The sequence below is a fragment of the Kitasatospora sp. NPDC127035 genome, assembly GCF_042726075.1.
GTDB lineage: Bacteria > Actinomycetota > Actinomycetes > Streptomycetales > Streptomycetaceae > Kitasatospora.
Map to the genome: position 1 here is coordinate 1 of NZ_JBHXDN010000070.1, position 50,666 is coordinate 50,666.

General features: G+C 73.8%; 36 protein-coding genes and 1 rRNA gene. 27 read left to right on the forward strand and 10 right to left on the reverse strand.

What is annotated here, in order from left to right:
- A 5S ribosomal RNA gene (rrf, locus tag ACFWIC_RS33450) occupies window positions 1–88 on the forward strand; the annotation flags it as partial.
- Between the two features lie 95 nt (window positions 89–183).
- Window positions 184–1,020 (forward strand): phosphatase PAP2 family protein, encoded by an 837-nt coding sequence (locus ACFWIC_RS33455; RefSeq protein ID WP_329882543.1) that lies wholly within the window; start codon window positions 184–186, stop codon window positions 1,018–1,020.
- Between the two features lie 130 nt (window positions 1,021–1,150).
- On the opposite strand, the gene ACFWIC_RS33460 is transcribed toward ACFWIC_RS33455, so the two are convergent.
- Window positions 1,151–1,714 (reverse strand): acetate uptake transporter, encoded by a 564-nt coding sequence (locus ACFWIC_RS33460; RefSeq protein WP_329882544.1) that lies wholly within the window; start codon window positions 1,712–1,714, stop codon window positions 1,151–1,153.
- Window positions 1,715–2,019: 305 nt separating this feature from the next.
- On the reverse strand, window positions 2,020–4,572 hold the full coding sequence (locus ACFWIC_RS33465) for a SpoIIE family protein phosphatase (protein ID WP_355400161.1): 2,553 nt from the start codon (window positions 4,570–4,572) through the stop codon (window positions 2,020–2,022).
- Between the two features lie 542 nt (window positions 4,573–5,114).
- Between ACFWIC_RS33465 and ACFWIC_RS33470 the strand changes: the two genes are divergently transcribed.
- From ACFWIC_RS33470 to ACFWIC_RS33510, 9 genes are all read left to right on the forward strand, one after another.
- The gene (locus tag ACFWIC_RS33470) at window positions 5,115–9,659 is read left to right on the forward strand and encodes a HAMP domain-containing protein (protein ID WP_355400274.1); all 4,545 of its coding nucleotides are present in this window, start codon (window positions 5,115–5,117) and stop codon (window positions 9,657–9,659) included.
- 293 nt (window positions 9,660–9,952) lie between these two features.
- Window positions 9,953–10,591, forward strand: a complete 639-nt coding sequence (locus ACFWIC_RS33475; RefSeq protein WP_329882546.1) for a response regulator — start codon at window positions 9,953–9,955, stop codon at window positions 10,589–10,591.
- Window positions 10,592–10,738: 147 nt separating this feature from the next.
- Window positions 10,739–13,423 carry a DNA translocase FtsK gene (locus ACFWIC_RS33480; RefSeq protein WP_329949973.1) on the forward strand — a complete coding sequence of 895 codons (2,685 nt, stop codon included), beginning with the start codon at window positions 10,739–10,741 and terminating at the stop codon, window positions 13,421–13,423.
- A gap of 374 nt (window positions 13,424–13,797) precedes the next feature.
- Window positions 13,798–14,673, forward strand: coding sequence for a helix-turn-helix domain-containing protein (locus ACFWIC_RS33485; RefSeq protein WP_329949974.1), 876 nt, complete (start codon window positions 13,798–13,800; stop codon window positions 14,671–14,673).
- 96 nt (window positions 14,674–14,769) lie between these two features.
- The gene (rimO, locus tag ACFWIC_RS33490; RefSeq protein WP_380357561.1) at window positions 14,770–16,242 is read left to right on the forward strand and encodes a 30S ribosomal protein S12 methylthiotransferase RimO; all 1,473 of its coding nucleotides are present in this window, start codon (window positions 14,770–14,772) and stop codon (window positions 16,240–16,242) included.
- On the forward strand, window positions 16,239–16,877 hold the full coding sequence (gene pgsA, locus ACFWIC_RS33495; protein ID WP_329882550.1) for a CDP-diacylglycerol--glycerol-3-phosphate 3-phosphatidyltransferase: 639 nt from the start codon (window positions 16,239–16,241) through the stop codon (window positions 16,875–16,877). The genes rimO and pgsA overlap by 4 nt, the downstream gene beginning before the upstream one ends.
- A 397-nt stretch (window positions 16,878–17,274) precedes the next feature.
- A complete protein-coding gene (locus ACFWIC_RS33500; protein WP_329882677.1) occupies window positions 17,275–17,751 on the forward strand; it encodes a CinA family protein in 477 nt (158 codons plus the stop codon).
- A gap of 397 nt (window positions 17,752–18,148) precedes the next feature.
- Entirely contained in the window at window positions 18,149–18,517 is a 369-nt protein-coding gene (locus ACFWIC_RS33505) for a helix-turn-helix transcriptional regulator (protein ID WP_327681118.1), read from the forward strand.
- Window positions 18,518–18,571: 54 nt separating this feature from the next.
- Window positions 18,572–18,862 carry a hypothetical protein gene (locus ACFWIC_RS33510; RefSeq protein ID WP_329949975.1) on the forward strand — a complete coding sequence of 97 codons (291 nt, stop codon included), beginning with the start codon at window positions 18,572–18,574 and terminating at the stop codon, window positions 18,860–18,862.
- Between the two features lie 118 nt (window positions 18,863–18,980).
- Here ACFWIC_RS33510 and ACFWIC_RS33515 read toward each other — a convergent pair whose 3' ends face one another.
- Window positions 18,981–23,678 (reverse strand): ATP-dependent helicase, encoded by a 4,698-nt coding sequence (locus tag ACFWIC_RS33515; RefSeq protein WP_380520737.1) that lies wholly within the window; start codon window positions 23,676–23,678, stop codon window positions 18,981–18,983.
- 207 nt (window positions 23,679–23,885) lie between these two features.
- On the opposite strand from ACFWIC_RS33515, the gene ACFWIC_RS33520 reads away from it, so the two are divergent.
- The 7 genes from ACFWIC_RS33520 to rny all read left to right on the forward strand — a co-directional run bounded on the left by ACFWIC_RS33520 (window position 23,886) and on the right by rny (window position 31,773).
- Window positions 23,886–25,436, forward strand: coding sequence for a S8 family serine peptidase (locus tag ACFWIC_RS33520; RefSeq protein WP_380520738.1), 1,551 nt, complete (start codon window positions 23,886–23,888; stop codon window positions 25,434–25,436).
- A 131-nt stretch (window positions 25,437–25,567) separates the two neighbouring features.
- Window positions 25,568–26,119 (forward strand): GNAT family N-acetyltransferase, encoded by a 552-nt coding sequence (locus tag ACFWIC_RS33525; protein ID WP_329949978.1) that lies wholly within the window; start codon window positions 25,568–25,570, stop codon window positions 26,117–26,119.
- A gap of 29 nt (window positions 26,120–26,148) precedes the next feature.
- Window positions 26,149–26,343: a DUF3046 domain-containing protein gene (locus ACFWIC_RS33530; RefSeq protein ID WP_380520739.1), complete on the forward strand. Its 195-nt coding sequence runs from the start codon at window positions 26,149–26,151 to the stop codon at window positions 26,341–26,343.
- 169 nt (window positions 26,344–26,512) lie between these two features.
- On the forward strand, window positions 26,513–27,793 hold the full coding sequence (locus ACFWIC_RS33535) for an AI-2E family transporter (RefSeq protein WP_329950054.1): 1,281 nt from the start codon (window positions 26,513–26,515) through the stop codon (window positions 27,791–27,793).
- Window positions 27,794–27,947: 154 nt separating this feature from the next.
- Window positions 27,948–29,063, forward strand: a complete 1,116-nt coding sequence (gene recA / locus ACFWIC_RS33540; RefSeq protein WP_329949980.1) for a recombinase RecA — start codon at window positions 27,948–27,950, stop codon at window positions 29,061–29,063.
- Window positions 29,064–29,070: 7 nt separating this feature from the next.
- On the forward strand, window positions 29,071–30,054 hold the full coding sequence (locus ACFWIC_RS33545) for a regulatory protein RecX (protein ID WP_380520740.1): 984 nt from the start codon (window positions 29,071–29,073) through the stop codon (window positions 30,052–30,054).
- A gap of 249 nt (window positions 30,055–30,303) precedes the next feature.
- Complete coding sequence (rny, locus tag ACFWIC_RS33550) at window positions 30,304–31,773, forward strand: ribonuclease Y (RefSeq protein ID WP_380357544.1); 1,470 nt, start codon at window positions 30,304–30,306, stop codon at window positions 31,771–31,773.
- Here the strand turns inward: rny and ACFWIC_RS33555 are convergent.
- The 5 genes from ACFWIC_RS33555 to ACFWIC_RS33575 form a co-directional block, all read right to left on the reverse strand.
- Complete coding sequence (locus tag ACFWIC_RS33555; RefSeq protein WP_380520741.1) at window positions 31,754–33,544, reverse strand: FAD-dependent monooxygenase; 1,791 nt, start codon at window positions 33,542–33,544, stop codon at window positions 31,754–31,756. The two genes, rny and ACFWIC_RS33555, sit on opposite strands and share 20 nt — an antisense overlap.
- A gap of 146 nt (window positions 33,545–33,690) precedes the next feature.
- The gene (locus ACFWIC_RS33560; RefSeq protein WP_329949984.1) at window positions 33,691–34,542 is read right to left on the reverse strand and encodes an amino acid ABC transporter permease; all 852 of its coding nucleotides are present in this window, start codon (window positions 34,540–34,542) and stop codon (window positions 33,691–33,693) included.
- On the reverse strand, window positions 34,539–35,189 hold the full coding sequence (locus ACFWIC_RS33565; protein WP_329882562.1) for an amino acid ABC transporter permease: 651 nt from the start codon (window positions 35,187–35,189) through the stop codon (window positions 34,539–34,541). Before ACFWIC_RS33565 ends, ACFWIC_RS33560 begins: the two co-directional genes overlap by 4 nt.
- A gap of 87 nt (window positions 35,190–35,276) precedes the next feature.
- A complete protein-coding gene (locus tag ACFWIC_RS33570) occupies window positions 35,277–36,185 on the reverse strand; it encodes a glutamate ABC transporter substrate-binding protein (protein WP_380520742.1) in 909 nt (302 codons plus the stop codon).
- Window positions 36,186–36,307: 122 nt separating this feature from the next.
- Entirely contained in the window at window positions 36,308–37,081 is a 774-nt protein-coding gene (locus ACFWIC_RS33575) for an amino acid ABC transporter ATP-binding protein (RefSeq protein ID WP_329882564.1), read from the reverse strand.
- A gap of 441 nt (window positions 37,082–37,522) precedes the next feature.
- Between ACFWIC_RS33575 and ACFWIC_RS33580 the strand changes: the two genes are divergently transcribed.
- Together ACFWIC_RS33580 and ACFWIC_RS33585 are read left to right on the forward strand one after the other, a co-directional pair.
- Entirely contained in the window at window positions 37,523–38,278 is a 756-nt protein-coding gene (locus tag ACFWIC_RS33580; RefSeq protein ID WP_329882565.1) for a response regulator transcription factor, read from the forward strand.
- 6 nt (window positions 38,279–38,284) lie between these two features.
- On the forward strand, window positions 38,285–39,724 hold the full coding sequence (locus ACFWIC_RS33585; RefSeq protein WP_329882566.1) for a HAMP domain-containing sensor histidine kinase: 1,440 nt from the start codon (window positions 38,285–38,287) through the stop codon (window positions 39,722–39,724).
- 39 nt (window positions 39,725–39,763) lie between these two features.
- Here ACFWIC_RS33585 and ACFWIC_RS33590 read toward each other — a convergent pair whose 3' ends face one another.
- On the reverse strand, window positions 39,764–40,783 hold the full coding sequence (locus ACFWIC_RS33590) for a TAXI family TRAP transporter solute-binding subunit (RefSeq protein ID WP_329882567.1): 1,020 nt from the start codon (window positions 40,781–40,783) through the stop codon (window positions 39,764–39,766).
- Window positions 40,784–40,855: 72 nt separating this feature from the next.
- Here ACFWIC_RS33590 and miaB point away from each other — a divergent pair, with 72 nt between their 5' ends.
- Both miaB and ACFWIC_RS33600 read left to right on the forward strand, forming a co-directional pair.
- Window positions 40,856–42,355 carry a tRNA (N6-isopentenyl adenosine(37)-C2)-methylthiotransferase MiaB gene (gene miaB, locus ACFWIC_RS33595; protein WP_329949986.1) on the forward strand — a complete coding sequence of 500 codons (1,500 nt, stop codon included), beginning with the start codon at window positions 40,856–40,858 and terminating at the stop codon, window positions 42,353–42,355.
- Between the two features lie 77 nt (window positions 42,356–42,432).
- Complete coding sequence (locus ACFWIC_RS33600; protein WP_329882569.1) at window positions 42,433–43,131, forward strand: class III extradiol dioxygenase subunit B-like domain-containing protein; 699 nt, start codon at window positions 42,433–42,435, stop codon at window positions 43,129–43,131.
- A 21-nt stretch (window positions 43,132–43,152) separates the two neighbouring features.
- On the opposite strand, the gene ACFWIC_RS33605 is transcribed toward ACFWIC_RS33600, so the two are convergent.
- Complete coding sequence (locus ACFWIC_RS33605; RefSeq protein ID WP_329949987.1) at window positions 43,153–43,416, reverse strand: antitoxin; 264 nt, start codon at window positions 43,414–43,416, stop codon at window positions 43,153–43,155.
- 170 nt (window positions 43,417–43,586) lie between these two features.
- On the opposite strand from ACFWIC_RS33605, the gene miaA reads away from it, so the two are divergent.
- The 5 genes from miaA (at window position 43,587) to hflX (ending at window position 50,622) form a co-directional block, all read left to right on the forward strand.
- Window positions 43,587–44,564 (forward strand): tRNA (adenosine(37)-N6)-dimethylallyltransferase MiaA, encoded by a 978-nt coding sequence (gene miaA, locus ACFWIC_RS33610; protein WP_380520743.1) that lies wholly within the window; start codon window positions 43,587–43,589, stop codon window positions 44,562–44,564.
- Window positions 44,565–44,791: 227 nt separating this feature from the next.
- A complete protein-coding gene (locus tag ACFWIC_RS33615; protein ID WP_329882572.1) occupies window positions 44,792–45,322 on the forward strand; it encodes a hypothetical protein in 531 nt (176 codons plus the stop codon).
- Window positions 45,323–45,443: 121 nt separating this feature from the next.
- Window positions 45,444–46,352: a diaminopimelate epimerase gene (gene dapF / locus ACFWIC_RS33620; protein WP_380520744.1), complete on the forward strand. Its 909-nt coding sequence runs from the start codon at window positions 45,444–45,446 to the stop codon at window positions 46,350–46,352.
- 197 nt (window positions 46,353–46,549) lie between these two features.
- The gene (locus ACFWIC_RS33625) at window positions 46,550–49,006 is read left to right on the forward strand and encodes an HD domain-containing protein (RefSeq protein ID WP_329949990.1); all 2,457 of its coding nucleotides are present in this window, start codon (window positions 46,550–46,552) and stop codon (window positions 49,004–49,006) included.
- Window positions 49,007–49,113: 107 nt separating this feature from the next.
- A complete protein-coding gene (gene hflX, locus ACFWIC_RS33630) occupies window positions 49,114–50,622 on the forward strand; it encodes a GTPase HflX (protein ID WP_329882575.1) in 1,509 nt (502 codons plus the stop codon).
- Window positions 50,623–50,666 lie beyond the last annotated feature (44 nt).

The window sequence follows — 50,666 nt, forward strand, 5'->3', positions numbered from 1 at the left end:
CGGTTACATTCCGAACCCGGAAGCTAAGCCTCACAGCGCCGATGGTACTGCAGGGGGGACCCTGTGGGAGAGTAGGACGCCGCCGAACAATCATTCCAAAAAGACCCCCTCCCGTTCGGGAGGGGGTCTTTTTGCGTTAACGTCTCTCCACCACGTCCAAGCCCGGTGGAGAGGCACGAACCGTTGCAGAACCTGACCCTTACCTGGGAGTCCGCCGGGGGCGCCGCGGTCGCACTCTACGGTGGCTCGTACGCGGCCGCCCGGGTCCGTCGGGGGGCGGTCTCGGCGGTCCTGCGGGAGGCCGGCACCCTGCTCGCACTGTTCGCGCTCTGGCAGCTGGTCGGGAGCCTCTCGCTGATGAGCACCGAACACGCGCTGGACCGGGCGAGCTGGATCCACCGGACGGAGCTGGCACTCGGGCTGCCGGACGAAGCGGCCTGGCAGGAGGCGGTGACGCCGTACCCGGTGCTGGTGAGGCTGGCCAACTACTACTACGCGGCGATGCACTTCACGGTGATGATCGCGGTGCTGGTCTGGGTGTTCCTGCGGCACCGCGAGCGGTACGCGTGGGTGCGGACCACCGTGGTGGTCACGACGGCGGTCTGCCTGGCCGTGCAGTTCATTCCGGTGGCCCCGCCCCGGATGCTGCCGCAGGAGGGCTTCGTGGACGTCGCGGCGGAGTACGGGCAGTCGGTGTACGGGGGAGCGGTCGCCGGGGTGGTCAAGGCGGCGCAGCTGTCGGCGATGCCGTCGGTGCACGTGGCCTGGTGCGTGCTGGTGGCGGTCGCCGTGATCAAGGTGTCGCCCAGCCCGCTGCGCTGGCTGATGCTGCTGCACCCGGTCCTGACGGTGACGGTCGTGGTCGTCACGGCCAACCACTTCTGGGCGGACGGCCTGGTGGCGGTGGCGATCCTGCTGCTGGCGTACGCGGCCCAGGCCGGTGTCGCCCGCCGGCGGGCCCGGCGCGAGGCTGCGGTGCGGTCCGCGGCCGAGCCGGAGCGGGTGTCCGCGGGCGGTTGAGCCGTCGCCGGGCAGCAGCGTCGCCCCGGCGGCGGTGGCGGCCGGGGCGACGGCGGGCGGGGGTGAAGCGTGATGTGCCGGTGGGCCGGGCCCCGTGGGGGGTGGGTCCGGACCACCGGCACCCCTGCCGTTACTTGACGGGCAGGGCGTCCCGGCCCCACGCGCTGTTGGTCAGCGACGCGGTGGCCCAGTACCAGGCCGTCAGCCCGGAGGCTGCTGCGACCCAGCCGGCGGCCTTGGCGAGGCCTCCGGAGGTGTTGAAGACGGCGAGGGCGGAGAGCAGCAGCGAGACCGTCAGCAGACCGTAGACGGCCCGGCTGAACAGTCCTGCGTTCCAACTGGCCGCGGTGAGGGTGAGCGCGAGCAGGGCCCACAGGAGCAGGAACAGGCCGGCCGCGTTCTTGTGGGCGCCGGAGGCCGTGGACCAGGTGGCCCAGAAGGCACCGAGGCTGGTGAAGGCGGTGCCGGTGAAGCCCTCGCCGCCGCGGAACTGCCAGAGACCGGCGATGAAGAGGGTGAGACCGCCGACGACGTGGGCGAGACGGGCCGAGTCCCCTACGGCGGTGCCGCTGAAGATGCCGGTGGAGAGGAGGCCGTAGGCGAGGAGAGTCAGGCCGAGTGCGAGGTAACCGAGGTTACCCGCGTCGGCGCCGGTTGAGCGGGCGTTCAGTGCCCCGGTAGCTTCGTTGCTCACCGGAGGCTCCTTTCACTCTGGGCGCGCGCAGGGCGCAGTGAACTCGGGTGAGTTTCGATGAGGTGGATGCGCGCGATCGCGCCGAGGGCGCACGGCTGGAGCGTGCGACGGCTGCGATCAGAATGCTGGGCCAGCGGAGAGCCGCTGGTCACGTCCCCGCCGGGGGATTCCCCGGTGAGATCGGTGTACCCAGGGTGAGCGGGCTTGTACCCTTGTGAATCGCACAATTTGTGACGCCGTCAGCCAGGGATCGTTCACCGTCCGACAGAACCCGAACCCGGCCCGGACCCGAGCCCGGGTGGGGCTCAGGCGGTGCGCTGGGTGGGGACCCGCAGGGTGAGGATCGCCATGTCGTCGGACGGCGGCTCGGGGGCGAACCGCTCGACCGCCCGCTGCACCCGCATCGCGACCGCGCCCGCGGTCAGCCCGGTGCAGCCGGTGAGCACCTCGGCGAGGCCGTCGTCGCCCAGCATCCGCCGGCCCTCACGGCGTTCGGTGACGCCGTCGGTGACACACAGCAGGACCTCGCCGGGCAGGAGCACCAGGCGCTCGGCGGTGAGTTCGAGGTCCTCCATGACGCCGAGCAGCGGCTGCGGGGTCGCGGCGCGGTCGACCTGGCCGTCGGTGCGCAGGCGGAGCGGCAGCGGGTGGCCGGCGCAGACCAGGGAGAGCTCGGTGCTGCCGTCCGGAAGGGGCGTCAGCTCGCCGTACAGCAGGGTGAGGAAGCGGCTGCGCGAACCCTCGTCCAGGATGGCGGTGTTGAGCCGGCTGAGCACCTGCGGGGCGTCCAGGCCCTCGCGGGCGAGCAGGCGCAGCGAGTGCCGGGCGAGGCCGGTGACGGAGGCTGCCTCCGGGCCGGTGCCGCAGACGTCGCCGATGGCGAAGCCGTAGGTGCCCTCGCGGATCGGGAAGAGGTCGTAGAAGTCGCCGCCGACCTCGTTGCCCTCGCCGGCCGCCTGGTAGTAGACGTCCACCTCGACGCCCGGGATCTCCGGCAGGTCCGGTGGCAGCAGGCTGCGCTGGAGGGCCTGGCTGGTGGCGGTGCGCTCGGAGTAGAGGCGGGAGTTGTCGAGGGCGAGGGCGGCCCGGCGGGAGAGGTCCTCGGCGAGTTCGAGGACCTCCTGGCGGAACCGGACACCGGTCGGGGTGCCGAGGACGAACAGGCCGATCACGCGGTTGCGGGCGGTCAGCGGCAGGACGACCGTCTCGCCCAGGAGCCCGGACAGGTCGGGGCTGTCGGCGAGTCCGTTGCCGCGCGCGGTGTCGGTCGGCGCGGTCCAGAAGCGGGCTCCGTGGGTGGGGCCGGCGTCGGGCGCGGGGGTCTTGTCGAGCAGGGCGCGCAGCGGGTCGATGCGGTCCTCGTCCTCGTGCAGGACGAAGGCGAGCGAGGCCGCGGCGCCGTGGTCGCCGTTGGTGTAGACGGCGCACCAGGAGGAGAGGGTGGGGACGGCCATCTGCGCCATCAGGGCGAGGGTCTGCTCGTGTTCCAGGGTGCCGGCCAGCAGGTCGGAGGCCTCGACGAGGAAGGAGAGCGAGCCGCGGCGCAGCCGTTCGAGTTCGGTGAGCCGGGTGGACTCGACGGCCAGGGCGAGCCGGTCGGCGGCGAACTGCAGGCGGAGCGCGTCCTCGTTGTCGTACCGGCCGGGTGCGGCGGTGGCGATGCCGAGCGAGCCGATGAGCCGGCCCTCGACCTTGAGCGGGACGGTGAGCAGGGAGCGCATGCCGCTGCCGCCGAGGACGGGCAGGCCGGTGGGCCGGGAGGCGAGGTCCTCGTGGACGGAGGGGAGGCGGGGCGAGTCGTAGCGGTTGCCGGTGTCGACCGGGAACCGGCTGTGCCGGCGGTGGCCGGAGGTGAGTCCGGTGGCGGCGCGGACCTCGAACTCGGTCTCGTCGTCGGTGGTGAGCAGCAGGTAGGCCGCGTCGGCGTCGAGCAGGTCGCGGGCGCGTTCGACGGTGTGCTGGAGCATGGTGTCGAGGTCCTCGCCGGAGCCGAGGCCGGCCAGCAGGTCGAGGCGGGCGGCGGTCTCGGGCTTCTCGCCGGGCAGGGCCCGGGCGGGGGAGCGCAGGACGGCGCGGTCGTCGTCGAGGACGAGCAGGCAGAGCGCGGAGGGTGTGCCGTCGGTGTCGCGGAGGCGGACCTGGACGCCGTAGACGTCGACGGTGGAGCCGTCGGCGCGGCGCAGGGCGTAGCCGCCCTCCCACCGGGCGAGGCGGAGGGTGGCGGCGAGGCCGAGCCCGGGGGTCTGGGGCCAGACGGCGAGGTCGGCCCAGGGACGGCCGAGCACGGTGTCGGCGGGGTGCTGGAAGAGCGCCTCGGCGTCGGGGTTCCAGGCGAGGACGCGGCCGTCGTCGTCGAGCTGGACCACGGCGACGTGGACCGGGCCGCTGCTGCTGGGCAGTTCGCTGCCGGGGGTGGCGGGGACGGCGTAGCGGGTGCCGGCGACGTGGGCGGGAAGGGCGAGGCGGAACCAGACGGTCTTGCGGCCGGCGCCGTACTCGACGCCCCAGCGTTCGGCGAGGGCGGCGCACATCAGCAGGCCGCGGCCGCCCTCGCCGTCGGGGTCGGCGTAGTGGTCGGAGGCGGTGGCCGGGACGTCGGCGAACGTGGGCAGGCCGCGTTCGGGGTGGTGGTCGGTGACCTCGATCCGGACGGTGTCCGCCTCGCGCAGGCAACAGACCTCGGCGGCGGTGCCGGCGTGGACGACGGCGTTGGTGACGAGTTCGCTGACCAGCACCACGGCGTCGTCGACGACCTCGGGCAGGCCCCAGCCCAACAGGGCGTCGCGGACGAACGAGCGGGCGGCGGAGGCCGACCGACCCACCGGTTCGAAGGTGGCGGCTGCGCGCGCGGTGACCACGTTGCCACGTCTCCTCTGCTCTGGCCCTGGCTGTCCGGTGTGCGGCGCCGGCTCGCGGTGTGCGCCGACGGGGTGGGCGGCGGCTCGGGGCGGGGCGCGGCCCGGTGCAGCGCTCCACCCTACTTTCCGCTTGGTTCCCCGTGGGGGCGGGGCGTCGAAACAGGCACCGGAGGGTGATTCTGACCACCTGTTTCGGCCGGGGCGGTACCAACCGAGCGCAACCGGCCTTATACCCGGCGCGAGTACTGCCAGACTGGGGGGTCCGCGGTGTCCGGTCCGAGCAGTACGGTCGTTGCGGGTGCCGGTGGTCCGCGTGCGGGTCACCGGGACGTCACCGGGACGGTACCCGGTGCCGGGCCCGTCCGGGGCGCGGTCGCGCGGTGCCGGACAGTTCACCATTTGGGAGGGGCCCGTTGAGTTCGGCCACCAAGGACGCAACCGGTACGACGCCGCCCGCCCAGCGTGGCGGACGCTCCGGGGCCGCGCCGCGGAGCGCGGCCGGCCGGCGTGCCAATCACAGCCGCGGTGCCGAGCCGGCCGAGCTGCGCAAGCTCCTGTCGGCGCTGACGGCGATGCGCGACGGCAACTTCCGGCGCCGGCTGACGGTGCCGGGGGACGGTCCGCTGGCGGAGATCGCCGCGGTGTTCAACGAGGTCGCCGAGCGGAACCAGCACCTGACGGGTGAACTCGCGCGGGTGCGGCGTGCGGTGGGCCGGGAGGGCCGGCTGAACGAGCGGCTGGAGACCGGTGCGGGCGAGGGCGCCTGGATGGCGGCGGTCGACAACTGCAACGCGCTGATCGACGACCTGGCGCGGCCGATGGCCGAGGTGGGCCGGGTGCTGGCGTCGATCGCCGAGGGCGACCTGGACCAGAAGATGGAGCTGCGCTCGCTGCACAGCAACGGGGTGAGTCACCCGCTGCGCGGCGAGTACCTGAAGATCGGGCGGACGGTCAACGGGCTGGTGGACCAGCTGTCGGAGTTCACCGACGAGGTGACCCGGGTGGCCCGGGAGGTCGGTACCGAGGGCAAGCTCGGCGGCCAGGCCAAGGTGCGCAGCGTGTCCGGCAGCTGGAAGGACCTCGCGGACTCGGTCAACACCATGGCCGGCCGGCTGACCGCGCAGGTGCGGAACATCGCGCAGGTGACCACGGCGGTGGCCAAGGGCGACCTCTCCCGCAAGGTGACGGTCGAGGTGGCCGGCGAGATGCTGGAGCTGAAGAACACCGTCAACACGATGGTGGACCAGCTGAACGGCTTCGCGGCGCAGGTGACCGGGGTGGCCCGGGACGTGGGGACGGAGGGCCGGCTCGGGGGCCAGGCGCAGGTGCCGGGCGTCGCCGGGGTCTGGCGCGACCTCACCGACTCCGTGAACTTCATGGCCGACAACCTGACCGGCCAGGTCCGCAGCATCGCGCAGGTGACGACGGCGGTGGCGCGCGGCGACCTCTCGCAGAAGATCGAGGTGGACGCGCGCGGCGAGATGCTGGAGCTCAAGAGCACCATCAACACGATGGTGGACCAGCTCTCCGGCTTCGCCGAGCAGGTGACCCGGGTGGCCCGTCAGGTGGGCACCGAGGGTCGGCTCGGGGGTCAGGCGCAGGTACCCGGCGCGGCCGGGGTCTGGCGGGACCTGACCGACAACGTCAACTTCATGGCGAACAACCTCACCGATCAGGTGCGGAACATCGCGCAGGTGACCACCGCGGTCGCCCGGGGCGACCTGTCGCAGAAGATCCAGGTGGACGCGCAGGGCGAGATCCTGGAGCTGAAGAACACCATCAACACGATGGTGGACCAGCTGAGCGCCTTCGCCGACGAGGTGACGCGGGTCGCCCGGGACGTCGGCACCGAGGGCATCCTCGGCGGCCAGGCGAGCGTGCCCGGGGTGTCCGGCACCTGGAAGGACCTGACCAACAGCGTCAACCTGATGGCCAACAACCTGACCAGCCAGGTCCGCAACATCGCCGAGGTGACCACGGCGGTGGCGCTCGGGGACGTCTCGAAGAAGATCACCGTCGATGCGCGCGGGGAGATCCTGGAGCTGGTCACCACCGTGAACACCATGGTGGACCAGCTGTCGGCGTTCGCCGACGAGGTCACCCGGGTGGCGCGCGAGGTGGGTACGGAGGGGATCCTGGGCGGCCAGGCCCGGGTGCGCGGGGTGTCGGGCATCTGGAAGGACCTGACCGACAACGTGAACTTCATGGCGTCGAACCTGACGGGCCAGGTGCGGAACATCGCCGAGGTGGCGTCCGCCGTGGCCCGCGGTGACCTCTCCAAGAAGATCACCATCGAGGCCCAGGGCGAGGTCGCGGCGCTGGCCGGGACGCTCAACACGATGGTCGACCAGCTGTCCGCGTTCGCGGTCGAGGTGACCAGGGTGGCGCGCGAGGTGGGCACCGACGGCACCCTGGGCGGTCAGGCGAGCGTGCCGGGGGTGGCCGGGATCTGGAAGGACCTGACCGACAACGTCAACCTGATGGCCAACAACCTGACGGGCCAGGTGCGGAACATCGCGCTGGTGATCACGGCGGTGGCCCGCGGCGACCTGTCGCAGAAGATCGACGTCGACGCGCGGGGCGAGTTCCTGGAGCTGAAGACCAGCATCAACACCATGGTCGACCAGCTGGGCTCGTTCGCCGACGAGGTCACCCGGGTCGCCCGCGAGGTGGGCACCGACGGGCGGCTCGGCGGCCAGGCCCGCGTGCCGGGCGTGGACGGCACCTGGCAGGACCTGACCGAGTCGGTCAACGAGCTGGCCAACAACCTGACCCGGCAGGTGCGCGCGATCGCGCAGGTCGCCACCGCCGTGACCAGGGGCGACCTGTCGCTGCGGATCGACGTGGACGCCGCCGGGGAGCTCGACGAGCTCAAGGACAACATCAACCAGATGATCGCCAACCTGCGCGAGACCACCCGCACCAACCAGGAGCAGGACTGGCTCAAGACCAACCTGGCCCGGATCTCCGGCCTGTTGCAGGGCCGCCGGGACCTGGAGGCGGTCGCCTCGCTGATCATGACCGAGCTCACCCCGGTGGTCTCGGCCCAGCACGGCGCCTTCTTCCTCGCCCAGCCGGCCGGGCGCACGGCGGAGCTGATCACCGAGGACGACGACGAGAACGACACCGTGCTGCGGCTGATCGGCAGCTACGGCTACCAGCGGCGGGCGATGCCGACCACCTTCCGTCCCGGCGAGTCGCTGATCGGCCAGGCGGCGGTGGAGAAGCGGGCGATCATCCTCAAGGAGGCCCCGCCCGGGTACCTGAAGATCGCCTCGGGCCTCGGCGAGGCCTCGCCGGCCCACATCGTGGTGCTGCCGGTGCTGTTCGAGGGCAGGCTGCTGGGCGTGATCGAACTGGCCACCTTCAGCTCGTTCACCACCGTCGCACTGGACTTCCTCAACCAGATCGCCGACCTGATCGGCGTCACCGTCAACACCATCAGCGTCAACACCAAGACCGAGGGCCTGCTGTTGGAGTCCCAGCGGCTGACCGCCGAACTCTCGATGCGGTCCGCCGAGTTGGAGGCGCGTCAGGAGGAGCTGGAGCGCACCAACGAGGAGTTGCAGGAGAAGGCCGAGCAACTCGCCCAGCAGAACCGGGACATCGAGATCAAGAACAGCGAGATCGAGGAGGCCCGGCAGGTGCTGGAGGAGCGGGCCGAACAGCTCGCGCTGGCCTCCCGGTACAAGAGCGAGTTCCTCGCCAACATGTCGCACGAGCTGCGCACCCCGCTCAACTCGCTGCTGATCCTCGCCAAGCTGCTCTCCGACAACAACGAGGGCAACCTCTCGCCGAAGCAGGTCGAGTTCGCCGACACCATCCACGGCGCCGGATCGGACCTGCTCCAGCTGATCAACGACATCCTCGACCTCTCCAAGGTCGAGGCCGGGAAGATGGACGTCCGGCCGGCCCGGATCGCGCTGGTCCAGCTGGTCGACTACGTGGAGGCCACCTTCCAGCCGGTCGCGCTGGACAAGAACCTGGAGTTCGGGGTCCGGGTCTCGCCGGCCCTCCCGGTCACCCTGCACACCGACGAGCAGCGGCTCCAGCAGGTGCTGCGCAACCTGATCTCCAACGCGGTGAAGTTCACCGACGCGGGCGCCGTCGACTTCTCGATCACCCCGGCCGGCCCGGACGTCCCGCAGCACGTGCGGGAGCGGCTGCTGGAGGCCGGGGCGATCCAGGGGCCGGACGACCCGCTGATCGCCTTCGCGGTCTCCGACACCGGCATCGGCATCCCGGACAACAAGCTGCGGGAGATCTTCGAGGCGTTCAAGCAGGCCGACGGCACCACCAGTCGCAAGTACGGCGGCACCGGTCTCGGACTGTCGATCAGCCGGGAGATCGCCCGGCTGCTCGGCGGCGAGATCCACGCCGAGAGCGAGCTCGGCAAGGGATCCACCTTCACGCTGTACCTGCCGCTGCGCAGTGAGGCTCCGGAGGCCGTTCCCGGGGCCGGCCAGATGCCGCGAGCCGCGGTGGGGGTGACCCCCGCCGGGACGCCGGTGCCGGTCGGCGAGAACCCGGCCGACCACTGGGCCCAGGAGGTGCGCGAGCTGGCCGAGGTCCGCCGCCGGGGCGCGGTCGAACGCCGCCGCGCCGCGGCCCTGGAGTCGCTGCCCGCCGAGGGCAGGTCCGCCGGCGGCCGTCCGGTCGAGCCCGTTCCGACGATCCGCCACTCGGCCCGGGTGGACACCCGGTTCGACGGCGAGCAGGTGCTGATCGTGGACGACGACGTCCGCAACGTCTTCGCGCTCACCAGCGTGCTGGAGCAGCACGGCCTGACGGTGCTGTACGCGGAGAACGGCCGCGAGGGCATCGAGATGCTGGAGCAGCACGAGAACGTGGCGCTGGTCCTGATGGACATCATGATGCCGGAGATGGACGGCTACGCGACCACCGAGGCGATCCGCCGGATGCCGCAGTTCGCCGGCCTGCCGATCATCGCGCTGACCGCCAAGGCCATGAAGGGCGACAAGGAGAAGTCCCTGGAGGCCGGTGCCACCGATCACATCACCAAGCCGGTGGAGACCGACCACCTGCTCGCGGTGATGCACGAGTGGCTGACCGCCCGGAGGCGGTAGGCGGCATGTCGGGGGCGTGAACTCCGTGATTCGCTCCGGGGTTCACGCCGTGGCGGCGGGCGGTTTGCTGGCGGGGAGGGGCGGGAACCGGGTAGGGTCACCGATCGTTGCGAACAGTGACCGGGCGGCGACTCGCTGGTGAGCGTGCGCCGGTGCACTGTGTGCGTGCCGTTCCGGAACCAGACGCGACGGAGCGATGTGCCGGGCGAGGGGGTGCGGCTAGCATGACCGGGGTAGTGGTGGGCAGTACGCGGGTGCCTTCCCCAGGTAGGCAAGCGACAGGAGGGCGCGTCGTGATGCAGAAGGCGAAGATCCTCCTGGTCGACGACCGACCGGAGAACCTTCTCGCGCTGGAGGCGATCCTCTCGGCGCTGGACCAGACCCTGGTCCGGGCGGCCTCGGGTGAGGAGGCGCTCAAGGCGCTGCTCACCGACGACTTCGCGGTGATCCTGCTGGACGTGCAGATGCCCGGGATGGACGGCTTCGAGACGGCCGCCCACATCAAGCGGCGCGAGCGCACCCGGGACATCCCGATCATCTTCCTGACCGCGATCAACCACGGGCCGCACCACACCTTCCGCGGCTACGCGGCCGGTGCGGTCGACTACATCTCCAAGCCCTTCGACCCGTGGGTGCTGCGCGCCAAGGTCTCGGTCTTCGTCGACCTGTACATGAAGAACTGCCAGCTCAAGGAGCAGGCGGCACTGCTCAGGCTCCAGCTGGAGGCGAGCGGCGCCGAGCCGGCCCTCGGCGGTGCGCTGCTGGGCGAGCTGTCGGCGCGGCTGGCGTCGGTGGAGGAGCAGGCCGAGGCGCTGACCAAGCAGCTGGACGGCACCGAGGACAGCGGGGTGGCGGCCACGGCGGCGCACCTGGAGCGCAAGCTGGCCGGCCTGCGGCGCGCGCTGGACGCCCTGCGCCCCGGCGCCGACTAGGAAGCCCCGGGCGCGGCGTCGAGAGTGCCGCGCCGTTCCTTCTTCCGGGTGAACCGCGACCGGGGTGACGGTGTGTCTGCGACACGTTCCGCCGCCCCGGTACGACGACATGGGCACAGGTCGCGGACCCCGGTAGGCTGCTGACCCATGGCCACACGCACGCCCGGAAGCGCGGCACGCAACCCGAGCCCGGGACCGTCCAAGAAGGCCGCGGCGAAGGCTCCGGCCAAGGCGCCGGTGAAGAAGGCGGCCGCCAAGAAGGCCGCCCCGGCGAAGAAGACGGCGGCCAAGCCGGCCGCCGCGCCGCCCCCCGCGCCCAGGCCGATACTCTTCCGCGCCGTGCGCGCCGTCTGGCTCGGCACGGCCCACGGCATCGGCGCGGTCTTCCGCGGGTTCGGCGACGGGGCCAAGAACCTGGACCCGGCCCACCGCAAGGACGGCGTCGGCCTGCTGCTGCTCGCGCTCGCCCTGGTCACGGCGGCCGGGACCTGGTTCAGCCCGCAGGGCTGGCTGGGCGAGGCCGCCACCAACGTGGTCTCCGGCCTGTTCGGCCGGCTCGACGTGCTGGTGCCGTTCCTGCTGGCCGTGGTCGGGGTCAGGCTGATGCGCCACCCGGAGCTGCCGGAGGCCAACGGGCGGATCATGATCGGTCTGACCACCCTGCTGATCGGCGTGCTGGGACTGGTCCACATCGGCTGCGGCGCCCCCATGATGGGCAGCGGGGCGACCAGGATAAGGACGGCCGGCGGGATCGTCGGCTGGGCCGCCTCCACCCCGATGATGGCCGCCGCCGGGCCCGCGCTCGCGGTGCCGCTGCTCCTGCTGCTCGCCTTCTTCGGCCTGCTGGTCACGACCGCCACCCCGGTCAACCGGATCGGTGAGCGGGTGCGCGGCGTCGGCGTCCGGCTTGGCGTGGTCGAGCCCGGTCCCCAGGACGAAGTCTCCGGGGGGCGTACGCCGGAGCGCGAGCACTCCACCGAGCCGCCGGAGGACGCCGACCCGTCGGCGCTGCCCTTCACGGTGGACACCGAGGGTGACGGCGCCGTCGACGAGGTGGGCGCCCGCCGGCGCCGCCGACGGCGCAAGCCGGCCGAGGAACAGGCCGCGGAGCCGGACCCCTTCGCGAAGGAGGCCGTCGACCCGTACGCGACCCGGGACCTCGCCGCCGGGGCCGCCGCCGACCTGGACGGCGCATTGGTCTACGGCGTGCCCGCCTCCTCGGCGGTGGCGGACATGATGCACCAGGTGCAGGACCGCACCGCCCTGCCGGAGGAGCCCGCGGTCCCGGCAGCCCGCACCGGCGGCCTCGCCGCCGCCGAGGAGCACGGCGCGGCGCCGGTCCGGATGGAGCAGCTCCAGCTCTCCGCCGGCCTCACCTACTCGCTCCCCCCGCTCGACCTGCTGGAGCGTGGCGGCCCGGCCAAGGCCCGCAGCGCCCTCAACGACGAAGTGGTCGCCCAGCTCACCGTGGTCTTCGCCGAGTTCAAGGTGGACGCCCGGGTCACCGGCTTCACCCGGGGCCCGACGGTCACCCGCTACGAGGTCGAGCTCGGCCCGGCGGTCAAGGTCGAGCGGATCACCGCGCTCGGCAAGAACATCGCGTACGCGGTGGCCAGCCCGGACGTGCGGATCATCAGCCCGATCCCGGGCAAGTCGGCCGTCGGCATCGAGATCCCGAACCGGGACCGCGAGATGGTCAACCTCGGCGACCTGCTGCGCTCGCGCACCGCCGCCGAGGACACCCACCCGCTGGTCGTCGGCATGGGCAAGGACGTCGAGGGCCACACCGTGACGGCCAACCTCGCCAAGATGCCGCACATCCTGGTGGCCGGTGCGACCGGCGCCGGCAAGTCGTCCTGCATCAACTGCCTGATCACCTCGGTGCTGGCCCGCGCCACCCCGGACGAGGTGCGGATGGTGCTGGTCGACCCCAAGCGGGTCGAGCTCACGGCGTACGAGGGCATCCCGCACCTGATCACGCCCATCATCACCAACCCGAAGAAGGCCGCCGAGGCCCTCCAGTGGGTGGTGCGCGAGATGGACATGCGGTACGACGACCTCGCCGCGTACGGCTTCCGGCACGTGGACGACTTCAACGCGGCGGTCCGGGCCGGCACGGTCACCCCACCGCTCGGCAGCGAGCGCGAGCTGACCCCGTACCCGTACCTGCTGGTGATCGTCGACGAGCTGGCCGACCTGATGATGGTCGCCCCGCGGGACGTCGAGGACTCGGTGGTCCGGATCACCCAGCTCGCCCGAGCGGCCGGCATCCACCTGGTGCTGGCCACCCAGCGGCCGTCGGTGGACGTCGTCACCGGGCTGATCAAGGCCAACGTGCCGTCCCGGCTGGCGTTCGCCACCTCGGCGATGGCGGACTCCCGGGTCATCCTGGACCAGCCCGGCGCGGAGAAGCTGATCGGCAAGGGCGACGCGCTGTTCCTTCCGATGGGTGCGAGCAAGCCCATCCGGATGCAGGGCGCGTTCGTCACCGAGGCGGAGATCGCCGCAGTGGTGAACCACTGCAAGGACCAGCTGACCGCCGTCTACCGGGACGACGTGACGGTCGGCGGCGGGCCGAAGAAGGAGATCGACGAGGAGATCGGCGACGACCTGGACCTGCTGATCCAGGCCGCCGAGCTGGTGGTCTCCACGCAGTTCGGGTCCACCTCGATGCTCCAGCGCAAGCTGCGGGTCGGCTTCGCCAAGGCCGGGCGGCTGATGGACCTGATGGAGTCGCGGGGGATCGTCGGCCCGAGCGAGGGCTCCAAGGCCCGCGACGTGCTGGTGAAGCCGGACGAGCTGGACGGGGTCATCGTCACCATCCGGGGGTGACGGACCGCCCGGGCGGAGCAGCGGGCACCCACCGGTTCCGCGCCGCTCCGCACCCCGGGAACCCGGTCGCCGCGGGGGCCGTCGCCCCTCGCCGGTCCGGCCCGTCCGAGGGGTGTTCACCCGTTCGGAGAGGGGTAGGCGAGCGGTGCGGAACCGATCGGGTGCGTACCGCGTCCCATGAGCCACACCGGATGCGCGGCCGGGAGCGGGCGCTCCGGCGGCGGTGACCCCCCGTACTGACGGGCGGTCAGTGCACGCCCGGCCCCGCGTCGGGCCGGCCGCGCGCATTCGGGCCTGTTCCGCTTGAGAAACGATCCGCCCCCGCCCCTAGACTGTTCCCCAGCAGGTGGCCCACCGCTCGAAAGGCGTGCACCGTGACCATCGGCAAGTCCCCCGACCGCGAGAACGCCCCGTCGTCCGCGCCGCCCCCCGGCGCGGCGGAACAGACGGCCGATGCGCCGAGCATCGGCCGGGTGCTGTCCGCCGCCCGGATCGAGGCCGGACTCACGGTGGATCAGGTGAGTACCGCCACCCGGGTCCGGGTGCCACTCGTGCATGCCATCGAAGAGGACGACTTCGACCGGTGCGGCGGCGACTTCTACGCCCGCGGCCACATCCGCTCGATCGCCCAGGTCGTCGGTGTGGACGGCGAGGCGCTGGTCGCCCGGTACGACGCCGACCACGGTGGCTCCCCGGCCTCCCGGCGGCCCACCCAGCTGATCGAGAGCGGCCCGATCAAGGTCCCGGGTCGCGGTCGGCCGAACTGGACGGCGGCGATGGTCGCGGCGATCGTCGCGGTCGTCGGGCTGATCGGCTTCAACCTGGTCAGCGGCAAGACCGGCGGCAGCACGACCACCGGCTCGGCCAGCGCCCCGCTGCCCGCCGGCTCCGGCACCGGTTCGGTCGCCCCGGCGGCCCCCGTGCCGACCCCGGCCGTGCAGCCGCCCGCGCCGGTGCCCAGCGCCGCCGCGATCGCCGCCGCCCCGGCCGACAAGGTCACCGTGAAGCTGGTCGCCGAGAAGGACACCAGCTGGGTCTCGGCGGTCGACGGCAACGGGAAGTCGCTGTACCAGAACAACATCGAGGAAGGTCAGGACCAGACCTTCACCGACCCCAAGCAGATCAAGTTGGTGATCGGCAACGCCGGCGCCGTGCACGTGTACGTCAACGGCAAGGACCTCGGCCCGGCGGGCAAGAACGGCCAGGTGGTGCACGTCACGTACACCCCGGGCGACCCGCAGGCGGGCTGATCGCAGGGGGCGTCCGGCCCGGTCCGGACCCCGTGAACCGAGGCGCGCGGCCTCCGGGGCGAACGGCTCCGGCGGCCGCGCGTTAATCTTGGCCCTATGCCTGAACGCCGTACTGTCGCCCTTGTCACGCTCGGATGCGCCCGCAACGAGGTGGACTCCGAGGAACTCGCCGGGCGACTGGAAGCCGACGGCTGGTTGCTCGTGGACGACGCCGCCGAAGCCGACGTCGCCGTCGTCAACACCTGTGGCTTCGTCGAGGCCGCCAAGAAGGACTCCGTCGACGCCCTGCTGGAGGCCAACGACCTCAAGGGCCACGGCCGCACCCAGGCGGTCGTCGCGGTCGGCTGCATGGCCGAGCGGTACGGCAAGGAGCTGGCCGACGCCCTGCCCGAGGCGGACGGCGTGCTCGGCTTCGACGACTACTCGGACATCTCCGACCGCCTGCAGACCATCCTCTCCGGCGGCCACCACGCCCCGCACATCCCCCGCGACCGCCGCAAGCTGCTGCCGCTGAGCCCGGTCGAGCGGCAGTCCGCCGCCGCCGAGGTCGCCCTGCCCGGCCACGGGGCCCCCGAGGACCTCCCTGAGGGCCTCGCCCCGGCCTCCGGGCCGCGCACCCTGCGCAAGCGGCTGGACGACAGCCCGGTGGCCTCCGTCAAGCTCGCCTCCGGCTGCGACCGGCGGTGCTCGTTCTGCGCGATCCCGGCCTTCCGCGGCTCGTTCATCTCGCGCCGTCCCTCCGACGTGCTGCACGAGGCCCAGTGGCTGGCCGAGCAGGGCGTCCGCGAGGTGGTCCTGGTCAGCGAGAACAACACCTCGTACGGCAAGGACCTCGGGGACATCCGGCTGCTGGAGACGCTGCTCACCGAGATCTCGGAGACCGACGGCGTCGAGCGGGTCCGGGTCTCCTACCTGCAGCCCGCCGAGATGCGCCCCGGGCTGATCGACGCGATGACCGGCACCGAGGGCGTGGTGCCCTACTTCGACCTCTCGTTCCAGCACTCGGCCCCGGCGGTGCTCCGCCGGATGCGCCGCTTCGGCTCCACCGACCAGTTCCTGGAGCTGCTCGGGACGATCCGCTCCAAGGCCCCGCAGGCCGGCGCCCGGTCGAACTTCATCGTCGGCTTCCCCGGCGAGAGCGAGGCGGACTTCGCCGAGCTGGAACGGTTCGTCACGCACGCCGGGCTGGACGCGATCGGCGTCTTCGGTTACTCCGACGAGGACGGCACCGAGGCCGCAGGCTTCGAGGACAAGCTGTCCGAGGACGTGGTCGCGGACCGGCTGGCCCGGCTCAGCAGGCTCGCCGAGGAGATGACCGCCCAGCGTGCCGAGCAGCGGATCGGCACCGAGATCGAGGTGCTGGTCGAGTCGGTCGACGGCGACCTGGTCGAGGGCCGCGCGGCCCACCAGGCGCCCGAGACGGACGGTCTCACCACGCTCACCGGCGTCGAGCGCCCCGAGGTGGGCGGGTTCTACCGCGCCCGGGTGGTCGCCAGCGAGGGCGTCGACCTGGTCGCCGAGGCGCTGGAGCAGGTGCGCGTCCGCCGGGCACCCGGAGCAGGGGAATGACCCACGGGCCCGGCGCCCCGGCCGCGGCCCACCCGGGCAGACCGGAGGCCGCGGTGCCCCCGGAGCCGGGGATCTGGAACATCGCCAACATGCTCACGATGCTCCGGCTGCTGCTGGTGCCGGTCTTCGTGACGCTGCTCTTCGCCGACGGCGGCCACGACCCCAAGTGGCGCTCGGTCGCCTGGGCGTCCTTCGCCGTCGCGATGATCACCGACCTGTTCGACGGGGAGCTGGCCCGCCGCAAGGGCCTGGTCACCGACTTCGGCAAGATCGCCGACCCGATCGCCGACAAGACGATCATGGGCGCGGCGCTGATCGGCCTCTCGGTGCTGGGCGACCTGCCGTGGTGGATCACCGTGGTGATCCTGGCCCGCGAACTCGGCATCACGCTGATGCGGTTCTGGGTGATCCGCTTCGGCGTGATCCCGGCCAGCCGGGGCGGCAAGCTGAAGACGCTCACCCAGGGCATCGCGGTCGGCATGTACGTCCTGGAACTCACCGGCTGGCTGGCCACCGCCCGGGCCCTGCTGATGGGGCTCGCGGTGCTGCTGACCGTCGGTACCGCGCTGGACTACGTCGGCCAGGCGCTGCGGCTGCGCCGTGAGGGCCTCGCGGCGGCCCGTACGGAGCGCTGAGACCCCGGACGGAGTGCCGCGGCCCCGCCGGCGACGGTTCCCGTCCCGGCGGGGCCGTTCCGACTTTTGCCGGTCGAGGCGGGGGGCTGCGGGGGCTGCCGGGCGCACAATGGCGGGTACTCCGGGGCGGGCCCGGGGGGTGCGAGGGAGGGACGTCGGGATGAGTGGCAGAGCTGCGACGGACGGCAGAACCGACTCAGTGACGGCCGCCGGGGGCGGGCAGGCGGTGCCCGGGCAGTCCGGGGACGCGGGGCGGTCCGGGCAGTCCGGGCCCGGACCGGTGCCCGGTGGGCGGGCCGCGGACGGGCCGGCGGACCGGGGGCCGACGGACTGCGGGTCTGCGGTCGGCGGGTCTGCGGTCGGCGGGTCGGCGGACCAGGGACCGGCGGACTACGGGCTGGCGGAGCGGGCGCACGCCGCACTGCGGGCCGAGGGCGGGACGGTGGCCGTCGCCGAGTCGCTGACCGGCGGGCTGCTGGCGGCCGCGCTGGTGGACGTCCCGGGGGCGTCCACCACCTTCCGGGGCTCGGTGACCGCGTACGCGACCGAGCTGAAGGCCTCGGTGCTCGGGGTCGACGAGGGCCTGCTGGAGGTCAACGGGCCGGTCCACCCGGTGGTCGCCCGGCAGATGGCCGAGGGCGTACGGAAGTTGCTGGGTGCCACCTACGGGGTCGCGACGACCGGGGTGGCCGGTCCGGACCCGCAGGACGGACAGGCGGTGGGCACGGTGTACCTCGCGGTCGCCGGCCCCGGGGGAAGTCTGGTCACTTCGCCACGGTTGTCGGGAGAGCGTGCCACAATCCGTCACGGGGCGGTGACCGCCGCTCTGGAGCTGCTCGTCGGGCGGCTTCCGTCCGGTACGCCCACGCACTGAGTCCTCGTCCGCCGCCGCTCCCGCCGCTCGCCCGACGTCCCGCAGCGGCGGTGCCGTCGAGGTGCCGCCGCAGCGCCGCCGGTTCCGTCCGCCGAGATCTCCACCGAACCGAGATCTGCCGAACTGGCGTACGGGCATCGTGCGGCTGGAGGATCGTGTTACATCAGTGGGCCCGGATGGGCAGAAACCAGGTGGCGAACGAGTGGCGCGGCGGTAGCCGGGTGCCGCCCGGAGGGTACGACGAGGTGCCCGCAGACCCGGGTGCGACACCGAAATTGGGGAGGGGACAGCCTTGCAGCCCAGAGTGAACACGACCATGGTCCCCGCACGCGAAGCGGGCAAGGCGGTACGGTGGGGGCGTGACATCTCGATCCGCAGTCCGAGGAGGGAGGCACCGATGATCCTGCTTCGTCGCCTACTGGGCGATGTACTGCGTCGGCAGCGCCAGCGCCAGGGCCGCACACTCCGCGAGGTGTCGGCAGCCGCCAGGGTTTCGCTCGGTTACCTCTCCGAGGTCGAGCGGGGACAGAAGGAGGCCTCCTCGGAGCTGCTCTCCGCCATCTGCGACGCACTCGACGTCCGGATGTCCGAGGTCATGCGCGAGGTCAGCGACGAACTGTCGCTCGCCGAACTTGCGGCGATGGCCACCCTCTCCGAAGGTGAACTGCTGAGGCCGGTGCTCGAACCGGTACAGCTGCCCGCCCCCGGCGCCGACCGGGCGAACATGTCGCCCAAGGCCGCCGCGATGGACGTGGTCGCCGCCTGATCCGGCCTCGACACCCGGGCGCCTGGTGCCCGGGGCGAGCGAAGGAGGGCGGTCGTGCGGAGAACGGTGGTGGCGCGTACGCGTACCGGGGCCCGAATACGGCTCCGGCGGCGGTGGCCGCAGCCGGTCCGCCGTGGTCTGCCGGTCCTGGCCGGCGGACTCGGTTGGTGGCTGCTGGCCGCCCCCGGACAGCTGCCCGACGGTGCGGTGCCGGTCCTGCTGGCGGCCGGCGGCTGGGGGCTCGGGTTGATCCCGGTCCACGCCGACCGGAACGCCACGGGCCCGGCGAGGCGCCGGACGGGTGAGCCGACGGCCCGGGCGGAGGCGGAGTCTCCGGTCGGGTGAGGACGAACGCGGACGAGGGCCGCGGCACCGGGAAACCGGCGCCGCGGCCCTCGTCGTGTGTCCGGCGGGCGGCGGGCGGCGGGCCGGGACCGGGGCCGGGCGGTGACGGGGACGGTGCCTAGGGCCGCAGGCGCAGGCCGCGCGGGGTGGCGTGGAAGCCGGCCTCCTCCAGGGCGGCACCGAGGTCCGAGCCGAGGGCGGGCGTGCCGTTCGCCCGTTCGACGGTGACGCTGCCGAGCGCCCCCGAGCGGACCGCGGTGGCCAGCGCGGCGGTCGCCGTGGCGAGCGTCGACGCGTCCTCCGGCCAGGCCAGCAACGACTTGCCGCCCCGTTCGACGTAGAGGCTCAGCTCGCCGTCGACCAGGACCACCAGGGCGCCCGCCTTCCGGCCCGGGCGGTGTGCCCGGGTCGCGGCGCCGTCCCCCGTGCCGCCCGCACCGGCCGGCGGCTCGGGCCAGGGCAGTGCGGCGCCGTAGGCGTTGGCCGGGTCCGCGGCGGCCAGCACCAGGGCCTGCGGCGGCTCCGCGGAGGGCGCGGCCGGCCACTCGGTGGCCCGGGTGCGCTCCAGCCGGCCGTTGACCGACCGCAGCCGGTCGGCCGCGCCCTCCATGGCGAACTGGGCACCGCCCAGCCCCTCCACGAAGTAGCCCCGGCGGGTCCGCCCGCGCTCCTCCATCGCGGCGAGCACCCGGTACACCCCGGCGAAGCCGCCCGGGACCCGTTCGGCCGCCACCGCGCCGCGGGTGAGCAGGCCGTGCCGGTCCAGCAGGCTCTGCGCCTGGGCGGTGGCCCGGACGGTCTGTTCGGTGGTGAAGGCGGGCAGCAGCGACCAGCGTCCGCCGACCGTCGGCGGACCGCTGCGCAGCGCGCCGCCGGCCCGGCCGAACGGGCGCCCCGCGCCGCCGTAGCGTCCGCGCGGGACGGCCCGGGGCGCCCGGTGCGCGGTGGACCCGGCCGTCCGGCCCGAACCGAGCAGGGCGCGCAGCGGCGCCAGGGTGTCGTTGCTGACGTAGCCCGCCCAGACGAGGTCCCAGAGCGACTCGACGAGCTCCTGCTCGGGGGTGTCCGGGAGGTGTGCGACCAACTGGCGGAAGAAGAGGCCGTAGCCGCCGGCCAGTGCCTCCATGAGCGCGGTGTGCACCGGGGTGACGGTGGGCGGGATCGGTTCTGGGCGCAGCAGCTGGGCGTTCTCGGCCAGGTGCAGGCTGATCCAGCCGTCCTTGCCCGGCAGGGCGCCGGCGCCGGTCCAGCCGATCTCGCCGGCCGCCATCAGCTCGTCCAGCAGGCCGGGGGAGTAGTCGGTGAGCCGGGCCGGGAGGACCAGCTTCTCCAGGGCCGACGCGGGCAGCGCGGCGCCCTGGAGCTGCTCGACCACCCGGAGCAGGCCGTCCGGGCCGCGCAGCCGGTGGCCGGCCAGGTGCTGCCACTGCGGCAGGAAGGCCGCCAGGGCGCGGGGCGGGACGGGTTCGACCTCCTGGCGCAGGGCGGCCAGCGAGCGACGGCGCAGCCGGCGCAGCACGTCGGTGTCGCACCACTCGACGGCGGCGGTGTGGCCCTCGACCGGTCGGAACTCGCCCTGGACCAGGCGGCCGGCGGCGGTGAGCCGGTGCAGGGTGCCGGTGACCACGGCGGTGCCGAGACCGAAGCGGTCGGCGGCCTCGGCGGCGGTGAACGGCCCGTGGGTGCGCGCGTGCCGGGCGAGCAGGTCGCCCAGCGGGTCCTTGACCGGTTCGGTGAAGGCTTCGGGGACGCCGACCGGGAGGGGGGTGCCGAGGGCGTCGCGCAGCCGCCCGGCGTCCTCGATGGCGGCCCAGCGCCGTTCGCCGGCGATCCGGACCTGGATCACCCGGCGGGCGGACTCCAGTTCCAGGGCCCAGAGCGGTTGGGCGCCGCGGGCGGTCAGCTCCGCCTCGGTGAGCGGGCCGAGCAGACGCAGCGCGTCGGCGACGCCCTCGGCGTCCTTGATCCGGCGCTCGGGGGTGAGCCGCTGGAGCTCGGCCTCCAGCTCGGCCAGGACCTCCGGGTCGAGGAGCTCGCGCAGTTCGGCCTGGCCGAGGAGTTCGGAGAGCAGCCGGGAGTCGAGCGAGAGCGCGGCGGCCCGGCGTTCGGCGAGCGGGGAGTCCCCCTCGTACAGGAACTGGGCGACGTAGCCGAAGAGGAGCGAGCGGGCGAACGGGGAGGGCTCGGTGGTGGTGACCTCGATCAGGCGCACGGCGCGGGATTCGAGGTCCCCCATCAGCTCGACCAGGCCGGGGACGTCGAAGACGTCCTGGAGGCACTCGCGGACGGCCTCCAGGACGATCGGGAAGGAGCCGTACTCGGAGGCGACCTCCAGGAGCTGGGCGGAGCGCTGCCGCTGCTGCCACAGCGGGGTGCGGCGGCCGGGGCTGCGGCGGGGGAGCAGCAGGGCGCGGCCGGCGCACTCGCGGAAGCGGGAGGCGAACAGGGCGGAGCTGCCGACCTGGTCGGTGACGAGCTGTTCGATCTCGCCGGGCTCGAACAGGGCGGCGTCCGCGCCGACCGGGGCGTCGTCGGCGGGAGGCCGCCCGGCGGGGTTGCCGAAGTCGAAGTCGACGGACAGCAGGTCGGCGTCCGGGAGACGGAGCACGATGCCGTCGTCGGCGTGCATCACCTGCGGGTCGAGGCCGTGCTTCTCCCGCAGCCGGGCGCCGAGGGCGAGCGCCCAGGGGGCGTGCACCTGGGCGCCGAAGGGGGAGTGGATGACGATCCGCCAGTCGCCGAGTTCGTCGCGGAACCGCTCGACCACGATGGTGCGGTCGTCGGGGAGGTGGCCGCAGGCGGTGCGCTGCTCGGCGAGGTAGGCCAGCAGGTTGCCGGCGGCCCAGTCGTCCAGGCCGGCCCCGCGGAGCCGGGCGGTGGCGGCCTCGGTGTCGAGGGCGCCGAGCTCGCGGGTGAAGGCGCCGAGGGCGCGGCCGAGTTCGAGCGGGCGGCCGAGGGAGTCGCCCTTCCAGAACGGGAGGCGGCCCGGGACACCGGGGGCGGGTGTGACCAGTACCTTGTCGTGGGTGATCTCCTGGATCCGCCAGGAGGTGGTGCCGAGGGTGAAGACGTCGCCGACACGGGACTCGTAGACCATCTCCTCGTCCAGCTCCCCCACCCGTCCGCCCCCCTTCTTGGGGTCGGCCCCGGCGATGAAGACGCCGAACAGGCCGCGGTCCGGGATGGTGCCGCCGGAGGTGACGGCGAGCCGCTGCGCGCCGGGCCGGCCGGTCACGGTGCCGGCCACCCGGTCCCAGACCAGGCGGGGCCGCAGCTCGGCGAAGGCGTCCGAGGGGTAGCGGCCGGCCAGCATGTCGAGCACGGCGTCGAAGGCGGACTGGGGCAGGGAGGCGAACGGCGCGGCGCGGCGGACCACGGCGAGCAGCTCGTCGACCTGCCAGATCTCCATCGCCGTCATGGCGACCAGCTGCTGCGCCAGTACGTCCAGCGGGTTGCGGGGGATGCGCAGCGCCTCGATCCGGCCGGTGCGCATCCGTTCGGTGACCACGGCGGACTGGACGAGGTCCCCGCGGTACTTGGGGAAGACGACGCCGGTGGAGACGGCGCCGACCTGGTGGCCGGCCCGGCCGACGCGCTGCAGGCCGGAGGCGACCGAGGGCGGGGACTCGACCTGGACGACCAGTTCGACGGCGCCCATGTCGATCCCGAGCTCCAGGCTGGAGGTGGCGACCACGGCGGGCAGCCGGCCGGCCTTGAGCTCCTCCTCGACCAGGGCGCGCTGTTCCTTGGAGACCGAGCCGTGGTGGGCGCGGGCGATCACCGGCGGGGCGCCCTTGGCGGCGCCGGAGCCGCCCATCAGGAGGGCGGGGGCGTGGTCCTCGGGGAGGGCGGCGCCGGTGGCGCGCTCCAGGGCGATCTCGTTCAGCCGGTTGCAGAGCCGCTCGGCGAGGCGGCGGGAGTTGGCGAAGACGATGGTCGAGCGGTGCGCCTGGACGAGGTCGACGATCCGCTCCTCGACGTGCGGCCAGATCGAGTTCTGCCGGGCCGGGTCGTCGTCGGAGGCGCTGCCGGCGGTGGGGGAGGCGGGCAGGTCGTCGAGGTGGGGTACGGGCACCACCACGGAGAGGTCGAACTCCTTGGTGGACGGCGGCTGGACGACGACGGCGCCGCGCCCGGGGCTGAGGAAACGGGCCACCTCCTCGACCGGGCGGACGGTGGCGGAGAGGCCGATCCGGCGGGCCGGGCGGTCCAGCAGCGCGTCCAGCCGCTCCAGGGAGAGCGCCAGGTGGGCGCCGCGCTTGGTGCCCGCGACGGCGTGCACCTCGTCCAGGATCACCGTGTCGACGCCCCGCAGCGCCTCGCGGGAGGCCGAGGTGAGCAGCAGGAAGAGTGATTCGGGGGTGGTGATCAGGATGTCCGGCGGGTGCGTGGCGAAGCGGCGGCGGTCGGCGGCGGGGGTGTCGCCGGAGCGGATGCCGACCTGGACGTCGGGCTCGGGCAGGCCGAGCCGGACGGCGGCCTGCCGCAGGCCGGCCAGCGGGGCGCGGAGGTTCCGTTCGACGTCGACCGCGAGGGCCTTGAGCGGCGAGATGTAGAGGACCCGGCAGCGGCGCCCGGCCTCGTCGGGCGGCGGGACGGAGCTGAGCCGGTCCAGCGCGGACAGGAAGGCGGCGAGCGTCTTGCCGGAGCCGGTGGGGGCCACGACCAGGACGTCGGTCTCCCGGCCGATGGCGCGCCAGGCCTCGGCCTGGGCGGCGGTCGGGGCGGAGAAGGCGGCGCCGAACCAGGCCCGGGTGGCCGGGGCGAAGCCGGCCAGCGGGTCGGACGGGGACGGTGTCTGGGTCTGCGGCGCCATGCCCCCATGGTGCCGGGTGCCACTGACAGAGGGGGGACCCGGAGACGGCACGGCGGGTGTGTGGCCGTTCGGTGGAGCTGATCGGGCAAAACAGACAATCCGACCATATGGTGATGGTTCAGACCTGCGATGCCCTTGTGAAGACCAGCCCTCCGGTGGCCGCCCGACCGCGTCCGGCCACCGGGACCGACGAGCGGAGACCGTGCCATGGCGCAGGTGGACCCGTCCGGCCGCGGTCCCGTCCCCGTCCCCGTCCGGACCGCCCGTACCGGCCCGGCCGCCCGGCGCCGGGTGCGGGGCCCCTTCCGGGTCCTGCTCGCCATGCTGCTCACCGCGCTCGTGGTGGGCGGCGCCGTGCCGTACGTCTCCGGGCCCGGCCGGTCGTACCTCAGCTACCTGGTCCTCGCCGAGCAGGCGGACGCCGCCGGGGCCGCCCTGGCCGCGGGAGAGGCCCGGGCGGCCGGCGGAGAGGTGGTTCAGGAGTACCCGCAGATCGGCGCCGTCCTCGCGTACGCCGCCGGGGGCTTCGCCGGCAAGGTCAGGGACCGGCCCGGGGTGGCCGCGGTCGGCGCGACCAGGACCGCGCCGGTGCCGGGGCCGCCCCGGTCGCTCGACGGGGCCGGCGACTTCGGCGCGGGAACGGTGCGGGCGGGGAGCGCGGACGGCCGGGACGACACCACCGCCACGGTGGCCGACCCGGGCGAGCACGACGCCTGGAACCTCGCCCTGCTCGGCGCCGCCGCCGGCCCGGGCGGCGACGCCACCCCCAACCTGCTGGGCGGCCCGGACGCCCCCGCCGCCGGGGCCCTCGGCAAGGTGCTCGTCGCGGTGCTGGACTCCGGCGTCGACGACACCCACCCCGACCTGCGCGCCGCCGTCGACCCGAAGGCCTCCGCCTCCTGCGCCGACGGCCGCCCGGACGCCCGCACCGGCGCCTGGCGGCCCGACGACGGGGTCGGCGAGAGCGGCCACGGCACGCACGTCGCCGGGATCGTCGGCGCCGCCCGGGACGGCCGCGGCGTCAGCGGGGTCGCGCCGGGCGTCCGGATCGCCGCGGTCCGGCTGCTCGGTCCGCTCGGCCAGTACTACGCGGAGAACATCGTCTGCGGGATGCTCTGGGCCGCCGACCACGGCGCCAGGGCGATCAACAACAGCTACTTCGCGGACCCGTGGAAGTACAACTGCCCCGACGACCGCGACCAGGCCGCGCTGACCGCCGCCGTCGGCCGGGCGGCCGACTACGCCCGCCGCCGGGGTGCGGTGGTGGTCGCCTCGGCGGGCAACGACGGCCAGGACCTCGGCGCCCCCCGCCCCGACGAGCGCAGCCCGAACGACCGCACCGCCGGCCCGGCGGAGTCACGGTTCGTCGGCCCCGAGTGCGTGCGGCTGCCCGGAGAGCTGCCCGGCGTGGTCACGGTGACCGCCGTCAACCGGGACGGGCGTCCGTCCGCGTACACCAACCACGGACGCGGCAGGGTCTCGCTGGCCGCGCCCGGCGGCGACCCGGACGGCGGCGCCCAGGGGGCGGTCGTCTCCGACTGGCCCGGCGACCGCTACGCCGCGCTGGCCGGCACCTCGATGGCCGCCGCGCACGTCACGGGCGCCGTCGCGGTGGCCGCCGCGCTCCACCCGGACTGGGACGCCGGCCGGCTCGCCGACCTGCTGGCCGCCACCGCGGCGGCCGCCTGCCCGCCCGGCCCGCACGCCTGCGGCGACCGGCAGTACTACGGGGCGGGGACGCTGACGCTGCCGCGCTGACGCGGCGGGCGGGCCGCGCGGGGGCGAGGTCGCGGGCCGGGCGGGTCCCCGGCGGGTGCCGGGGGCGCGGCAGGGGCGTGAGGTGCGGAAAACCGGGTGACGGGCGGGGCGGGGTGGGTGAGGATCGGACCATGGAGGTCTTCCTCACCACCGAGCGGCTGGTGCTGCGCCGCTTCACCGCCGCCGACGCCGACCACCTGGAGGAGCTGGACGGCGACCCCGAGGTGATGCGCTACCTCACCGGTGGCCGGGCCACACCGCGCGAGGTCGTCGAGAACACCCTGCTGCCGCTGTACTTCGACCACTACCGCCGGTACGGCGACCTCGGCTGGTGGGCCGCCGAGGAGCGGACGGGCGGGGCCTTCCTGGGCTGGTTCGAGTTCCGGCCGCCGGACGGCGACCGCACCGAGGTCGAGCTCGGCTACCGCCTGCGGCGCGCTGCCTGGGGGCACGGCTACGCCACCGAGGGCGCCCGGGCGCTGATCCACCGGGGATTCACCGAGCTCGGGGTGGAGCGCGTGGTGGCCTACACGATGGCGGTCAACCACGGATCGCGGCGGGTGATGGAGAAGTCCGGGCTCTCCTACGTCCGGACCTTCCACGAGGATTACCCCGAAGCGATCCCGGGCAGTGAGTACGGCGAGGTCGAGTACGCACTGGTGGCGGCGGACCGGCGGGCCTGACGGCGGGCCGGTCCGGGATACTGGTGGGCATGAGGCTGACGGAGTTCTGGCGGCGGACGCACGCACACTTCGGCGAGGTGTACGCCGAGTCCTTCGCGACCGACCACGTGATGAGCGAGCTGGGCGGTCGGACGGTCCGGCAGGCGCTGGAGGCGGGCTGGGAGGCCAAGGACGTCTGGCGGGTGGTCTGCGAGACCCAGGGAGTCTCCGCGGTTCTCCGCTGATTCCGGCCCGATGCTCGAACGGGCGTCGGACATGGGTCAGACTGTGCGGGTGAAAAGCAGTGCAGAACCGCAGAATTCGGACAGGTCGGCGCAGGTCGCCGACGAGGCCGCGGGCTCCCCGCCCGCCTCGCCGCCCCGGACCGCCACCGACGGTCTCTGGGGTTCCGGGATGCCGCGCTGGCTGCCCCGGGCCATGGTGCTGGCACTGCTCATGGTCGGGCTGTTCCAGCTCGCCGACTGGGCGTTCCACCAGCTGATCGACCTCTTCGTGATGCTGCTGGTCTCCTTCTTCCTGTCCTTGGCCCTGGAGCCGGCGGTCGACCGGATGGCGGCCCGCGGGGTGCGCCGGGGGGTCGGCACCTTCCTGGTCTTCGTCGCGGTGGCGATCGCGGTGGGCGGTTTCCTGGCCGCGCTCGGCACCCTGCTGGTCGACCAGGTGGCGAAGATCGCGGGGGACCTGCCGCACCTGCTCGACAGCCTGATCGACTGGATCAACCGGACCTTCAACCAGGACCTCTCGCTGGACGAGCTGCAGAAGAAGCTGCTCAAGGACTCCGGCGCCATCGAGACCTACGCCCAGCAGGCCGCCGACAACGTCTGGGGCGTCTCCTCGACCCTGATCGGCGGACTGTTCCAGGCCTTCACCGTCGGCCTCTTCACCTTCTACTTCACCGCCGACGGCCCCCGGGTGCGACGGACCGTCTGTTCGCTGCTGCCGCCCGCCAAGCAGGGCGAGGTGCTGCGCGCCTGGGAGATCGCGCTGGCCAAGACCGGCGGCTACCTCTACTCCAGGGCGCTGCTCGCCGTGGCGTCGACGTTCGCGCACTGGGTGATGTTCGCCGTGGTGGACCTGCCGTACGCGGCCGCGCTGGCGATCTGGGTCGGCGTCATGTCGCAGTTCGTGCCGACCATCGGCACCTACCTGGCGGGGGCCCTGCCGGTGCTGGTGGCGCTCACCGTGGAGCCGGTGGACGCACTCTGGGTGCTCGCGTTCGTGGTGGTCTACCAGCAGATCGAGAACTACCTGCTGCACCCGCGGATCACGGCGAAGACGGTGGACGTCCACCCGGCGGTGGCGTTCGGTTCGGTGATCGCCGGGGCCGCGCTGCTCGGCGCGGTCGGCGCGCTCATCGCCATCCCGGCGGCAGCCACCCTGCAGGGCTTCGTGGGGACGTACGTGCGCCGCTACGAGGTGGCGACCGACCCGCGGATCGACCGGGGCGAGCAGCGCCGGCTGCGGCGGGCGCTGCGCCGGGAGGCGGCCCGCCGGCTGCGGCGGATGGTCGGCGGGGGGTCGGACGGCGCCGCGGGCAGGGGCGCCGGCTCGAACAAGGACGCCGGCTCGAACAAGGGCGCCGGGTCGGACCGGGGCACCGGCGCGGGGCCCGGTGCCGGTCAGGGACCGAAGGGCGGGGACGGCAAGGAGGGCGGGGGGAAGCGGGGCGAGTAGGCCGAACGGCTTCGGCTTGAATCGAACACTTGTTCTTTGTACTCTCCGGCGAAGAGTTTTCCCCAGGCCGAGCCCGGTCAGGGTCGATTGTCAGTGGGACGCGCTAGCGTCGATGACGATGAAGCGCACAGCACAGAACCCGAGGGTGGAAGCCATGGCAGGCACGGACCGCGAGAAGGCTCTTGAGACCGCACTCGCCCAGATCGAGCGGCAGTTCGGCAAGGGCTCGGTGATGCGCCTGGGCGAGAAGGCCAACGAGCCGATCGACGTGATCCCCACCGGGTCCACCGCCCTGGACGTCGCCCTCGGCGTCGGCGGCATCCCGCGCGGCCGGGTGGTGGAGATCTACGGTCCCGAGTCCTCCGGCAAGACCACGCTGACCCTGCACCTGGCGGCCAACGCCCAGCGGGCCGGCGGCACGGTCGCCTTCGTCGACGCGGAGCACGCGCTCGACCCGGACTACGCCAAGAAGCTCGGCGTGGACACCGACGCCCTGCTGGTCAGCCAGCCGGACACCGGCGAGCAGGCCCTGGAGATCACCGACATGCTGATCCGCTCCGGCGCGATCGACCTGGTGATCATCGACTCGGTCGCCGCGCTGGTCCCGCGCGCGGAGATCGAGGGCGAGATGGGCGACTCGCACGTCGGCCTGCAGGCCCGGCTGATGAGCCAGGCACTGCGGAAGATCGCCGGTGCGCTGAACCAGTCGAACACCACCGCGGTGTTCATCAACCAGCTGCGCGAGAAGATCGGCGTCATGTTCGGCTCGCCGGAGACCACGACCGGTGGCCGCGCGCTGAAGTTCTACGCCTCGGTCCGTCTCGACATCCGCCGGATCGAGACCCTGAAGGACGGCACCGAGGCGGTCGGTAACCGCACCCGGGTCAAGGTCGTCAAGAACAAGGTCGCCGCGCCGTTCAAGCAGGCCGAGTTCGACATCCTCTACGGCGTGGGCATCAGCCGCGAGGGCGGTCTGATCGACATGGGCGTCGAGCACGGCTTCATCCGCAAGTCGGGTGCCTGGTACACCTACGAGGGCGACCAGCTCGGCCAGGGCAAGGAGAACGCCCGCAACTTCCTGAAGGACAACCCGCAGCTGGCCGACGAGATCGAGCGGAAGATCAAGAGCAAGCTCGGCATCGGCCCGAAGACGGCGGAGCCGGTCGAGGCCGAGGCTGCGGACACCGCCGAGGGCGGGGCCAAGCCGATCACCGCGACCGCCGCCAAGACGGCAGCGGCGAAGAAGACGGCGGCGGCCGCCAAGGCCTGATCCGTTGATGCAGCACAGTGGGCCGGCGGGCAGCGCGCCGGTGGACGGCCCGGACGACGATGACGACGGCCCGCCGGACTGGTTCGCGGCCGTGGCCGACCCCGCGCCGGCAGCACCGCCGCCGGCCCGGGCGGCGGACCGGCGGCCGTCCGGTCGAGCAGCGGCGGACGGCCCGGCGGACGCGGGCGACCTCGGGTTGGTCACGGCCTCCGAGCTGCCCGCAGGGCGGCGCCGTCGCCGCTCGGCGCTGGAGGAGGAGAGCTCCGGCCCCGGTGCCGGGGAGAGCCGGGCCGGGGCGGCCGGTCACGGGGGTGTGGCCGCCCCGGCCCGATCTGCAGCGTCCCGGACCGCAGCGCCCTCCGCCGGGCGGCCCGCGTCCGGGCGGCGGTCCCGTGGGCGGGCCGGGCGGTCGGAGCCGAGCGAGGCGCCGGGCGCCGACGCGCGACGCTCCCGGGCGGAGGAGTCCGTCGACCCCGCGACGCGGGCACGGGACATCTGCCTGCGGCTGCTCACCGGCGCGGCCAAGAGCCGCAAACAGCTCGCCGACGCCCTGCGCAAACGGGAGATCCCGGACGAGGTCACCGAGGAGGTGCTGACCCGGCTGGAGGAGGTCGGTCTGATCGACGACGCGGCCTTCGCCCGGGCGTGGGTGGAATCCCGGCACGCCGTCCGCGGACTCTCCCGTCGGGCGCTGGCCCAGGAGCTGCGGACCAGGGGAGTGACCGGGGAGCAGGCCGAGCAGGCCCTCGCCCAGCTCGACCACGACGACGAGACCGAGGCGGCCCGGGCCCTGGTCGACCGCCGGCTCCGGACCACCCGGGGCCTGGAGCGGCAGGCCCGGACGCGCCGGCTGGTCGGCATGCTGGCCCGGCGCGGCTACTCCGAGGGCCTGGCCTTCCGGGTGGTCCGCGCGGCGTTGGACGAGGAGGAGCCCGCGGAGTCGGTGGACGCCGGAACGGAAGGGGACGGACCGTCCGATGCCTGGGACTGACGCCCGGGACTGACACCGGGGACTGACGCCCGGTCGGCTCCGGGCGGATCGTGGGGTCGGCCGACTACCAAGCCAGTCTTGACCGTTTCGTGACCCGCGCTTAGCCTCGCACTCAGTGCGGGAGCACATCGATCATTCCTCGGCCGCCCCCGGCCGGTCGCCCGGTCGCCTCCGTGACCAGGCAGGTCCGGGACCGGCCGCGCGGTTGGTCCCGGGCGTCGTGCCGCCACGGGACGGGGAGTGGGCAGGATGAGGATCGCGGTGAGTGCCGGATCGGCCACCTCCTCGCTGGTGGCGGTCCTGCCGGCCGTCGCCGTGGTGGCCGTCGTCGGAGTGGCGGTCCGGCTGACCGTCGGGCGTCTGCGGCACGTGCGGCGTCGGGACGCCGCCGAGACCGAGCGGACCAGGCAGCGGGCGGAGCAGCAGGCCGCCCGGCTCCGGGCCGAACTCGACCGGCGCGAGGAGCGGTTGACCGAGGAGCTCGACCGGCTCCGGACGCGCGAGGGCGAACTGGCCGAACGCTCGGCCGCGTTGGAGCGGGCCCGGGGCGAGGCGGCGGCACTGGTCCGCCGCCGGGCCGAGGAACTGGAGCGGACCGCCGGGCTCTCGGCGGACCAGGCCCGCGCCGAACTCGTCCGCGAGGCGGCGTCCGAGGCCCGCCGGGAGGCGGCGGTCACCGTCCGGGAGATCGAGCGCGAGGCCCGCGACGAGGGTGAGCAGCGGGCCCGGGGGATCGTCGCCGGGGCGATCCAGCGGCTGGCGGCCGAGCAGACCGCCGAGACCGCGGTGTCGTCGTTCCGGCTGCCGAACGAGGAGATGAAGGGCCGGGTGATCGGGCGTGAGGGCCGGAACATCCGGACGTTCGAGGCCGTCACGGGCGTCAACCTGATCATCGACGACACCCCGGCGGTGGTGCAGCTCTCCTGCTTCGACCCGGTCCGCCGGGAGGCGGCCCGGCTCACCCTGGAGCACCTCGTCGAGGACGGCCGGATCCACCCGTTGCGGATCGAGCACGTCCACGAGCGCAGCCGTGAGGAGGTCGAGCGGCGCTGCGTGCGGGCCGGCGAGGACGCGCTGCTGGCCGTGCGGATCGGCGGGATGCATCCGGACCTGGTCCGCACCCTCGGCACGCTCCGCTACCGCGCCTCGTACGGGCAGAACGTACTGGGCCACCTGGTGGAGTCGGCGCACCTGGCCGGGCTGATGGCCGCCGAGCTGGGGGTGGACCCGGAACCGGTGCGCCGCGCGGCGCTGCTGCACGACATCGGCAAGGCGCTCAGCCACGAGGTGGAGGGGAGCCACGCGGCGGTCGGCGCGGACCTCGCCCGGCGGCACGGCGAGTCGGCGGACGTGGTGCACGCGATAGCGGCGCACCACGGGGAGGTGGATCCGCGGACCGTCGAGGCGGTGCTCACCCAGGCGGCCGACGCCTGTTCGGGCGGTCGGCCCGGCGCGCGCAGGGAGTCGTCGGAGACGTACGTGCGCCGGCTGGAGCGGTTGGAGGAGATCGCCCGGGCGCACGACGGCGTGGCCGCGGTGTACGCGATGCAGGCCGGCCGGGAGGTCCGGGTGATGGTCCGGCCGGAGGTGGTGGACGACCTCCGGGCGCAGGTGATCGCCCGTGAGGTCGCCAGGAAGGTCTCCGAGGAGCTGACCTATCCGGGGCAGATCCGGGTCACGGTGGTCCGGGAGAGCCGGGTCACCGAGGTGGCCCGCTAGGTTCGGCGGCCGGCTCGGGCTCCGACCCGGCCGCGGGTTCGGCCGCGGAACCGGCTCCCGACCGGGGCTCGGCGTCGGGCTCGGTGACGGCCTCGGGCTCGGTCTCTCCGCCGGTCAGCGAGGCCGGACCGCCCCGGGCCCCGTCGGCCAGGGCCCGGAGGTCCTCGGCCGCTGCGCCCCGGGTGACCCCGACCAGGTGCCCGTCGGGCCGGATCAGCAGGACGGTGTGCGGTCCGGCCCCCGGGTAGGCCTCGGTGACCAGGACCGCGGCCGGCACCGGCAGCGACGCGGCGACCTCGGCCAGCCGGGGCATCAGCCCGGCTCCCAGCCAGTGCTCGGCGGACCAGACGGTGGTACCGGGGGCGACCAGCAGCAGCAGGAAGTGGGTGCCGAGGCGGGCGTGCAACTGGTCCGGGGTGCCGTCGGCGGCGAGTACCGGCAGGTCCGGGACGAGCACGCCGGGGGCGGTGGCTGGCAGCAGTTCGCTGAGCGTGGTGGTGCCGCGCGCGCCGCGCTGGACCGGGACCCGGCCGGGCACGCCGGAGGGGGCCGCCGGGTAGGCGGGGACGCCGCCGAACCGGCCGGTGCCCAGCTGGCCGTCGGCGAGCATCGGCGCGTGCTTGCGGAACGAGCCGGTGAAGAGCGAGCGGCGGGTGGCCTGCCAGCCGCGCAGCGGGCGCAGCAGTGGCATGGCCTGGTCGACCGCGCGCAGCCGGGCGCCGACCGCGCCGCGCCGCTCGGACTCGTACCCGTCGAGGAGGGATCCGCCGGGCTGGGGGCCGCCGGAGTGGAGGTGCCACGCGAGGGAGAGCCGCCAGGCGAGGTTGTCGGCGTCGCGCAGGCCGTCGGCGAGGTTCTGCATGCCGAGTGCGCCGTGCAGGTGGGCGGCGTCGCCGGCGAGGAAGCAGCGGCCGCTGCGGAAGCGGGCGGCCAGCCGCTGCTGGGCGGTGTGGTCGGCGGCGGCGAGCAGGTCGAAGCGGGGGAGCTCGCCGCACCAGCCGGTGAGCGTGGCGGTGACCCGGGTGAGCAGGGTGTCGCCGGTGACGATGCCGGGCCAGGTGGCGTGCGGGTCGACCGTCTCGGCGGGCGCCGGCCGGCCGGGGGGCAGCCGCCAGTCCAGCCGCCAGACGCCGTGCGGCAGCGGGCGGGCGGAGGCCTCGCGGTCGCCGCGCCACGGGGGCTCGCGGTGCAGCCGGGGCTCGGTGAACGGCAGGTCGACCCGGACGGTGGCGATGGCGCTGCGGTCGACGGCCGGGCGGCCGGGGAAGCGGATCTTCAGGAGCTTGCGGACGGTGGACCGGGCGCCGTCGCAGCCGACGAGGTGGCTGCCGCGCCACCAGGTCTCGGTGCCGTCCTGCGGGTTGCGGGTGTGGACGCTGACGCCGTCGCGGTCCTGGTCGAGCCGGGTGACCCGGCTGAGCGGGACCAGCCTGACCAGGGGGGTGCCGGTGAGGGCGTCCCGCAGGCCGCGCTGGAGCCGGTGCTGGGGCAGGTGCAGGACCGGGGTGTCGGCGAGGTCGATCCGGAGCACCTCCTGGCGGCGTCGCCAGATGGTGAAGGCGTCCCACCGGGCGGCGTCGGCGACGGCCCGGGGGTAGCCGATCCGGCTCAGGAGGGCGGCGGTGTCGGCGCCGAGGACGACGCTGCGCGGGCTCTCGGGGGAGAGCCCGGAGCCCTCGTCGAGGACGACGGTCGGCACCTCGTGCCGGGCGAGGGCGAGGGCCAGGGCCAGGCCGACCGGCCCGGCCCCGACCACGATCACCGGGTCCATGCCGGGACCTCCGGGCACGGACGGTCCGGTGCGGCGCGGCCGGGGACCTCCGGGCAGGGGCAGGTCGACGGGGTGGCGTCATATGCCGCGTGGATGCTCCCGGATGGTGTCACGAAGAGCAATGCAACAGTTCACCTGCGTGTCCGTCAAGCAGCAGCTGAAGTGCGCCGGTTCGCGCCGCGTCGGCCACGTGCCTCGATCCACCGGGCGAGCGCGGTGAGCAGCAGGCACATCGCGATGTAGATCGGCCCGATCACCAGCACCACGGGGATGTAGGGGAAGCCCGCGGCATTGAGCGGCTGGGTGGCGATGGCCTTGCCGACGAACAACAGCTCGGGGTAGGTGATGATGAAGCCGAGCGACGTGTCCTTGAGGGTGACGACCAGCTGGCCGATCATCGTGGGCAGCATCGAGCGGACCGCCTGCGGGACCAGGATGGTGGTCATCACCTGGCTCTTGCGCAGGCCGAGCGCGTATCCGGCCTCTCCCTGGCCCCGCGGGACGGCGTTGACGCCGCTGCGGATGATCTCGGCCTGGACCGAGCCGTTGTAGAGGGTGAGCCCGAGCACCAGGGCCCACATCGGCTCCTTGGCGAAGAAGGCGTAGTAGAGCGCGACGATCAGGATCAGCAGCGGCATCGCCCGGAAGAACTGGACGAAGGAGACGGCCGCCCAGCGCACCGGCCGGTGGTCGGAGAGCTGTCCGGCGGCGAGCAGCGCGCCCAGGGCGAGCGAGCCCGCGGCGGCCAGCGCGAAGGCCTCCACGGTGGCCAGCAGGCCGTCGACGATCCGCTGCTGGATGGTGTTGTACGCGAACGCGTCCCAGAGCTCGGCCTCGAACTGGCCGTTGTCGGCGAGCGCCGTGACGGCGTACCAGAGCAGGCCGGCGATCGCGAGCAGCGACAGGACGCCGAACGCGCGGTAGCGGGAACGGGCCCGCGGGCCGGGGGCGTCGTAGAGGACGCTGGCCGTGGAGGGGCGGGTGAAGAGGGAGATCATCGGGCCACCGCCAGTCGGGTCTCCAGGAAGCGGAACAGCAGGGCGATGGTGGCGCTGATCGCGAGATAGGCGCAGGCCACCCAGAAGAAGATCGCGAAGATCGAGTAGCCGTCCTCGGAGAAGGTCTGCTGCGCGCTGTACAGCTCGCTGACGCTGAACGCGCCGGCGATCGCCGAGTTCCTCGGCAGGGCGATGAAGACGCTGCTCATCGGGGCCAGTACGGTCCGCGCCGCCTGCGGCAGGACGATCTGGGTGAGGGTCTGGCCGAAGGTCATGCCGAGGCTGCGGGCGGCCTCGGCCTGGCCGAGGGGCACGGTGTTGATGCCCGAGCGCAGCACCTCGCAGACGAACGCGGCGGTGTACCCGCCGAGGGCCAGCACCGCGAAGGTGAGGTGGTCGAAGTGCACGCCGAGCGGCGGGAGCCCGAACGTCACGGCGAAGAACAGCAGGGTGAGCGGGGTGTTGCGGAAGAGCGTCACCCAGGCCGTGCCGAAGCCGCGCAGCACCGGGACGGGGGAGACCCGGAAGGCCGCCAGCAGGGTGCCCAGCAGCAGGGCGAGCAGCGCGCTGAGCGCGCTCAGCTCGATCGTCTGCAGGAAGCCGTCGCGGAACAGCGCGAAGTTGCCGTCCTCGAACAGGAATCCCATCCGGCGGCCCTCCTCTCAGGGGGTCGGTGATTCAGGTGGTCCGGGGGAGGGTGGTCGCCGCCGGACGGGGCCGGCGGCGACCGGGGGTCAGTAGCGCTCCAGGGGCGGCGGCTGCGGGGCGGTCGAGCCGGAGAGGCCGAGGGTGGCGTCGTAGGCCTTCTTCCAGTCGCCGTTGTCCTGGTGGGCCTTGAGCGCGTCGCTGATCGCGTCGCGGAGCGCCTTGTCGTCCTTGTTCAGGCCGACGCCGTAGTTCTCCTTGGTGAACGGCTTGCCGACCACCTTGAGCTTGGGCGCGTACTTGGAGGCGTAGCCCTTGAGGATGGCGTCGTCGGTGGTGACCGCGTCGACCTCGCCGGACATCAGCTTCTCGACGCAGGCCGAGTAGGTGTCGAACTGGGTGATCTTCGGCGAGTACTGCTGGATGTTCTTGATCGAGGTGGAGCCGGTGGCGGTGCAGACGTTCTTGCCGTTGACCGACTCCGGGCCGGTGATCGTGGTGTTGTCGGACTTCACCAGCAGGTCCTGGCCGGCGATGTAGTACGGGCCGGCGAAGGAGACGGACTTCTTGCGCTCGTCGTTGATGCTGTAGGTGCCGACGTAGAAGTCGATCTGGCCCTTGGAGATCGCGGGCTCGCGCTGCGAGGAGACCAGGGTCTGCCACTTGATCTGCTGCGGCGTGAAGCCGAGGTCGGCGGCGACCATCTTGGCGATCTCGATGTCGAAGCCGCTGCGGTCGTTGGTGGCGAGGTCCTCCCAGCCGAGGAACGGCTGGTCGGACTTGGCGCCGATGATCAGCTGGCCGCGCTTCCTCGCCTCGGCCAGGGCGGGCGAGTCCACCTTGACGTCGGACTTCACGGCGTAGGTGGGCAGGGCCGGCGCGGAGCTGCTGCCGGAGCTCGCCTTGTCGGCGCCCGGCGTGCCGTCCTTTCCGCAGGCGGCGGTGGCGGTGAGCGCGACGGCACAGAGCGCGACGGCGAAGGTGCGACGAGTCCTCATGAGGGTAGCTCTCCTGGGGCTTGGCCACGGTTCAACCGGGCTCTGGCGGAGGGAAGTTCGTTTGCGGCAGGCGGGCCGGCGGCGGCGCCCGTGCCGCCGGCGGCCGGAGCCGGCCCGGCGGGTCAGTGGTGCAGGATCTTCGAGAGGAAGTCCTTGGCGCGGTCCGACCGGGGCGCCGTGAAGAAGGCCTCGGGGGTGTTCTGCTCGACGATCCGGCCGTCGGCCATGAAGAGCACCCGGTTGGCGGCGGAGCGGGCGAAGCCCATCTCGTGGGTGACGACGACCATCGTCATGCCGTCGGCGGCCAGCTGGCGCATGACCTCCAGCACCTCGTTGATCATCTCGGGGTCGAGCGCCGAGGTGGGCTCGTCGAAGAGCATCACCTTGGGGTTCATCGCCAGCGCCCGGGCGATCGCGACGCGCTGCTGCTGCCCGCCGGACAGCTGGGCCGGGAACTTGTCGGCCTGCGCGGCGACGCCGACCCGCTCCAGCAGCTCCCGGGCGGTCCGCACGGCCTGGTCCCGGGCGATGCCGCGGACCTTGACCTGCCCGATCACCACGTTCTCCAGCACGGTCTTGTGCGCGAACAGGTTGAAGCTCTGGAACACCATGCCGACCTCGGCCCGCAGCCGGGCGAGCTCCCGGCCCTCGGCGGGCAGCGGGCGGCCGTCGATGGAGATCGTGCCGGAGTCGATGGTCTCCAGCCGGTTGATCGTCCGGCAGAGCGTGGACTTGCCCGAGCCGGAGGGCCCGATCAGGACCACCACCTCGCCCTGGGCGATCTCCAGGTCGATGTCCTGGAGCACGTGCAGTGCGCCGAAGTGCTTGTTCACATTGCGCAGGACCACCAGAGGAGCGGCGTCGGCGCGGGAGTCCTTGGTGAGGCTCGTGGTCATCGCGCCTGCTCCCTCGTGTCGGCCCAGGGGAGGCGAACTCCCTTGGGCGGCAATGGTGGTAGGAATCCCGAGGGCCGCGGCCGGCGGAGCCGCAGCCCTCGGTGGGCTGACCATAGGAGCCCTGACGGTGTCACGTCAGCCGATCTGAGCGGAACTTGAGGATCACGATCCGGCCACACGACGGGTGCGGACTGTTCACCGGGGCCCTGTACGGGCACAGTGACAGCGTCCGGCGCCCCCTGTGACGGCCCCGCCGGGCCGCGGTGACAGCGGGCGCCCGCCCCGCCGCTCCCCGTCCCAACGGGTTCCGGCGGCCGGTCGAGCCTGGCGCCCGGGCCCCGGCTGGCCCATACTGCGCAGGACCGGGACCTGCCCGGGAGGGGGGCCGTGGCGACCACGAGAAGACCCCCGGGAACGTCGGGGAGAGGAGGAAGAACCGAGATGCGACTACTGCTCGTGGAGGACGACGAACGCGTGGCCGCGGCACTCGTCGCGGTGCTGGGCCGGCACGGTTTCCAGGTCAGACACGCCCGCAGCGGCCACGAGGCGCTCGACGCGCTGGTACCGGACGGCAACGAGCCCTACCGGGTGGTCCTGCTCGACCTCGGACTGCCCGACCGCGACGGTTTCGAGGTGTGCAGCCGGATCCGCGCCGGCAGCGGCGTACCGGTGATCATGGTGACCGCGCGCGCCGACATCCGCTCCCGGATCCACGGCCTCAACCTGGGCGCCGACGACTACGTCACCAAGCCCTACGACATGGGCGAGCTGCTCGCCCGGATCCACGCCGTGGCCCGCCGCGGCACCGCGCCGGCCGCCGTCGCCGCCCCCGCGCCGGACGCCGTGCCGCAGCAGCGCGGCCCGCTGGAGTCCCGCGGCATCGTGATCGACCGCGAGCGCCGCCGGGTCAGCGTGGACGGCCGGGACGTGCCGCTCACCCGCAAGGAGTTCGACCTGCTGGCGCTGCTCGCCCAGAGCCCCGGCGTGGTCTACCGCCGCGAGCAGATCTTCAGCGAGGTCTGGCGCAGCGGCTGGGAGGGCAACGGCCGCACCCTTGAGGTGCACATCGGTTCGCTGCGCACCAAGCTCGCCCTGCCCGGCCTGGTCGAGGCCGTCCGGGGCGTCGGCTACCGGCTGATCCCCGAGTCCCCGGCCGCCGTCGCCGAGACGCCGCCCCCGGCCCGCGCGGAGCACTGACCGCACGTGCGCACCCGCCTTCTCGGCATCCTGATCGCGCTGATGCTCTGCGTCCTCGCCGCGCTCGGACTGCCGCTCGCCGCCGCGGTCGCGGCCGCCGAGCAGAGCCGGGTGGTGGTCGACCGCCTGGACGACGCCGCCCGGTTCGCCCAGGACCTGCCCACCTCGGGCGTGTCCGGCCTGGAGTCCGCGCTCAAGGGCGACCCGCAGCCGGCCCCCGGCGACCTCAGCCGCCGGCACGCCCTGGGCAACGAGGTGGTCCGCTACCACGAGCTGTACGGGGTGCGGATCGGCATCTTCCAGCGCGACGGCATGCCGATCGCGGTCGCCCCGGCCGACTGGCGGGTGCCGGTCGCCGGCTGGGGCGAGCAGGCCTTCCAGGAGGCGCTCGACGGCCGGCGCAGCCACAACCCGCCCCAGGTCTGGCCGTGGACCCCGGACCGGACGCTCACCGTCGCGACCCCGGTGGTCCGGGACGGCGACGTGGTCGCGGTAGTGCTCAGCGAGTCCCCGACCGGCGCGCTGCGCACCCGCGTCCTGCACCGCTGGCTGGTGATCGGAGCCGGTGAGGCCGCCGCGATGATCGTCGCGGTGCTGCTGGCCGGCCGGCTCACCGAATGGGTGCTGCGCCCGGTCCGCACCCTGGACCGGGCCACCCACGACATCGCCACCGGCCGGATGAACGCCCGGGTGGCGCCCGGCGGCGGACCGCCCGAGCTGCAGCGGCTGGCCCGGTCGTTCAACGAGATGGCCGACCACGTGGTGCTCGCCCTCGACCAGCAGAAGGCCTTCGTCGCGGACGCCTCGCACCAGCTGCGCAACCCGCTGGCGGCGCTGCTGCTGCGGGTCGAGGTGCTGGGCCTGGAGCTGCCCGAGGGGCACGACGAGGAGCTCGGCGGGGTCCGCGAGGAGGGTGTCCGGCTGGCCCGCGTGCTGGACGACCTGCTCGGGCTGGCCACCGCCGAGCACGCCCGCCCCGAGCCGGAGCCGACCGACCTCGCCGTGCTCGCCCTCGCCAGGGCCGACGCCTGGCGGCCGGTGGCCGCGCAGCGCGGGATCGAGCTGGCCTGGGAGGGACCGGCCCTGGCGCTCGGCCTGGCGGATCCGATCGGCTTCGGGAGCGCGTTGGACGCGGTGCTCGACAACGCGATCAAGTTCGGGCCGGACGGGAGCCGGGTGCGGGTGCTGGTCGCGGTACGGCGTGACGAGGTCGCGGTGACCGTCTCGGACCGGGGGCCGGGCCTCACCGAGGAGGAACTGGCCCGGGCCGGCGACCGGTTCTGGCGCAGCGCGCGCCACCAGAACGTGGACGGCTCGGGCCTCGGGCTGTCGATCGCCCGCACCCTGCTCCAGGCGGCGGGCGGCTCGCTGACCTTCGGCGCGGTCGTGCCGACCGGTCTGGCGGTCACCCTGGCGGTGCCGCGGGCGACCAGGAAGCAGCTCTAGAGCGCCCCGCCCCGGCCCCGGCGGCAGCCGGGGCGGCCGCTACGGCTTGACCGAGCGGTAGTAGCGCATCGCGCCCTCGTGCAGCGGGAGCGGGTCGGTGTAGACGGCGGTGCGCAGGTCGACGAGCTGGGCGGCGTGCACCTGGGCGCCGATCTGGTCGCGGCTGTCTATCACCGCCCCGGTCATGCCCTGGACCAGGTCGTCGTCGACGTCGGCCCGGGTGATCAGCAGGTTGGGGACGGCCACGGTGGCCACGGCGTCCTTGGGCTCGGCGTTGGGGTAGGTGCCCTTCGGCATGGTGGCCGCGCGGTAGGCGTCGGTGCCGCCGCCCTCGACCTTGTGGACCGCCTCGGCGAGGTCGCCGAGCGGCACGATCCTGATCCGGACGTGGTCGGACAGGTCGGTCAGCGCGCTGGTCGGCAGTCCGCCGGACCAGAAGAACGCGTCCAGCTCGCCGGCCCGCAGGCCGTCGGCCGCGTCGCCGATGCCCAGGAAGGCGGGCTTGATATCGCGGTCCGGGTCCAGGCCGGCGGCGGCCAGCAGCCGCCGGGTGACCAGGTTGACCCCGGACAGCGACTGGCCGACGCCCACCCGCAGGCCCTTCAGGTCGGCCGTCCGGCGGACCGGCGAGGAGGCCGGGACGACCAGCTGGAGGTAGTCGTCGTAGAGCCGGGCGATCGCCCGGAGCTTCTCCCGGCCGGGCCCGGAGTACTGGGCGACGGCGTCGGCGGTGGCGATCGCGAAGTCGTCGCGGCCGTTGGTCACCCGGGCCAGGTTGTCGATCGACCCCTCCGAGTTGTCCAGCCGCAGCCGGACCCCCGGCATCGCCTTGGCGACGTGGGTCTCCAGCAGCTGCCCGTACCGGTCGTACACCCCGCGCTTCACCCCGGTGGCGAAACCGGTGTCGCCCTGCGGGTAACCGGGCGAGCGGCTCTCCGAGAGCCACCAGCCGCTGAGGCCCGCCGCCACCAGGACCAGCACCATCGCCACCCGCCAGAGCGGGCGGCGGGCCGCCGTGCGGACGGCGCTGCCGAGGTGGGTGCGGGTGTCGGGGGCCATGCAGGGATAGTGCCAGGCGCATGCGGCGAACGGGAGGGGAAAGTCGTTCGCGGCTGCCCGTACCCTGGTCGGGTGAGCGGTGACAGCGGATCGAAGAGCTACAGGGTCGTCACGTACGGCTGCCAGATGAACGTCCATGACTCCGAGCGGCTCTCCGGGCTGCTCGAGGACGCCGGGTACGTGAAGGCCGGGCAGGAGGGCGACCCCGACCTGGTCGTCTTCAACACCTGCGCGGTCCGGGAGAACGCCGACAACAAGCTGTACGGCAACCTCGGGCAGCTGGCACCGGTCAAGACCCGTCACAAGGGCATGCAGATCGCCGTCGGCGGCTGCCTGGCCCAGAAGGACCGCGACACCATCGTCCGCAAGGCACCCTGGGTCGACGTGGTCTTCGGCACCCACAACATCGGGCACCTGCCGGCGCTGCTGGAGCGGGCCGCGGTCGAGCGCAAGGCCCAGGTCGAGATCCTGGAGTCGCTGGAGACCTTCCCCTCCACCCTGCCCACCCGCCGCGAGTCCGCGTACGCCGCGTGGGTCGCGATCTCGGTCGGCTGCAACAACACCTGCACCTTCTGCATCGTCCCGGCGCTGCGCGGCAAGGAGGAGGACCGCCGCCCCGGCGACGTCCTCGCCGAGATCGAGGCGCTGGTCGACGAGGGCGTCATCGAGGTCACCCTGCTCGGCCAGAACGTCAACGCCTACGGCTCCGACCTGGGCGACCGCGAGGCGTTCTCCAAGCTGCTGCGCGCCGCCGGGCAGATCGAGGGCCTGGAGCGGATCCGCTTCACCTCGCCGCACCCGCGCGACTTCACCGACGACGTGATCGCCGCGATGGCCGAGACCCCGAACGTGATGCACCAGCTGCACATGCCGCTGCAGTCGGGCTCGGACACCGTGCTGAAGGCGATGCGCCGCTCGTACCGGCAGGAGCGCTTCCTGGGCATCATCCGCAAGGTGCGGGAGGCGATGCCGGACGCCGCCATCTCCACCGACATCATCGTGGGCTTCCCCGGCGAGACCGAGGAGGACTTCGAGCAGACCATGCACACGGTCCGCGAGGCCCGCTTCACCAACGCCTTCACCTTCCAGTACTCCAAGCGCCCCGGCACCCCGGCGGCCGACATGGCGGACCAGATCCCCAAGGCCGTCGTCCAGGCCCGCTACGACCGGCTGATCGCCCTCCAGGAGGAGATCTCCTGGGACGAGAACAAGAAGCAGGTCGGCCGCACCCTGGAGGTCCTGGTCGCCGAGGGCGAGGGCAAGAAGGACGACAAGACCGACCGGCTCTCCGGCCGCGCCCCCGACAACCGGCTGGTCCACTTCACCCGCCCGTCGGGGCCGGTCCGGCCCGGCGACATGGTCACGGTGGAGATCACCTACGCGGCCCCGCACCACCTGCTGGCCGAGGGGCCGGCTCTCGCGGTGCGCCGCACCCGGGCCGGGGACGCCTGGGAGAAGCGCCAGGCCCGGCCGGCCGCCAAGCCGGCCGGCGTGATGCTGGGCCTGCCGTCCGTCGGAGCCCCGGCGGCGCTGCCGCTCGCCGCCCCGGCGGGCGGCTGCTGCGGCGACTGAGCGAGCTCCGCGCGCGGCGGCCCGGCGGGATCACGGATCCGGCCGGGCCGCTCGCGTTGTTCGTTACAGTGATCCACATGCTGGTTGCCGCCGCCGTCTGCCCCTGCCCGCCGCTGCTCGTCCCGGAGGTCGCCGCCGGGGCGGCCGCCGAACTGGAGCCGCTCCGCGCGGCCTGCGACGAGGCGGTGGCGGCGGTGCTCGCCGCCGCTCCGGACCTGCTCGTGGTGGTCGGCACCGGCCCCGAGCCCGAGGTGTGGACCGAGGGCGGCGCCGGCTCCTTCCACCGGTACGGCGTGCCGCTGGTGGCCGCGCTGCCGGGCGGCCGGGCCGAGGGTCCGGAGCTGGCGCCCGCGCTGACCGTCGGTGCCTGGCTGCTGCAGCGGGCCGGGGTGACCGTGCCCACCCACGCCTGTGCGGTGCCCGCCGACGCGCCCGCCGACCGGATGCTCGGGCTGGGACAGGGCCTGGCCGGGCTGGCCGACCGGGTCGGGCTGCTGGTGATGGGGGACGGCAGCGCCTGCCGCTCGGTCAAGGCGCCCGGCTACCTGGACGAGCGCGCCGAGGGGTTCGACGCCGCGTCGGCGCGGGCCCTGGGGTCGGCGGACACCGCGGCGCTGGCCGCGCTGGACGCGGACCTGGCCGCCGAGCTGAAGGCCGAGGGACGGGCCCCCTGGCAGGTCCTGGCCGGCGCCGCGGAGGGCGCCGGCCTGACCGGGCGGCTGGGCTACCAGGACGCCCCGTACGGGGTGGGTTACCTGGTCGCGGCCTGGAGCTGACCCTCCGGGCGGGGGCGTCCGTCAGACGGTCGGCCCCGGGGTGCCGCCGGCGGGGGCGTCGGGGCCGGACGCCGGGGGCTTGTGGGCGAAGTCGTCCACCGCCCCCTTGGCCTTGCTGGTGCCGTGCTCGATCTTCTCGGCGTACTTGCCCTTGGTGGCCTTGTCGATCGCGCCGCCGGCTTTGTCGACCGCCTGCTCGATCTGCGCGCTGTGCTTGCCGGCGAACTCGCCGGCCTTGTCCTTGAGCTCTCCGGCCTTGCCCTTGAGGTTGTCCATCAGACCCATGACGCCTCACCCTTCCTCGTCCGTTTCCCTCACAACGTCCGTCGCGGGCGAACCGTTCGCAAGGACCCGGCGCGGCCGAAAACGGAGGTAATCGGTCATATGGTCGCCCGATCGGACGGGCCGGCCGGGGAGGGCCGTCGGCGGGTCGCCGTTTTTGGCAGACTTGACCGGTGAGCAGCTCCCCCACCGCCCCGCCCGCCCGCCCCGTCGAGCCCGGCCGGCCCCGCGTCGTCTCGGTCGTCGGCGCGACCGCCGCCGGCAAGTCCGACCTGGCCGTCGCCGTCGCCCGCGCGCTCGGCGGCGAGGTGATCAACACCGACTCGATGCAGCTCTACCGGGGCATGGACATCGGCACCGCCAAACTCACGACGGACGAGCGCGGCGGGATCCCGCACCACCTGCTGGACATCTGGGACGTCACCGAGGCCGCCAGCGTCGCCGAGTACCAGCGGTCGGCCCGGGCCGTGATGGACCGGCTGCTCGCGGCCGGCCGCACCCCCGTCCTGGTCGGCGGCTCCGGGCTGTACGTCCGGGCGGCGATCGACGAGATGGAGTTCCCCGGCACCGACCCGGAGGTCCGCGCCCGGCTGGAGGCCGAACTGGCCGAAGCCGGCCCGTACGTGCTGCACCGGCGGCTGGCCGCACTGGACCCCGCCGCGGCCGAGGCGATCCTGACCGGCAACGGCCGGCGGATCGTCCGCGCGCTGGAGGTCATCGAGATCACCGGGCAGCCGTTCACCGCCAACCTGCCGACGAACACCGCCGTGTACGACGCCGTGCAGATCGGCGTCGCGGTGCCCCGGCCCGAGCTGGACGAGCGGATCACCCTGCGGGTGGACCGGATGTGGCAGGCCGGGCTGCTCGACGAGGTGCGGGAGCTGGAGAAGGCCGGCCTGCGGGAGGGGCGGACGGCCTCCCGGGCGCTCGGCTACCAGCAGGTGCTGGACCACTTCGCGGGGGAGTGCACCGAGGACGAGGCGCGCGCCGAGACCGTCCGGGCCACCAAGCGGTTCGCCCGGCGACAGGAGTCGTGGTTCCGCCGGGACGACCGGATCCACTGGCTCGCCCGCCCGGCCGGCACCGATCCGGTCGAGCTGCTCGGCCGCTCGCTGGAGCTGATCGACCGTCAGGAACCCGCCGTCCGATAGGCGGTTTCCGGCCACCCGGCGGTGCAGCTGCGCGCGCAGACGGGCGTGCAGGACGACCCGGCGGTCACGGCCGGATCACGTGATGGCCACGGATCACCCGTCTACCCCGGTCAGGCCCGGAACGCCCCCCTGGACATGCCATCATCGATGCCATAAGGGATCGGCCGGGCGGCCGATCGTGCCCGGCCGCGAGTTCGCACTCGTGTCGAACTGTCAGGGGAGGCCGCGTGTCGACGGGTACCGGCCCCGAAACCGGCCAGAGCGCCGGACAGCGGAGCGGCCGTGCCGCCACCGCGCAGGCCGACGGCCTCGACGCCTCGACGCTGCCCGATCTGCCGGTCCTGCCGGGCCTCGACGCACCCACCTCCTACGCGGTCGCGCTGCCGGCGCTGGACAGCGCCCCGGCCGGTGCCGTGCACGAGCGTGAGATCCGCCCGCGCCGCCGGCTCCGCTGGTGGCAGACCCTGCCGATCGCCCTGCTGGCCACCGCCGGTTCGCTGATGTTCGCCTTCCCGCTGGCGTTCGGCTCGGCCGGGGCCGGGTCGGCGATGATCGGGATGCTCGGCCTGCTGCTCACCGCGGCCTCGGTCGGCTGGGGCGCGATGGCCGCCCGGCACGCCGGCTACAAGTGGCCGGGTCTGCCGCGCCGCGGCACCGGCGAGCGGGCCGGGTGGAAGTCGATCGTGATCTACACGCTGATCGTGCTGGCCGCCTGCGCGCTGGCCCTGTGGCGAGTGGTCCGGCTCTCCGGTCGGTAGGGCCCGGGTGCGGCCGTCCGGTTCGTCCGCGCGGCCCGTCCGTCCCGTGCTGCCCCGCCCGTCCGTCCGCCCGGTGGAACCGGAGCGCGGCCGTCCGGCCCGGCTCGGTAGCATCGGGAGGGTGACCGCCTCCTCCGCTCAGCCCGTCGGCCTTCCCTTCCTCAAGGGGCACGGCACCCAGAACGACTTCGTCATCGTCCCCGACCCGGACGGCCGGCTGGACATCGGCCCGCGCGCCGTCGCCGCGCTCTGCGACCGCAGGGCGGGGATCGGCGGGGACGGGCTGCTGCGCGTGGTGCGCTCCGCCGCCGACCCGGCCGCGGCCGGCCTGGCCGACCGGGCCGAGTGGTTCATGGACTACCGCAACTCGGACGGCTCGATCGGCGAGATGTGCGGCAACGGGGTCCGGGTCTTCGCCCGCTACCTGGTCGAGGCCGGGCTGGCCGAGCCGGGCGAGCTGGCGGTGGCCACCCGGGCCGGGGTGCGGACGGTGCGGATCGCCGAGGACGCCGAGGACGGCACGCCCGGCGAGGTCACCGTGGACATGGGCCGCGCGGTGCTGCCCGGTCCGGACGGGATCGAGGTCGCCGTCGGCGAGCGGCGCTGGCCGGCCCTGAACGTGAACATGGGCAACCCGCACGCGGTGGCCTTCGTCGAGAGCCTGGACCACGCCGGCGACCTGCTGGCCGCGCCTGCGACGAGCCCCGAGGGGGCCTACCCGGAGGGCGTCAACGTCGAGTTCGTGGTGGACCGGGGCCCGCGCCACGTCGCCATGCGGGTGCACGAGCGCGGCTCCGGCGAGACCCGCTCCTGCGGCACCGGCGCCTGCGCCGTCGCGGTGGCCGCCGCCCGCCGGGACGGCGTCGACCCGGCGGTCACCGGCGAGGCCGTCACCTACACGGTGGACGTCCTGGGCGGCCGGCTGATGATCACGGAGTACCCGGACGGCCGGGTGGAGAAGACCGGTCCGGCGGTGATCGTGGCCCGTGGCGAGCTGGAGCCCGGTCTGACGGCCACACGGGAGGGGTGACACCCGCACGGCAGTGCGGAGCCGGTCGCGTCGGGCGGTGTGGTCGGCAGGTTTGCCCAATCCGTATGCGGCCGAATCCCCCCGTTCGGGTGATACCGATGACGGACGGGAAGCAGGGCATCGCGGAACGTGCTCTGCTCGGTAGCATGGACCACCGGGTCGGCCCAAGCTCCCGGTGACCGCTGCCGGAGGTGCCGATGACCATCGAAGCCGGGCAGCCCCTGGCGGGGCAGCCGACGACCGCACGGCAGGCCGGGCCCAGACGGCCCCTCGGAGGGCTGGGCCGGGCCGCCCTCGGCCGGGCCGGCCGGGCCGCGCTGCTGGCCACCGACCGCCCGCCGGTGCCGGACGCCCTCGAACCGCTGGTCCAGGCGCACCGGCGGCACCACCCGCAGGCCGACCTAGGCCTGCTCGGGCGCGCCTACCGGCTGGCCGAGGCCAGCCACCGCGGGCAGAAGCGGAAGAGCGGCGAGCCCTACATCACCCACCCGCTCGCCGTCACCATGATCCTGGCCCAACTCGGCGCCGGGACGACCACGTTGGTCGCCTCGCTGCTCCACGACACCGTGGAGGACACCGAGTTGACGCTGGAGCAGGTGGGCGCCGGGTTCGGGCCCGAAGTCGCCTACCTGGTCGACGGGGTGACCAAACTGGAGAAGGTCGACTTCGGCGCCGCCGCCGAGGCCGAGACCTTCCGCAAGATGCTGGTCGCCACCGGGGACGACGTCCGGGTCATGGTGATCAAGCTGGCCGACCGGCTGCACAACATGCGCACCATCCGGCACATGAAGCCGGCCAGCCAGGTGCGGATCGCCAAGGTCACCCGGGACGTGCTGATCCCGCTGGCCGAACGGCTCGGGATCCAGGTGCTCAAGGCGGAGCTGGAGGACATCGTCTTCGCCACCCTGCACCCCGAGGAGCACACCCGCGCCCGCGCCCTGCTCACCCGCCACGAGGCGGGCCAGGACACCCTGTTGGAGCCGTTCGCCCGGGCCCTGGACCGCCAGCTCGCCGAGGCCGGGATCGCCGCCGAGGTCACCGTCCGCCCCCGGCACGGCGTCTCGCTGCACCGGGTCCTGCTCAAGCGGGCCGCCGCGCCCGGCCCGGACGGCAGGCCGCAGGGGCCGCAGCCGGCCGACTTCGGGCGCCTGCTGGTGGTGGTCGAGGAGAACGCCGACTGCTACGCCGTGCTCGGCGAGCTGCACACCTGCTGGACGCCGCTGCCCGGCGAGTTCAAGGACTTCGTGGCCGCCCCCAAGTTCAACCTCTACCAGTCCCTGCACACCGCGGTGGCGCTGGCCGGCGGCGAGGTCGTCGAGGTGCTGGTGCGCACCCGGCGGATGCACGAGGTCGCCGAGACCGGCGTGGTCGCGCTCGGCGACCCCGGACAGCCGGGCGGCGGCGACCAGGGCGGCGACGAACTGGACCGCACCGACCCGGCCCGGCCCGGCTGGCTCTCCCGACTGCTGGAGTGGCAGCAGGAGACCCCGGACCCGGACGCCTTCTGGTCCGCGCTCACCGCCGACCTGGCCGGGGACCGCGAGATCACCGTCGTCACCGAGCACGGCGAAACGCTTCAGCTGAGGGCCGGCGCCAGCTGCGTGGACGCCGCGTACCTGCTCGGCGAGGAGACCGGCCACCGCTGCATCGGGGCCCGGGTGAACGGCCGGCTCACCGCGCTCTCCACCGTCCTGCGGGACGGCGACCGGGTGGCCATCCTCACCGACGAGCCCGCGGCGCCCGCCGGGTCCGCGACGCCCGACGGCGCCGGGACGCCCGGCCGGGAGGACGGCGCCCCGTCCGGGCCCGGCCGCCACCGCGCCGAACCGTCCGGCCCGGCGCCCGAGTGGCTGGCGCACGTCCGGACCCCGGCGGCCCGGCTGGCCATCGAACGCTGGCTGGCCGACCACCCGCCGCGCCGTCCGGTGGTCCGCACCGGCCCCTCGGCCGGGCAGCCGGCGCCGCCCGCGCACCGCGCCGCCCCCGACCGGCCGGCCGCCCCGGTCACCGTGGCCGGCCGCCCCGGTGCTCCGGTCCGGCTGGCGCGCTGCTGCACCCCCGTACCGCCCGACGCGATCGCGGGCTACCCGATCCGGGGCGGCGCGGTCGCCGTGCACCGGGCCGGCTGTCCGGCGGGGGAGCGGATGCGGGCCGACGGCCGCGGTGCGCTGGAGGTCGACTGGCGGCCGGGCGCGCCGCCCGCGGGCTACCGGGCCACCCTGCGCGCCGAGGCGCTGAACCGGCCCCGCCTGCTCGCCGACCTCACCGCGGCGATCTCGGAGGAGGGGGTCGGGATCGTCTCCGCCGAGGTCGAGCCGCCGCAGGAACTCCGGGTCCGGCACACCTACACCGTCGAGCTGCCCGACCCGGCCTCGCTCGCCGCCGTGCTCCGGGCCATGCTGAAGGTCTCCGGCGTGTACGACGTCAGCCGTCCGCACGCCCCGGCGGGCGGCGGCGGAGGGCGGACCCCGGCGGGCGGGGCGCCGGGGGAGGCCGTGCGGGAGGGGCCGGCGGACTCGCCGGGCGACGCGCCGCCGGAAAATGGGGATGACCGGTCCGCACCGGGCGTGCGAACATCATGGGGAATTCACGGCCGGACCGCGGCGTTCACCGGGCAGAGGAGTCTCAGCCGGTCCCTCGGTCCCGAGGGGTAGCTCACACCTCGCCCGAGTGGTAGACGGGGCGGCAGCTGGGCAGACTCCGGGCACGACCGTCCGTACGGTCGCGCACAGGCCACCCGTACCAGCAGCCTAAGGACAGAATGACCTCCACGTTCGACACCCGCGACCACGCCGACGCCCCGCGCCGCACGGACGGTCTGCGGGCGGAAGCCCTCATGGACGAGGACCTCGCGGCCATCGACGAGGACCTCGGCCACCACTACGACGGCGACCAGTACGACCGCAGCGAGCGTGCCGCGCTGCGCCGCGTCGCCGGCCTCTCCACCGAACTCCAGGACGTCACCGAGGTCGAGTACCGACAGCTCCGCCTGGAGCGCGTGGTGCTCGTCGGTGTCTGGACCGACGGCACCGTCGAGGAGGCGGAGAACTCGCTCGCCGAGCTCGCCGCCCTGGCCGAGACGGCCGGCTCCGAGGTGCTGGACGGCGTCATCCAGCGCCGCGACAAGCCCGACGCCGCCACCTACATCGGCTCCGGCAAGGCCAAGGAACTGCGCGACATCGTCGCCGCGACCGGGGCCGACACCGTCGTCTGCGACGGTGAGCTCACCCCCGGCCAGCTGATCCACCTGGAAGACGTGGTCAAGGTCAAGGTCGTCGACCGGACGGCCCTGATCCTCGACATCTTCGCCCAGCACGCCAAGTCCCGCGAGGGCAAGGCGCAGGTCTCGCTCGCGCAGATGCAGTACATGCTTCCGCGCCTGCGCGGCTGGGGTCAGTCGCTCTCCCGGCAGATGGGTGGTGGCGGCGCCGGCTCGTCCGGCGGCGGCATGGCCACCCGTGGTCCCGGTGAGACGAAGATCGAGACCGACCGTCGTCGGATCCGCGAGAAGATGGCGAAGCTCCGCAGGGAGATCGCCGACATGAAGAAGGGCCGCGACACCAAGCGGCAGGAGCGCCGGCGCCACCAGGTGCCGTCGGTCGCCATCGCCGGCTACACCAACGCCGGCAAGTCCTCCCTGCTCAACCGGCTCACCGGTGCGGGCGTGCTGGTGGAGAACTCCCTGTTCGCCACCCTCGACCCGACCGTGCGCCGGGCGCAGACGCCGAGCGGCCGGGTCTACACCCTGGCCGACACCGTCGGCTTCGTGCGGCACCTGCCGCACCACCTGGTCGAGGCGTTCCGCTCCACCATGGAGGAGGTCGCCGACGCCGACCTCATCCTGCACGTGGTGGACGGCTCGCACCCCGAGCCGGAGACCCAGCTGGCCGCCGTCCGCGAGGTGGTCGTCTCGGTCGACGCGCAGAACGTGCCCGAGATCGTGGTGATCAACAAGGCCGACGCCGCCGACCCGCTGGTGCTCCAGCGGCTGCTGCGCCGCGAGCCGCACGCCATCGTGGTGTCGGCCCGCACCGGCCAGGGCATGGAGGAGCTGCTCAAGCTCATCGACGACGAGCTGCCGCGCCCGGCCGTCGAGGTGCACGTCCTCGTCCCGTACACCCAGGGCGGCCTGGTCTCCCGGGTGCACGCCGAGGGCGAGCTGATCGCCACCGAGCACACCGCGGACGGCACGCTGCTGCACGCCAAGGTGCCGGCCGAGCTGGCCGCCGAGCTGGAGCGCTACACCGTGGCGCTGACGCCGCAGGGCTGATCCGGTACGCCGACGGGCCCCGGTCCGCCCTCCCTCGGGAGGGC

Bases quoted from the DNA above. Each gene is read 5' to 3' on its own strand.
- ACFWIC_RS33480 (WP_329949973.1), top strand. From the start codon at position 10,739: ATGGCCACACGCACGCCCGGAAGCGCGGCACGCAACCCGAGCCCGGGA.
- rimO (WP_380357561.1), top strand. From the start codon at position 14,770: ATGCCTGAACGCCGTACTGTCGCCCTTGTCACGCTCGGATGCGCCCGC.
- pgsA (WP_329882550.1), top strand. From the start codon at position 16,239: ATGACCCACGGGCCCGGCGCCCCGGCCGCGGCCCACCCGGGCAGACCG.
- ACFWIC_RS33505 (WP_327681118.1), top strand. From the start codon at position 18,149: ATGATCCTGCTTCGTCGCCTACTGGGCGATGTACTGCGTCGGCAGCGC.
- ACFWIC_RS33515 (WP_380520737.1), bottom strand. From the start codon at position 23,678: ATGGCGCCGCAGACCCAGACACCGTCCCCGTCCGACCCGCTGGCCGGC.
- ACFWIC_RS33520 (WP_380520738.1), top strand. From the start codon at position 23,886: ATGGCGCAGGTGGACCCGTCCGGCCGCGGTCCCGTCCCCGTCCCCGTC.
- ACFWIC_RS33525 (WP_329949978.1), top strand. From the start codon at position 25,568: ATGGAGGTCTTCCTCACCACCGAGCGGCTGGTGCTGCGCCGCTTCACC.
- ACFWIC_RS33530 (WP_380520739.1), top strand. From the start codon at position 26,149: ATGAGGCTGACGGAGTTCTGGCGGCGGACGCACGCACACTTCGGCGAG.
- ACFWIC_RS33535 (WP_329950054.1), top strand. From the start codon at position 26,513: ATGCCGCGCTGGCTGCCCCGGGCCATGGTGCTGGCACTGCTCATGGTC.
- recA (WP_329949980.1), top strand. From the start codon at position 27,948: ATGGCAGGCACGGACCGCGAGAAGGCTCTTGAGACCGCACTCGCCCAG.
- ACFWIC_RS33545 (WP_380520740.1), top strand. From the start codon at position 29,071: ATGCAGCACAGTGGGCCGGCGGGCAGCGCGCCGGTGGACGGCCCGGAC.
- rny (WP_380357544.1), top strand. From the start codon at position 30,304: ATGAGGATCGCGGTGAGTGCCGGATCGGCCACCTCCTCGCTGGTGGCG.
- ACFWIC_RS33555 (WP_380520741.1), bottom strand. From the start codon at position 33,544: ATGGACCCGGTGATCGTGGTCGGGGCCGGGCCGGTCGGCCTGGCCCTG.
- ACFWIC_RS33560 (WP_329949984.1), bottom strand. From the start codon at position 34,542: ATGATCTCCCTCTTCACCCGCCCCTCCACGGCCAGCGTCCTCTACGAC.
- ACFWIC_RS33565 (WP_329882562.1), bottom strand. From the start codon at position 35,189: ATGGGATTCCTGTTCGAGGACGGCAACTTCGCGCTGTTCCGCGACGGC.
- ACFWIC_RS33570 (WP_380520742.1), bottom strand. From the start codon at position 36,185: ATGAGGACTCGTCGCACCTTCGCCGTCGCGCTCTGTGCCGTCGCGCTC.
- ACFWIC_RS33575 (WP_329882564.1), bottom strand. From the start codon at position 37,081: ATGACCACGAGCCTCACCAAGGACTCCCGCGCCGACGCCGCTCCTCTG.
- ACFWIC_RS33580 (WP_329882565.1), top strand. From the start codon at position 37,523: ATGCGACTACTGCTCGTGGAGGACGACGAACGCGTGGCCGCGGCACTC.
- ACFWIC_RS33590 (WP_329882567.1), bottom strand. From the start codon at position 40,783: ATGGCCCCCGACACCCGCACCCACCTCGGCAGCGCCGTCCGCACGGCG.
- ACFWIC_RS33600 (WP_329882569.1), top strand. From the start codon at position 42,433: ATGCTGGTTGCCGCCGCCGTCTGCCCCTGCCCGCCGCTGCTCGTCCCG.
- ACFWIC_RS33605 (WP_329949987.1), bottom strand. From the start codon at position 43,416: ATGGGTCTGATGGACAACCTCAAGGGCAAGGCCGGAGAGCTCAAGGAC.
- ACFWIC_RS33625 (WP_329949990.1), top strand. From the start codon at position 46,550: ATGACCATCGAAGCCGGGCAGCCCCTGGCGGGGCAGCCGACGACCGCA.
- hflX (WP_329882575.1), top strand. From the start codon at position 49,114: ATGACCTCCACGTTCGACACCCGCGACCACGCCGACGCCCCGCGCCGC.